The following is a 57,155-nucleotide window of genomic DNA, read 5'->3' as shown; positions in this document are numbered from 1 at the left end:
GCGTCGCCGGAGACCACCACGTCGGCGGGCCCGTTGACCGCGGCGATGTCGGCCAGGCCGTCCAGCTCCGCCCTGACCTCCTCCTCGGGGGCCTGCACCGCGAGCATCGCCCCGCCGGCCGGGAGCGCCTGCATCAGCCGGGCGCGGGCCGCCACCAGCCGGCAGGCGTCCGGCAGGGAGAACACGCCCGCGCAGTGCGCCGCCGCGATCTCGCCGATCGAGTGGCCGAGCAGCAGGTTCGGCACCACGCCCCAGGATTCGAGCAGCCGGAAGGTCGCGACCTCGACCGCGAACAGGCTCGTCTGGGCGTAGCCGGTCCGGTTCAGGTCGACGCCGTCGGCCGCCACCTCGCGGATCGGCCGGTCCAGGGCAGGGTCCAGCTCGGCGCAGACCGCGTCGAAGGCGTCCGCGAAGACCGGGAAGCGCTCGTACAGCTCCTCGGCCATGCCGGCCCGCTGCGCGCCCTGGCCGGTGAACAGGAAGGCGGTGCCGCCGGGGACCGCGGTGGCGGCCGCGTCGGCGTCGAAGTCGGCCAGCCGACCGAGGAGTTCGGCCCGGTCCTCGCCGAGCAGCACCGTGCGGTGCTCCAGCGCGGCCCGGGTGGTGGCGAGCGCGTGGCCGATGTCGCGCGGGTCGGCGTCCGCGTCGGCGAGGAAGGTGCGCAGCCGCTCCGCCTGGGCCCGCAGGCCGTCCCTGGTGTGCGCGGAGAGCGGCCACAGCGCGAGCGCGGGCGTCGGGGCCGGCTCCGGCTCGGCGGCCGGCGGCTGCTCGATGATGACGTGGGCGTTGGTGCCGCTGATGCCGAAGGAGGAGACGGCCGCGCGGCGCGGCCGGCCGGCCTCGGGCCACGGACGGGCCTCGGTGAGCAGTTCCACCGCGCCGCGCGACCAGTCCACCTGGGGGCTGGGCTCGTCCACGTGCAGGGTGGCGGGCATGATCCCGTGGCGCAGCGCCTGCACCATCTTGATCACGCCGGCCGCGCCCGCCGCGGCCTGGGTGTGGCCGATGTTGGACTTGATCGAGCCGAGCCACAGCGGGCCGCCGTCGGCGCGGTCCTGACCGTAGGTGGCCAGCAGCGCCTGCGCCTCGATCGGGTCGCCGAGCACGGTGCCGGTGCCGTGGCCCTCGACCAGGTCGACGTCCGGGGTGGCCAGTCCGGCGTTGGCCAGCGCCTGGCGGATCACCCGCTGCTGGGCGGGGCCGTTGGGGGCGGTGAGCCCGTTGGAGGCGCCGTCCTGGTTGACGGCGCTGCCGCGGATCACCGCGTGCACCCGGTGGCCGTCACGCCGGGCGGTGGAGAGCCGCTCGACCAGCAGCAGGCCGACGCCCTCGCCCCAGCCGGTGCCGTCCGCGGCGCCCGCGTAGGAGCGGCAGCGCCCGTTCGAGGACAGCCCGCCCTGGCGGTCGAACTCGCCGAAGGCGGCCGGGGAGACCATCACGGTGACGCCGCCGGCCAGCGCCTGCTCGCACTCGCCGCGCTGCACCGCCTGCACCGCCAGGTGCAGGGCGACCAGCGAGGAGGAGCACGCGGTGTCGACCGTGACGGCCGGGCCTTCGAGGCCGAAGGTGTACGCGATCCGGCCGGAGATCACGCTGTTGGCGGTGCCGGAGAGCAGGTGCCCCTCCGCCCCCGCGAGCCCGAGGCCGCCGCTGCCGTAGCCGGAGTTGGAGGCTCCGGCGAACACGCCGATCTGCGCGCCCTGGACCGAGCGCGGGTTCACCCCGGCCGATTCGAAGGCCTCCCAGGCGGCCTCCAGCAGCAGCCGCTGCTGGGGGTCCATGGCCAGCGCCTCGCGCGGCGAGATGCCGAACAGGGCCGCGTCGAAGCCGGTCGCCCCGGCGACGAAGCCGCCCTGGCGGGAGTACGAGCCCTCGTCGTCGGCGAGGTCCCAGCCGCGGTCGGCCGGGAAGCCGGTGACGCCGTCCGTACCGTCGAGCACCAGCCGCCACAGGTCGTCCGGGGACTCCACCCCGCCGGGGTAGCGGCAGCTCATGCCGACGATCACGACCGGGTCGTCGTCGGCCGCGGCGGTGGCGGTGGCGCGGGTGTGCGCCGGCGACTCCTCCGGCCGGTCGAACAGTTCGCCGAGCAGGTGGGTGGCCAGGGCCGTCGGCGTCGGGTGGTCGAAGACCAGGGTGGCCGACAGCTGGAGGCCGGTCTCCGCGTTCAGCAGGTTGCGCAGCTCGACGGCGGTCAGCGAGTCGAAGCCGAGGTCGCGGAAGACCTGGTCGGGGTCGACCGCCTCGGCCGTACGGTGGCCCAGCACGGCGGCCGCGCGCTCCCTGACCAGGTCCACCAGCACCTGGTGGCGGTGGTTCGCGGGCCCGGCGGCGAGCCGCTGCCGCAGGACGGCGCCCAGCTCGAAGTCGGCGGCGTCGCCGGTGACGGACTCCGCCGCCTCGGGCAGGTCGGCCAGCAGCGGGCTGGGGCGGCCCAGGGTGAAGGCCGGGGCGAAGAGCGTCCAGTCGACGTCGGCGACGGTCACGCAGCCCTCGCCGTGGTCCACGGAGCGCTCCAGGGCGAGGACGGCGAGCGCCGGGTCGAGCGCGTTCAGCCCGCGCCGCCGCAGGTAGTCCGCGGCCTCGCCCCGGACGGCCATGCCGGCCTCGGCCCAGGGGCCCCAGGCGATCGAGGTGCCGGCCAGGCCGCGGCTGCGGCGGTTGTCGACCAGCGCGTCCAGGTGGGCGTTGCCGGCCGCGTAGGCGGCCTGGCCGCCGCTGCCCCAGGTCGCCGCGATCGACGAGAAGGCGACGAACAGGTCCAGGCCGTCGGTCAGTTCGTCGAGGTGGGCGGCGCCGGCCGCCTTGCCGCCGAGGACGGCGGCCAGCCCGGCGCGTCCGAGGTCCTCGATCGGGTCGTGGGCCGCGACCCCGGCGGCGTGCACCACGCCGGTCAGCGGGAGGTCGGCCGGGATCCCGGTGAGCACGGCGGCCAGCGCGTCCCGGTCCGCGACGTCGCAGGCCTCGACGGTCACCCGGGTGCCGGTGGCGGTCAGTTCGGCGACCAGTTCCTCGGTGCCGGGTGCGGCGGCGCCGCGCCGGCCGAGCAGCAGCAGGTGCGGCACGCCGCGGCCGGCCAGCCAGCGGGCGGTGGCCGCGCCCAGCGCGCCGGTGCCGCCGGTGATCAGCACCGTGCCCGAGGGGGTCCACGGGCGCTCGGCGGTCCGGCCGGGCTCGGGCCGGGCCAGCCGGCGGCCGTACCCGGCGGAGCCGCGGACCGCGACCTGGTCCTCGCCCGTGCCGCCGGCCAGCACCGCGGCCAGCCGGGCGCCGGCCCGAGTGTCCAGGGTGGCCGGCAGGTCGATCAACCCGCCCCAGCGGTCCGGGAGTTCCAGTGCGGCGACGCGTCCCAGCCCCCACACCCCGGCGGCCGTCGGGTCGCACGGCGGGTCGAAGCGGCCGACCGAGACGGCGCCGGAGGTGAGCAGCCACAGCGGCGCGTCGATGCCCGCCGCGCCGAGGCCCTGGACGGTCGCCAGGGCCTCGGCGACCGGGTCGGCGCCGGCCGGCAGCGCGACCACGCCGGCCGGGTCGGCCTGGCCGGACGTCGGCCACTGCCCGGGCTCGCAGCGCAGCACGGCGGCCCCGGCGGCCCGCAGGGCCCGCTCGACGGCCTCCGCCCGCTCGTCGTCCGGGGCGGCGGCCAGCACCCAGGTGCCGGTGAGCGGGGCGGTGTCACCGAGGCCGCTCAGCGGCTTCCAGGTCACCCGGTAGCGCCAGGAGTCGACGACCGACTCCTGCCGCCGGCCGCGCCGCCAGGCGGACAGCGCGGGGACCACCGTGTCGAGCAGGCCGGGGGCCTCCTCCAGCTTCAGGGTCGCGGCCAGCTCGGCGAGGTCCGCGCGCTCCACCGCGTCCCAGAACCGCCGGTCCTCGTCCGGGGCGGCGGCGGGCGGCGGGCCCACCGGGGCCGCCATGACGTCCGGCCAGTAGCGCTCCCGCTGGAACGCGTACGTGGGCAGCTCCACCCGCGGGCGCTCGGGCAGCACGGCGCGCCAGTCGACCTCGACGCCGGCCGTCCAGATCCGGGCCAGTGCGGTCAGCGCCGACTCGGCGTCGTCCCGGCCGCGACGCAGCACCGGGGCGAACACGCCGTCGGCTCCGGCCTGTTGGGCCATCCCGCAGAGCACGCCGTCCGGGCCGAGTTCGACGAAGCGGGTCACGCCCCGGGCCGCCAGGCAGGCGGCGCCGTCGGCGAACCGGACGGCCTCGCGCACGTGCCGCACCCAGTAGTCCGGGGTGGTGAGCAGGTCGGGATCGGCGACGGCGCCGGTCAGGTTGGAGACGATCGCGATCCGCGGACGGGCGAAGGCGACCGTCTCCAGGACGGCGCGGAACTCGGCCAGCATCGGCTCCATCAGGGCCGAGTGGAAGGCGTGCGAGACCGTCAGCCGGCTGGTCTTGCGGCCCTCGGCGGACCAGCGGGCCGCCAGCTCGCCGATCACCTCCTCGGTGCCGGAGACCACCACCGAGGACGGGCCGTTGACCGCCGCGATGTCGGCGCGCCCGGCGATCGCCTCGGCCGCCTCGGCCTCGGTCGCCTGCACCGCGAGCATCGCGCCGCCGGCCGGCAGCGCCTGCATCAGCCGGCCGCGCGCGGCCACCACGGCGCACGCGTCCGCGAGCGGGAGGACGCCCGCGCAGTGCGCGGCCGCGAGCTCGCCGACGGAGTGCCCGAGCAGGAAGTTCGGTGCGACGCCCCAGGATTCGAGCAGCCGGAAGGTGGCGACCTCGACCGCGAACAGGCCGGCCTGGGTCCACATCGTCCGGTCGAGGTCGCGGCCCTCGAAGACCGCGTCCGCGACCGGCGAGCCGAGGTGGCGGTCCAGTTCGGCGCAGGCGGCGTCGAAGGCCCCGGCGAAGACCGGGAACGCCTCGTACAGCCCACGGCCCATCGCCGCGCGCTGCGAGCCCTGGCCGGTGAACAGGAAGGCCGTCCGGCCCTCGGCCGCCACGCCGGTCACCGTCGCGCTGACCGTCGCGCTCGCGCCCGTCGCGGCGGCCTCGCCGGCGGCGAGCGCGTCCAGGCCGGGGAGCAGCTCGCCGAGCACCACGGCGCGGTGGTCCAGGCCCGCGCGGGCGGTGGCGAGCGACCAGGCGAGGCCGGCGGGATCCGGAGCGTCCGCTTCGGCGAGGTGGGCACGCAGCCGGCCGGCCTGGGCGCGCAGCCCGGCCGCGCTCTTGCCGGAGAGCGGCCACAGCAGCGGCCGGTCGGGGTCGACGGGCGCCACAAGGGCGTGGACGGCGGGCTCGGCGCCGGTGCCGGCGTCGGCGTCCGGGTCCGCATCGGTGCCGGCGCCCGGCTCGGCGGGCGCGTGGGCGGGCGCCGCCTCCAGGATCACGTGCGCGTTGGTACCGCTGATGCCGAACGAGGAGACGCCGGCCCGGCGGGGACGGTCGGTCTCCGGCCACGGCCTGGCCTCGGTGAGCAGCTCGACGCCGCCCTCGCTCCAGTCCACGTGCGGGGTGGGCTCGTCCACGTGCAGGGTGGCCGGCAGCACGCCGTGCCGCATCGCCTGCACCATCTTGATCACCCCGGCCACGCCGGCCGCGGCCTGGGTGTGGCCGATGTTGGACTTGACCGAGCCGAGCCACAGCGGGCCGCCCTCGGCGCGCTCCCGCCCGTACGTGGCGAGCAGGGCCTGGGCCTCGATCGGGTCGCCGAGCCGGGTGCCGGTGCCGTGCGCCTCGACCGCGTCCACGTCGGCCGGGGACAGCCCGGCGCCGGCCAGCGCCTGGCGGATCACCCGCTGCTGGGCGGGGCCGTTCGGCGCGGTGAGGCCGTTGGAGGCGCCGTCCTGGTTGACCGCGCTGCCGCGCACCACGGCGAGCACCGGGTGCCCGAGCCGCTGGGCGTCGGAGAGCCGTTCCACCATCAGCAGGCCGACGCCCTCGCCCCAGCCGGTGCCGTCGGCCGCCGCGGCGAACGCCTTGCAGCGCCCGTCGCCGGCCAGGCCGTCGAGGCGGCTGAACTCCGCGAAGACGCTCGGCGAGGACATCACGGTGACACCGCCGGCCAGCGCCAGTTCGCAGTCGCCCGCGCGCAGCGCGTGGACGGCCAGGTGCAGGGCGACCAGGGAGGAGGAGCAAGCGGTGTCGATGGTGACGGCGGGGCCCTCCAGGCCCAGCGCGTACGCGATCCGGCCGGACACCACGCTGGCGGCGTTGCCGATGGCCAGGTGGGTGTCGGCGCCCTCGGGCAGGGCGTGGGCGCCTTCGGCGTAACCGGAGGCGGAGGCGCCGACGAACACGCCGACCCGGTTGCCGGTGAGCGAGCGCGGGTCGAGCCCGGCCCGCTCGACGACCTCCCAGGCGGACTCCAGCAGCAGCCGCTGCTGCGGGTCCATGGCCACGGCCTCGCGCGGGGAGATGCCGAACAGCGCGGCGTCGAAGTCGGCGGCCCCGTCGACGAATCCGCCCTCGTTCGCGTAGCCGGAGCCGGTCGGCCAGCCGCGGTCCTCGGGGAACCCGGTGATGCCGTCACCGCCGCTGGTCACCAGCTGCCACAGCTCGGCCGGCGAGCTCACGCCGCCCGGGTAGCGGCAGGCCATCGCGACGATCGCGACGGGCTCCCGCTCGCGCATCTCCGCCACCTGGAGCTGACGGCGGGTGCGCCGGAGGTCGGCCGTCACCCGCTTCAGGTATTCGAGATACTTCTGCTCTTCCCCCACGCTGATCAACCCCTACTCCCGGCCGGCGGTGGATCGCAGCCGGAACCGATTAACCGTGAGATACCCGCAAGACCGCAGCGTTCCGAATCCTAGGGAGACGAAACCGCGTGCGGCACCCCTAATCGACCCCAGGGGAAAGGGGTGGAAATCGGCCCGGGACGCCCCCGGCCGACGCCGTCGGACCGGGAATCGCGGGCGCCCTCGACCCGGCTCCGGAATTCCGTCCGGGAAATTCCATGCGGAATTCCGCGCCGTCGTCCGACGGCGCGGTCCCGTCCCCGCGGATCAGCCCAGCCCCAGCGTGGTCTGGCCCGGTGCCTCGGCGTTCACCAGCGCGGCCAGGTTGCCCACGCCCTGCTGGTTCGCGTACAGCATCTGGTGGCCCTCGCCGATCCGGTCGAAGGTGCCGCACCAGGTGATGCACGGGTCGAGCCGGCCGTCGGACATCAGCCCGATGACCGCGCGGTTCTCCTGGGTGTCCGAGCCGTGCGAGCCCTGGAGCCGCTTGCTGCGCATCCACAGGTAGCGCAGGTCCAGGTCGCCGTTGTAGCCGCTGGTCCCGCCGCACAGGACGACCATGCCGCCGTTGTCGCAGACGAACAGCGAGGTCGGCAGGGTGTCCTCGCCGGGGTGCTCGACGACGACGCGCGGGTTGCGGCGCTCCCCGAGGATCTCCCAGACCTTGGCCCCGAAGCGGCGTGCCTCGGCCGTCCAGGCCCTGGTCGCCGCCTCGTCGTCGAGGTCGGGCAGCCGGCCCCAGTGGGTGAACTCGCGGCGGTCGATCACGCCCGCGGCGCCGAGGTCCAGGCAGAACCGGACCCGGTCCGGGTTGGAGACCACCGCGATCGGGATGCCGCCGAGCAGCTTGACGACCTGGATCGCCGCCGAGCCGACGCCGCCGGAGCCGCCCCAGATCAGCACCGGGTCGCCGGGGCGCACGTGGTGCGGCGTCCAGTGGGTCAGCTGCCGGTAGGCGGTGGCGCCGGTGATCAGGTAGCCGCCGCCCGCCTCCCAGGACAGGTTGGCGGGCTTGGGGTGGCACTGGTGCTCGCGGACGACGGTGTACTGGGCGAAGGAGCCGTAGTTGGTCTCGTAGCCCCACGCCCGCAGGGACTTCGAGGCGAGCGGCTCGACGCCCATCCGGATGTCCTCGCCCGTCTCGTCCCAGGTCCCCCCGGAGAGGATGACCTCGTCGCCGACCTTGAACTGCCGCACGTCCTCGCCGACGGCCCAGACGACTCCCGAGCCGTCGCTGCCGCCGATGTGGAAGTCCTCCTTCGCGCCGAGCATCCGCTGCCGCATCGCGATGACGTCGATGGGTTCGCCCAGCGACGCCCAGACGTTGTTGTAGTTGATTCCCGCGGCCATGACGTACACCAGCACCTCGCCGCGACCGGGCTTCGGCACGTCGACGACCTCGGTCTGCATCGCCTTGACGGGTTCGCCGAAGCGGTCCTGGCGGATGACGGTCGCGTACATCTGTTCCGGCACGACGCCGAGCGGCGGAACCTCTCCGAGTTCGTAGAGCGACTTGGACACGAACGACTCCTCCGGGCAGTTTCGGGAATTTCCGAGGACCGGCGCGCAGAGCAGCGATGAGGACCGGTGGGAAACCGGCTGCCCTTCGACACGGTCGGTTCGCGTGGACGGTGGCGGGACGGTCAGCCGAGCCGGGTGCGGATCCGGTCGACCACGGTGTTCGCGTGCGCGTTGAGGTAGAAGTGGCCCCCGCGGAACACCTCGATCTCGAAGGGGCCCGAGGTGTGCTCGCGCCACCTGCGGGCCTCGTCCACCGTGACCTTCGGGTCGTCGTCGCCGACCAGGGCGAGGACCGGCACGGTGAGCTTCGGGGCGTCGGGGGCGGGGCGGTAGGTCTCGGCGGCCTTGTAGTCGCTGCGGATCACCGGGAGGACCATCCGGACCATCTCCTCGTCGTCGAGGAGGTTGGAGTCGGTGCCGTCGAGACGCTTGATCTCCGCGAGCAGGCTCTGGTCGTCGCGCCGGTGGATCCACTCGTCGCGCGGGGCGCAGGGCGCGCGCCGCCCGGAGGCGAACAGGGCGTGCGGGACGATGCCGAGGTCCTCCAGGCGCAGCGCCAGCTCGAACGCGACGGAGGCGCCCATGCTGTGGCCGAACAGCGAGAGCGGGCGGTCGGTCCAGGGCTTGACCACGTCGACCAGCAGGTCGGCGAGCTCCTGCACGGATTCGACGCAGGGCTCGTGCCGCCGGTCCTGGCGGCCGGGGTACTGCACCGCGAGGACGTCGACCTGGGGCGACAGTGCGCGCGACACGGGGAAGAAGTAGCTCGCGGACCCGCCGGCGTACGGCAGGCACAGCAGCCGGTGCCCGGCGTCTGGCGCGGGGTGGTAGCGGCGCACCCACAGATCGTCGTTTGCTGCCATGGCGACTGGAATCCCTCCGGCGGTCGGCGTGGTCGGACCGCGACACCGGTGAGCCGCCGCCGCGAACGCGCGGGACCGCGTGGAGACCCGTCTCACCTTGGTCTGCGGACGAAGGACCCACGAGCGTTCGTGGCCGCCCTCCGGTCGCCCGCTGCCCTGTCGGGACCTGAACGGCTCCTACCGTGACGGGCCCGGCCCCGGCCGGACAACCCCTAGCCGCGCCGCGCGGACGCGTGCGCGCGGTACCTCCCCCGCACCCCCGGTAGGGGATGCCCACCGGTGCCCCACCGACGCCCCGTCGACGCCCCGTCGATTCCCCACCCGGATTACGGGTCGCCGCTCCCCCGCGAGCCCGCGGGCGATTCGGTCCACGCCAGGGCCCGTCCTCGACAGGCCCTACATTGACCATGCCGGCCGGGCAAGGGGGCCGTTCCCGGGCGCGGCGAGGTTAGGGGGCGGCCCGCGGCGAACTTTAGGGGTTTCGCCGGGTGCGGCCGCGGGCCGGATCACGGACCGGATCCGCGGACCGGAGCGACTGGTTCCACCGGCCCGCGGCGCGAACCCGCTGGCTCCGCAGGCAGAACGTGTGCGGAACGCCCACCTCCGATTCCGCTGCGCATCACCCGGATGACACGGGCTGCTTCCGCCCCGTTGGACCTTCGCGGATATCCGGAACGCGCCGTCGCGATTCGGCCGCCATGGCCAACCGGAACAGCCGGTTCGGCGCCACCTCACCGTTGACTTAACGCACCGACCCGAAGGCCATCAGACGGCGGATCGCATGGTGCACCAACAGGTGGCCCCAGACCTCCTGTTCGACCCCCTCCGGGCAGCGGGACCGCAGCACCCGGATCGGCCCCAGCTGGTCGGCCGTCAGCTGCTGGAGGGCGGTCGCCGTCATCCCCCACTCGCGGTGCAGGGCGGTCAGCTCGGCGGCGGGGGCCTGTCCGGGGTCGAGCAGCGTGGTGAGCAGCCGGCCCGACTCCCCCGGCACGCGCTCCTCGACCACCCGAACCGGCTCCGACCGGCCGTCCGAGGCCATCGAGAACTCCGCCAAGTACGAACCATCGCACAGTTGTTGACGAAACGTCAGCAACGCGCTCGGGCGGACCCGCCAGAGCAGGTCGGCTCCGCCCGCCGAGGCCGCCCGCCACAGCGGCGGGCCGTCGAACCCCCGGTGGTCGGCCAGCAGCAGGTCCCCGCGGCCGAGGCGGTCGAACAGGCCGCGGGCCAGGCCGGGTTCGGAGCGGCTGGGCGGACCCAGGGCTGCCGCGGTGACGACGTTGCCGCCGCACCCGGCCAGCACCACCACCCGGACCTGCGGATACCCGCGCCCGCCGAGCACCGGAGACCCGAAGTGCGCGACGTTCTCCGCCGTGTCCGGCGCGTCGAGGACGGTGCCCTCGACCGCCACCAGGCGCCGCCCCCGGTACCGGGTGCACCCGTCCGCCCCGACCGCGGAGGACCGGGCCGCCTCGGCGAACAGCTCCTCCAGCGGCTCGGACCCCAGCCGCAGCCGCGCCCTGGAGATCGCCGCCGCACTGGGCACCTGCCCGGGCGCGGAACAGCGCCTGCCCCAGGCCAGGCCCCGGGCGAGCTTCCTGGCCACCTCCTCGTAGCCGTCGCCGGGGAACAGACACATCGCCAGCACGAAGTAGACCGTCACCTCCGGCGTCAGCAGCCGCTTCCGCCGGCCCTCCCGGCCGCACCGGGCCACCACCCGGTCCACCAGCTCCGGCGGGTAGGCCCCGGTCAGCAGCCCGACCGCGATGCGGTCCGGCAGCCACCCGCCCGCCTCCGGCTTGAACTGTCCTGGTCGCGGCATCAGACACCTCCGGCGGATCAGGCTATCGGCCACCGCTTAAGTCAACGACCTGAAGCTGTACGGAAGTTCTAGCGGGACCCGATGAAGTTCGCCTAGGGTGAAAGTAGGTGCAAACCCGGGTAGTCAGACCCGTCGGCGTTCCCCCTTCGCACTGAACACGCCATGTATCCAGTTGCTCACCCAACGTCATGGAGGTTCAGGCGGCACGGGGGATCTCAGCCTTTCCGGTGCGGTGGATGCAGGGCTTTACACAACAACTCGGAGGCATTCTTGCTGATTCGCGCCGAGCAGCATGAAGCGTTGGAGTATTTACTGAATCAATTCGAGGGGCTGGCCGGCGGAAACGGCCGGGTGGTCCTCGTCAGCGGAACACTGGGAAGTGGTAAAACCCAACTACTGCACGAATTCGAGGCACTGGCGGCGAAAGAGGGCGCACTGGTCCTCCAGGCCACCGGTTCGCGGGCCGAGCGCGACCTCCCGATGGGAGTCGTCGAGCAACTGCTCCGCTGTGCCGAACTACCGAAGCAGCTCGCCGAGGAGATCCCCGGCCTGCTCTCGGAGGCGTGCGGCAGCCGTCAGGGCACCGGTCACCGGTCCGAACGACCGCAGGCCGTCGACAACGAGACGATCCGTCGGCTCTGCAACGCCCTGCTGCTGGCCTGCGAGGGGCGCTCCGTCGTCGTCGGCATCGACGACGTGCACTTCGCCGACACCGCCTCGCTCCAGGCGCTGCTCTACCTCCAGCGCCGGATGCGCCCGCAGCGCGTGCTCATGGTGCTCAACGAGTGGGACCGGCCGCAGCCCACGCTGCCGCTGTTCCGCGCCGAGGTCACCCGGGCGCCGCACAGCCGGATCCAGCTGAAGCTGATGTCCGAAGCCACCATCCGCACCATCCTGGAACGCACCGCGGACCACGCCATCGCGCCCCGACTCGCCCCGGCTGTCCACCGGTTGAGCGGGGGGAACCCGATCCTGGTCCACGCCCTGATCGAGGACAACCACCTCGAAGCCGGCCACGGCGGGGCCCGCCCCGACGACACACCCGCGGTCGGCAAGTCCTTCGAGATGGCCGTCCTGGCCTGCCTGTACCGCTGGGAACCGCAGATCCTCTCGGTCGCCAGCGGCATGGCCGTCCTGCGCGAGCACACCACCCCCGCGCTGCTCGGGCGGCTGCTCGACCTCGACCAGCGCAGGGTCGGGCAGGCACTGGAGATCCTCACCAACGCCGGTCTCGCCACCGGCCACGAGTTCCGCCACCCGAACGTCGCGGCCGCCGTCCTGGCCTCGCTCTCGCGTGAGGAACAGACCGCCCTCTACACCCGGGCGACGAGGCTCCGGCGCGACCTGGGCATGGCCACCACGGACATCGCCGCCCAGATCGTCGCCGCCGGCGAGGCCGACGGCGACTGGACCGTACCGATCCTCACCGACGCGGCCGAACAGGAGCTGGCCGAGGGCAAGACCTCGACCGCGCACCTGTACCTCAACCTGGCGCTGGCCGCCGCCAACGACGACCAGCACCTGTCCACCCTGCGCCGCTACGTCCGTTCCACCTGGCCCGCCAACCCCAGCGCGGTCGCTCCGCACACCACCGCGCTGCGCGAGGCCCTGGTCGAGGGCAAGCTCACCGGCCAGGACGTCGTCGCCCTGATCCGGGCCCTGCTCTGGCGGGGCGACCTCACCACCGTCTCCACCGTCCTCACGGAGGCGCGGCGCTCGGGCGTCACCCTCGGACACGAGGACGGCGTCGACGTCCTGCACGCCTTCCACTGGTTCTTCGGCCCGTCCTTCACCCGGTCCTGGAACCTCGACGAGCTCTGCCGCGGCTCCGCGTCCGGCGGTGCCCGGCGGCCGGCGGCGACGGAGGCGATCGAGGCCTTCTCCCGGGTCTGGGCCCGGGGCGGCGACGCGGAGAGCGCCTCGATGGCCGAGCGCGTCCTGTCCTCCTGCCGGGTGGACGCGATGCCGCTGGAGACGGTCACCACGGCGATCCTCGCCCTCGCCGACGGCGGCCAGCCCGGCCGCGCGCTGCTCTGGTGCGACGAGCTGATCGGCCACGCCACCCGCCGGGGCGCCACCACCTGGCTGGCCCAGCTCAAGGCGGCCAGGGCCGACGTGTGCCTGCGCGACGGCGATGCCGAGGCCGCCGCCGAACTGGCCTCGGACGCCCTCTCGTTGGCGGGCGAGGAGAACTGGGGGGTGTCGATCGGCTACCCGCTGTCGGTGCTCATCCAGGCCCACCTCGCGCGGGGACGGACGGACGACGCCGCCAAGGAGGCCGGCCGGGAAGTCCCGAGCGCCATGTTCGAGACCGTGCTCGGCATCCGCTACCTGCACGCCCGGGCCCGGCTCGCCCTGGCCACCGGCCGGACCGCGGAGGCGCTCGACCACCTCAGGACCTGCGCACGAAGACTCAGGGTCTGGCGACTGGACGTCCCCGCCCTGATCCCGCTCACCGCCAGCCTGGTCGAGGCCACCTTCCGGGCCGGCGACCCGGAGGGCGCCCGGCACCTGGCGGCGAGCCGGCTGGAGGAACCGTCGCTGGACGACCGCACCCGGGGCGTCCTGCTCCGGATCCTGGCCGACCACGAGGAGGGCGGTGCGGAAACCGTCCTGCCGCATACGTCTGCCCACCGTCTACGCGCGTCCGGCGATCGGCTGGAATCCGCCCGTCCGATGGCCGGACCGCACCGGGCCCGGGCCCGGCCCGTGGCGGCGACGGCAACGGCGACCGCGACCGCGACCGCGACCGGCGTGGCCGACGGCGGCGCCGGGTTCGTGCTCGACGAGGAACCGTGCGAGAGCGGGGCAGCACGCCCCGGCGCGCAGACCCGCACCGGTGACGGCCTCCTCGGCAGGGGAGCCGAGTCCGCGCTCCCGCTGGGACCGTCCCCGGCGCCCGGCCCCGGCAAGGTCGCGCCCCCGGTGGTCACCGGCCTGAGCCGGGCCGAGCTCCGGGTCGCCAAACTGGCCGCGCAGGGCGACAGCAACCGGGAGATCAGCGACAAACTCTGGATCACCGTCAGCACGGTGGAACAGCACCTGACGCGCATCTACCGGAAGCTGAACCTGAGCGGCCGGGCGGGTCTGGCGATGGTGTTCCGCCCGGAACTGCTCCCGGCGGACACCGCCGTCTTCCGCGGCCCGGCCGGCTCCGCCCCGGCCGGTCCCGGAGTCGGCTTCCACCCGGTGGAGTTGGCGTGCCGCGCCGCCGCCCAGGTCGAGGTGCCGGCCGCCGTCGGCGAGGCGGCCGGACGGACGGCCGACGGCGTCGCCGTGGGCTGACCGGCACCGGCCGGCCGCCGGCCCGCGAGCGACGGGCACCCCCGCGGAGGTTCCGCGGGGGTGCCCGTCGCCGTGTCCGGTGCCGTGTCCGGTGCCGTGTCCGGCGGCGGGCCGGTCCCGGCCGGGCCGGCCTCAGGCGGTCGCGGTCCCGCCGACCCTGGTCGGGCTGATCCGGACGACCACCCGCAGCACCTCCGGCGGGAGGTCGAGGTACTCCTGCCCGGCGCCGGGCCCCTCGTACTGCTCCGCCAGGGCCACCGCGAGCGCCCGCCCGGTGTCCTCGGCCACCGTGGCCAGGCCCCGGACCTCGACGTAGCGCAGCGGGTCGGCCGGGTCGTACACGGTGAGGCTGGCGCGCGGGTCGCGGCGCAGGTTGAGCTCCTTGCGCCGCCCGGCGGCGGTGGAGAGCAGCAGGTCGTCACCGTCCCGGCCGACCCAGACCACCGAGGTCTGGGGACTCCCGTCCGGGTTGAGGGTGGCGAGCACCGCGGGAACGGGCGCGTCGAGCAGTGCGCGCACGGAGTCGTTCAGGGTGGCTGTCATTCGGGCGAGGCTAGCGCTCTCCCTCCCTTCCCGCGCCCGTTCCCGCCATTCTCCCCCGCACCGCCGCCTCGCACCGCCGCCTCGCACCGCCGCCTCGGACCCGGCCGCCGTTCAGGCCAGGTCGCGCAGGCGGCGGACCGAACCGGACGCCAGGATCGCCGGGCCGGCCAGGCTGCACACCGCCACCAGGAGCAGGGCCGTCCGCGCCCCCCAGGCCGAGGAGGCGGCACCGGCCAGCAGTGCGCCGACCGGTATCGCCCCCCAGGAGACGAACCGCACGGTGGCCATCACCCTGGGGAGCAGCTCGGGCGGGGTGTGGGTCTGCCGGTGGGTGCGGGTGACGATGGTGGCGACCACCACGCCCGCCGAGAAGCCCGCGTTGCCGACGGCGAAGACCAGTACCGCCCAGCCGGAGCCGGCCGCCGGGAGCAGGAAGGTGAAGAGCGCGGCGAACAGCGCCGACCAGCGCAGGGCGCCGCCGCTGCCGACCCTGGAGATCACCCGGGGCGTGAGGGCCGCGCCGACGAGGCTGCCCAGGCCACCCGTGGCCATCAGTGCGCCGACGGCGGCGGCCGGTGTGCCGAGGTCGCGGACCAGGAACACCGGGGTGAGCGTCATCAGCGCGCCGGCCACGAAGTTGACCGCGGTGGCGTCGGCGGCGCACGGCCCGATCACCGGGTGCCGGACGACGAAGTGCCAGCCCTCGCGGATCTGCTCCCGCACCCCGGCACCGCCCTCGCGGGCGGCCTGTCGCGCCGGCCGCGGCAGGCTGCGCAGCAGCGCGGCCGAGACCAGGTAGCTGATCGCGTCCAGCACCATCGCGACCGCGCCGCCCACGAGTTGGACCAGCACCCCGCCGAGCGAGGGGCCGGCCAGCTCGGTCGCGGCACTGGTGCCGGAGAGCAGGCTGTTGCGGGCGGTCAGCTGGTCCCTGGCGACGATCGAGGGCAGGAGTGTCGCGTTGCCGACGTCGAAGACCACGCCCGCCAGCCCCGTCAGCAGCGCGACCGCCACCAGCTGCGGCAGGCCGAGCACCCCCAGGACGGCCGCCACCGGCACCGAGGCGACGGCCAGCGCGCGCACCAGGTCCATCACCACCTGGGTGCCGCGCAGCGGCAGCCGGTGGACCAGGACTCCGGCCGGCAGCCCGACCAGCAGCCAGGCCAGGTAGCCGGCGGCGGTGATCAGGCCGACCTGCCAGGCGGCCGCGTGCAGGGTGACCACGGCGATCAGGGGCAGGGCGACGTTGGTCACCTGGTCCCCCAGCCGGCTGACCATCGATCCGGTCCAGAAGCGCCAGAACACCCCTGTGCCCGGCCGGTGTTGCGCCTCCCGCTCGACCGTGCGGCCCACCACGACGGCCGTCGTCCGCGTCGTCACGTCCATATCCGATTCGACCCCTTCTGTCGTCATCGCCCCACCCGTCCGCCGGCACGGCGCGGCCGCCCCGCCGCGACGAGTGGGCTTCCATGCGGAACTCACCGGAATCGGCGCCCGGACCGCACTTCCAAGCGATGAACCCCGGCTACGTGCGACCTCCCGGGTGCCGGCCGTGGCCGGCGGCACCCACCGCCCCGACGCTCCGGGCGCCGGACCGAACACCGGCCGCCGCGCCCCGGGCCTGACCGGACGCCGACTGCTGGAGCCTCGACTCCCAGCCGCCGACACCGACTTGACCGGCCCTGACGCGGCCCCGGCGGCGAGCTACCGCCACCCCGGTGCCCACGCCCCCGTGGTCTGGACCACTCGCTCGGGTGGGGAGGGGTCACCGGCCCGGGCGAACGCACCCCGGAGCCCGGCACCCACCACGAACAAATGGCCGAATCCACCGCCCGCGACCCTCGCGTCCACGGCGTCGGCACCCGACACCCGGACCGGTCGGCCGCGTTCGCCGAGTACGCCCGCATCCCCTTCCCGCCGCTCTCCGGCACCGGCCTCCCGCCGGTCACCGTGCTGCTCCTCCGCCCGCCTGCCGAGCATCGGACGTCAGCCGGCACAAGCGGCTCACCCTCGTCCTGGACCTCACACGAACCGTTCGTGGAGTCCTCTACCCGGTGATCGGCCCGGCGGGATCGGTGACGGGCGCGATTGGCTTGATCCATCACCCGGCGAGGGCTGCCGGGCGGGCGCGGCCGCGCGGGCCGGGGCGGCCCCGGAGGCCGCGGCGGGCGGAGGGCCTCCAGGGGTCACCAGGGTCTCGCCGGGGAACGCCTTCGCGGCCTCCGAGCCCCACCGCTCCGCGACGAAGGCCCGGCGCGCCCTCTCGGAGGGGTCCACCGTCACCTTCCGGCAGACCCCGGCCGAGGACCTCCCCGTCCCGTGGCCCGACGCCCACGAGCGCCTTGCCGCCGCCCGCGCCGCGGCCGTCTCCCGTCCGGCCCGACCGTCCGCGCGGAGCCCGACCGGCACCCCGACCGGCACCCCGACCGGCGAGGTGCCCGGAACATCCCCTTCCAGATTGTGACGTGCCCCTGTCTAGTTCGTTCCCGTCCCGGTGTGGTGGGATGGGCTCAACGGGGTGGTGAACCGCTGACGGGGGTGTTTCGTGGTGCGGAGTGGACGGCTGCGGGAGCTGGACGGGGACGCGGCGCGCCTGGTCGCCGTAGGGCTGGTGCGACTGGGGGCGCAGGAGTGGCTGGGGCCCGAAGGCGGGGCGCCGGCCTGGGTGGGAGGACTGCGGGCGGCCAGGTTCGCCGACGGCTGGCTGGCGTTCGGCGACACGTCGGCCGCCGGGCTGCGGGTGCCCGCGCCCGCGGTACTGCGGGCCGTCGTGGACCGGGCCGCGGAGCTGGTGCTGCGGTCCTGCGGGGAGGACGGTCCCGCGGCGCTGGAGTGGCTGGGGCAGCGCTCGGCCGAGGCCCGCGAGCAGGCCCGGCGGGAGGACGTCGCGCACCCGGCCGAGCCCTGCGCGCTGACCATGGTGTGGCACGGAGTCCAGGCGCTGGCCGCCGACGACGGTCCCGGCCACGCCCGGCGCTGCGAGGAACGCGGCGAGGCGTACGTGCGGGAACGGCACCGCCGCCAGGACACCATGGCGCTGGTGCTGTGTTGCACCCGGATCGCCGCGGCCGCGCTGGTGGAACTGTGCGAGGGCGATCCGGAGCGGATCGCCGGATGGCTGGAGCGGGACGCCTCGCCCGCCATGCCCCGGGACGGCCGGGTGCCGCTGTGGGTACCGGGGCGCCCCTGGCAGCCGGCCGGCTGAACGGGCCCCGCGGCCGGGCGGTCAGGCCGCGTCGAGCAGCCGGACGACCTCGGCCAGGGCCGGCCCCAGCGGCAGGTCGAGCCGGAGCCCGGCGAGTTCGTCGCCGCGGGTCGGCCCCTGGTTGACGATCGCGACCGGCAGCCGGGCCTTGGCCGCCCGGCGGGCGAAGCGCAGTCCGGACAGCACCGCGAGGGAGGAGCCGAGGACCACCAACGAGCTCGCCGCGTCGACCAGTTCGAAGCAGTGCCGGACCCTGGGCGCCGGGACGTTCTCGCCGAAGAAGACGACGTCGGGCTTGAGCACGCCGCCGCAGTCCGGACAGCCGGCGACCCGGAAGCCGTCCACCAGCGGCCGCGGCAGCTGGGCGTCGCCGTCGGGCCGCAGCTCGGCCCCGGGACGGCGGAAGCCCCGGTTGAGTTCCTCCAGCCGCCGGTCGAGTTCCGCCCTGGGGCTGGTGCGCCGGCAGCCGAGGCAGACCACCCGGTGCAGTCCGCCGTGCAGTTCGACGGCCTCCCGGGTGCCGGCCGCGTGGTGGAGGCCGTCCACGTTCTGGGTGATGACCGCGGCCACGTGCCCGGTCCGGCGCAGCCGCTCGACCGCGTGGTGCCCGGCGTTGGGCCTGGCCCCGGCGATCGCGGGCCAGCCGGTGTGGCTGCGGGCCCAGTAGCGGCGCCGGGCGTCCGCGCTGCCGGTGAACTCCTGGTAGGTCATCGGGGTGCCGCTGCGGCGGCGGCCGGTGGCGCCGCGGTAGTCGGGGATGCCGGACTCGGTGGACAGGCCCGCCCCGCTGAGCACCACCGCGCCGCGCCGGTCCAGCAGCCGCACCAGGGCTTCCAGCTCCTGCCCCGCCGGGACGGCCGGTCCACCGGGGTGTTCGAACGGGTCCATACCGTCGAGGTTAGACCGCGGGCCCGGGGTTCCCGCCCCGGCGGGACGGCTCCTCCCCGGCACCGTGAACGTCGGCACCGGGGACGTCGGCACCGCCGGCGAACGCCGCGATCCGCTCCAGGGGCGGGTTCCAGCCCCGCGTGGTCTCCACGACCAGGCAGGGGACGTCCAGCGCGATCGGCACCCAGGACTCGATCGGCCGCTCCCCCCGGGCGATCCGCCGCAGCAGCTCGCCGTCCGCGTGGACGGCTCGGGCGGGCGTCCGCGCGGCCCTGCGGGCGATCCGGTCGCGGGCGGTGCCGGGGTCGACGGCGCAGCGCACGATGCGCAGCTCCGCCAGGTCCGCGAGCGGCTCCAGGCCCGGCCGCCACAGCCGGTCCTGGTAGGCGGCCTCCGCCACCAGGTCGGTCCCCGCGCGCAGATGCGCGCCGATGGTGTCGAAGAACTCCGCCGGCGTCCGCCGGTCCGGGTCGCCGGTCCGGAGGCCGACGGCGTCGGCGAGTGCTCCGGCGACCATCCGCTCCTTGATCTCGTCCCGGCAGACCGCCGGCCGGCCGAGCGCCTCGGCCAGGGCGTGCGCCAGCGTGGTCTTGCCGGCGCCGGGCGGGCCACTCACGGCGAGGAGGCGGGGGCGGCCGGTCGTGGCCGGGCCTCGCGCGACGATCGGGTGTCGTGTCATGCCTGCCGAGTCTGCGCCGGACGGCCGCCGACCGCCACCTCCCCTGCGGGTGGCGGGCGGCGGGACCGCACCGGCGAAGCCGCCGTTCCAGTGGACCTTGCCCCCGGGAAACCCACCCGACGCGAAGGTGAACGGAGACGAACTGCCGCTACAGGAGCAGGTGTTGCCTCGCGGTGACAGACGGGCGGCGTCCGCGCGCGGGGGCGGCACGGGGATTGGTAGCGTGATCGTCATGACGGAGCTGGAAGAGCTGGAAGAACTGGTCCTGACGCCCGGCGAGCGGGCCCAGGGGGTCCCGGTCGACCGGGTGGTGTTCACGATGGACTGGACCGGTGAGGACCGCCCGGGCCTGCTGGCGGCGTTCGTGGCCGGTCGGGTACGGGCCTTCGGAGTGGAGCCGGCGGGCGTCGACACCGATGCCGTCCGCCACGCTGCCGAGACCGACCCGGCGCTGGTCCGCGGCGATCTCCCGGTCCGTCTGCTCGATCACCTCGCCGGTGTGCTGGCGGATCTCGGCTGCACGCTCGCGGTGTGGGACAGCGGCACCGACTCCTACGAGGTGCTGGTCGCGCCGACCGGTGAACGCGAGCTGAGCGGGCTGACGTACCAGGGCCTCCCGGTACGGGCCTGGGGCCCGGAACCCGAGGAGACCCTGGTCAGCCTGAACTGCCCGGGCTGCGCGCAGATGCTGGTCTGGCAACTGCCGCCGGCCGAGACCCTGGCCGACGAGCACTGCGACTGCGGAGCCGCGTTGTTCGACGCCACCGGGCAGCCACTGCCCGGCGTCACTCTCCACGACTGAGCCGCCCGGCTCCCGGCCCCGGCCTCTTGCTGACGAAAAGTCAGCAATCTCCGTCCACTGTCTTGACGGCACACCGTCACGCCCTGGAACGTATGGAGCCCAGAAACGCCGTGTGCTCCCCGGCCCCCACCGCCCCGGAGCCGCGAGAGGACGCCCTCTCGCCCCCTCACCGAGGAAGAGGCCTTTCCCCCATGCGCTTCAGCCGTCAGTTCGCCGTCATCCCCGCCGCCGCCTGCGCCACCGCCGCGCTCGCGCTGGCCGCCGTCCCCGCCTCCGCGTCGCCGGAGTCCCTCGCCGCAGGCCCGGTGCTCACCACCGGGAGCGCGGGCGGCGCCGCCGTCGCGGCGGGCGACGCACTCGCCGCGCCGCTCACCGCGGGCACCTCCGCCACCTTCTACTCGACCGCGACCAGCACCACCGGCGTCACCTGCGCCACGTCGAAGCTCTCGGCCACGGTGCTGGACAACCCGGCCGCGCCGGGCACCGCGACCGAGTCGCTGACCGGGCTGACCTTCGGCTCGTGCACCGCCAACGTCACCGGCGTCACCTCGGTGCGCAGCCTGACGGTCGGCCACCTGCCGTACGGCGTCACCGTCTCCGACGCGCCCGGCCTGCCGGTCACCCTCAGCGGCGGCTCCGCCGGGGCGATCCAGGCCACCGCCGTGCTGGACTCCTGGTTCGGCACCCTCACCTGCACCTACGAGCTGAGCGGCGCGTTCACCGGCAGCGCCGACAACGCCGCGCACAGCCTGGCCTTCCGCAACGAGCACTTCGCCAAGAGCGGCGGCTCGACGCTCTGCCCGGCCGACGGCTACTTCTCCGCGACGTACGGCCCGGTCGCGGACACCAGCCGGCCGGGCAGCCCGGCGGTCTTCGTCAACTGACCGTCCCCGGTGCCGCCGGCGAGCGCCCGTCAGCGGGCGTCCGCCGGCGCGCCGGTTCCGCCGCCCGGGCCCCGCGCCGCACCGAACTCCCGGGCGGCGGCCCGGAGCACGGTGATCAGCGCCAGCAGCATCAGCACCCCGTGCGCCGGCATCGACAGGTACGGCGCCACGCCGGGCGCGATGAACTTGAGGTAGCTGCCGAAGGACGAGAGCTGGACCAGGACCGGCAGGTACCAGAGCTGCCGCGGGAGCCGGAACGCGACGAGCACGCTGAGGACGTCCGCGGCGTAGAAGTAGCGCTCGTGCATGGACGGCAGCAGGAACGGCACCGCGATCGCGAAGACGGTGGCCGCCAGCAGGATCCCGGTCCCGGTGAGCCCGGCCCGCCCGCCGCCGCCCCCTTCCGCTTCCGCTTCCGCCGCGCCCTCGGTGCGCCGTACGGCCCGGACCACCAGGCCGGTCAGCACCAGCACCAGCGCGCCCCCGGCCAGGACGCCCGCCCTGCGCACCGGCCCCTCCTCCCCGGCCGGCACCGAGACGAACTGGTAGACCGACGGCGCGTTGAGCGTGAGGTCCTGGTAGGTCCCGGTCTGCCGGGCGTACACCGTCAGCAGCGGCCAGGGGTCGGCGCCGAGCAGCAGGGCGGGGACGTCGAGCGCCAGGTACGCGGCCGGGACGGCCAGCAGGCTCCGCCACGGCACCCGCCCGCACAGGACGACGACGAGCAGCAGCGGGAACAGGAAGACCGCCTGGAGCTTGAAGGCCAGGGCTGTCCCGAAGAACGCGCAGGACCACCAGGGCCGGTCGCGCAGGAGGTGGTGGACGCCTCCGAGCAGGAAGACGGTGAAGATCGCGTCGGCCTGGGCCCACCACCCGCTGTTGGTCACGACCGTGGGCAGGAACAGCACGGTCACCGCCGCCGCGAGCGGCCGCCAGGGCCGGTGCGGCCACCGCGGCGAGACGATGCGGTGGGTGTAGTACGCCAGCGCCAGGTCGAAGAGGACGGACAGGCACTTGACGGCCGCCAGCGCCGGGACCGGCAGGTAGCCGAGCGCGGCCATCAGGTACAGGTAAGGGACGTTGTAGTCCGCGAACCCGATGTCGCCGAGGGCGTGGAATCCGCCCTGCGCCTTGATGTACCGGTACCAGGGGTCGAGGAAGTAGTGCCAGTCCGACGACTCGTACTTCAGCAGCAGGACCCGGACCAGCAGCGCGACCGCCACCGCGGACACCGCGACCAGGGCCAGGACCACCGGATCGACCGGGTGCGGAGGTGCGGCGCCCCGGCCCGGCCCGGTCCCCCGGCGGTCGCCTCGGGCATCGCCGTGGCCTCCGGCATCGCTGTCGGGTCGGGCGTCGCCGTGGTCTCGGGCACCGGTGTCGGGCCGGGCTGGGCAGTGGGTCATACCCCCAGGACGTCGCACCCGCCCGAAACGGATGACAACGGTCCGGCCCCGATGTCCGCGGGCCGCCACCGCCCCCGCGGGCGGACCGGGTCCGCACCGCCGCCGCCCGCCCCCACCGCGCTCAGCGCGCCCACTCCGCCCCTTCGTTCACCCAGACCCGCAGCATCCGCCGGGCGTACCGCCCCGGTTCGTCGACGAACGGCGAGCGCCCGTGCAGCACCCTGCTGTTGCGGATGACCAGCAGGTCCCCCGGGCCCATCGGCAGCCCGAAGGCGATCTCCGGCCGGTAGAGCACCTCGTCCAGCACCCCCAGCGCCTCCCACTGCCGGTCCGTCAGCTCGGGGCCGCCGCGGTCGGGGGACGAGCGGACCGTACGCGTCTGGTAGTAGCAGCCGATCGTGCCGTCCTCGCGGTCGTACAGGATCGGGGTGACCACCAGCTGCGGGCCCGGCCGGCCGGTGCGGTCGAAGGTCCAGTCCTCGCGCAGCGTGGCCAGCGCGTCCGGCCGTTCCCGCTCGATCAGGTCGTGGACGTGCCGGGCGCTCGCCAGTCTGGTCAGCCCGCCGCCGTCGAAGGCGGGGCGCAGGCAGAGCAGGACCACCAGGTCGCAGGTGTCGCTGTGGAAGCCGAGTTCGGTGGTGCCGTCGCCGTCCTGGTCGCGCAGCACGGCGGTGAGGTCGCCGCGCCCGTTCTGCGGGACGATCCGGCCGAAGTCCCGCAGCAGGAAGGACAGTGCCCCGGTGATCTCCTCCTCCGGGCGGGCCGGGTCCACCAGGCCACCCACGTGGGTGACTCCGACCGATTCGGCGGCGTCCCGGACGAACGCGCGCAGCCGGGCCCGCACCTCCCCGGCGGCACCCCAGGCCCCGGCCCGCAGGTCGGCCCGGAGCAGCCGCCGTTCGCGCTCCTCCAGCGAGAGCGACCACAGCTCCCTGCGGGCCTCCAACTCCAGGCTGCTCCAGCCGATTTCGGCCACCGCTTCGATGTCCTCTCCACTCGCTGCCGGCCGCCGCCGGCGGCCCCGGGCCCTCGTCGATCCGTCCGGCCGCGTTCTCCACCGGCCGCTCCGTGCCGGAGGTCACCCCGGCCCGTCCCCCCTCCGGCCCGCTCCGGCCGGCCGGGACGCCACCACCCCGGGGTCGCCCACCAGGTAGCCGTCCAGCAGCGCCCGTACGGGCAGCCGACCGGCCAGCTCCCAGGCCAGCATGCGGTGCAGGCCGTCGAGGTGGATCAGGCCGCCCCGGCCGGCCAGGCCCGCGTAGTGGGGGTGGTCGACCGGGCTGGTGCTGAGGAGCAGCGGCGTGAACGGCTCCCCGCGCAGCAGCCGGACCTTCGCCGCGCAGACCGGGTTGGCGGCGGCCCAGCCGGTCCCGGCCGCACGGATCCGCTCGGCCGCCTCGCCCACCGTCAGCCCTGAGCGCGGGACCAGTTCGAGCTCCCCGCCCTCGCTGAGGTGCCAGGGCAGCACGACGCCCAGGACGTCCGCCCGGGAGAGCCGGATCCGCCACCAGCTTCCGAGGTCGCGGTCGACGCGGTCGAGGTTCTCCTCGGCGTAGCCGTTGCTGTTCGCCTCGTGGGCGCGCTCCACCGGGTGGTCCCGCAGGTAGGCGTCGTGGACCTCGGAGTAGGCGACGGCGGTGACGATCTCCACGGCAGTGCTCCTCAGACGGTTCCGGCGTGCTCAAGGCCAACGCGCTCAAGGCCGACGTTCCCAAGGCCGACGCGCTCGGTGCCGGCCTGCCCCGTATCGGCGCGCCCGGTGTCGGCGCGCCAGGGGCCGGCGCGCCCGGCGAGGTTCCGCGCCGCGGACGGCCCGCCGCCGAGGTCCTCGCCCCCTCCGGAGTACAGCGTCACCGAACCGGTCCTCTCGTTCCGTTCGCGGCCACGACCGCGGCGCGATCGCCACGAAGAGGCATACGCCGATCACCCAAGGTAGTCCGCCAGGAGTATGAACCGGCCCTCGCGTCCACGACAAGACCGCTGCCGCCCCATGGACACCTTCCCGCCACCGGACCGTTCAGCTCCGGCCACGCGTCGATTCCCGCCCCGGAGGCAACTCCGGGCCGGTTCCGCCCCGGTGATTCGCCGCTGGAACAGCGGATGCGGCACAGTGAGGTCATGAGCGACAGGAGCCACCCCGCCCCGGGACCGGTCAGGCGGCGCCCGGTCCAGCAGCGCAGCCAGGAGCGGTACGGCCGCGTCCTGGACGCCTGCGCCGGCCTGCTGGACGAGGTCGGGGCGACGGCGCTCACCACCAAGGAGGTCGCCCAGCGCGCCCAGGTGCCGATCGGCACCCTGTACCAGTTCTTCGCCGGCAAGGAGGACCTGCTGGCCGCGCTCGCCACCCGCAACCTCGACCACTACCTCCGGCGCCTGGACGCCCGGCTGGCCGCCGCCGCGCCGGTCGGCCCCGACGTCTTCACCGACCTCGCGGTGGAGGAGTTCGTGGCGATGAAGCGCACGGTGCCGGGCTTCGGCCTGCTGGACTTCGGCCTGGCCGGACCGGCCGTCCCCACCGACGTCCGGGACGACCGCCACCTGCTGGATCCTGGCGTGGACAACAACACCGCCGTCGCGCTGCGGCTCCAGGCGCTCGGCGGCGAACTGTTCCTGGCGGGCGACCCGGCGGCCACCACGGTGACCCTGCGGGTGGCCCTGGAGGCGGCCGACGCGGTGCTCAAACTGGCCTTCCGGGAGGCCCCGGACGGCGATCCGGCGCTGATCGCCGAGTGCAAGCGGTTGGTCCGCGGCTACCTCGCGCAACAGCCGTCCGCCCGCTGACCCCCGGCCGCGCGGGCCCCCGGAGGACCCGCCCGCCCGAGGCGTTGCGAGCCCGCCGCGCCCGCAGCACAGTGGATAGCGGAACGGCCGCGGAGGCGGCCGGGCACGCTCGACCGGAGGAGCAGACCATGCACGCAGCGGTAGGTGACCAGCTCCACATCCACAGCAGGGCGGTGGGCATGGTGGACCAGAAGGGCGAGATCGTCGAGGTGCGCGGCGCCGACGGCCAGCCGCCGTACGTGGTCCGCTTCGAGGACGGCCACGAGGGTCTGGTCTACCCCGGCCCGGACTGCAACATCGAAGAGCGCCAGGCGGGACGCTGACCGACTCCTCGGCCGCCTCGCCCCGTGCGAGGCGGTGAGGAGCGGTGTCCGCCCCCACGACCCCGCTGCCCGGGGCACTCGCCGGGCTCGCGCCACTGCTGGACCACTACGGGTACCTCGCGGTGGCGCTGCTCGTCCTGCTGGACAACTGCGGCGTCCCGGTGCCCGGGCAGACCGTCCTGGTGCTGGCCTCGGTGTACGCCGGCACCGGGCACCTGGACTTCGCCGCGGTGCTGCTGATCGCGGCCGGCGCCGCGGCGCTCGGCAACGGCCTCGGCTACCTGGTCGGCCGCACCGGCGGACGCGCCTTCGTCCACCGCTGGGGCCGCTACGTGCTGCTCACCCCGGCCCGGATGGAGCGCGCGGACGACTTCTTCGCCCGGCACGGCGGCAAGGTGGTCACGGTCGCCCGCTTCGTGGACGGGCTGCGCCAGTACAACGGCGTCATCGCCGGGACCAGCGAGATGCCCTGGCGCCGGTTCCTCCCGTACAACCTGCTCGGCGCGGTGCTGTGGACGGCCGTCTGGGGCACCTTCGGCTACCTCGCGGGGGCCCACATCGGCACGGTCTACCACACGGCGCTGCGCTACCAGGTCTGGTTCGCGGTCGGGCTCGGCGTGCTGGTCGCGGCCTTCCTGCTGCGCCGGGTGCCGTGCTACCGGCGCCGGCGCACCGGCGGGGACGAGGGTGCCACCGGGGAGGGCCCCGGCGGGCGCGGCGGCCGGCCCGGCTAGTGCAGCGGGAACACCTCGAACGGCACCGCGAAGCGCGTCCCCAGCCGGCTGCCCGCGCCCCGGCCGAAGCCCTCCAGGAATTCCCGCGGCTCGGCCATCGCCCCGCCGAGCCCGGCCAGGTACGCCCTGTGCTCCTCCAGCGAGGCGACGCCCCGGTCGAAGTGCCCGGTGGTGTCCACCGCGTGCCTGGCCTCCGGCGAGGCCGCCGCCCAGATCTGCCGCACGCCCTCCCAGGGCTCGTGGCCCTCGGCCAGCAGCTCGCGGAACACCCAGCGGTTCCCGGCGTCCCTGACCCCGTCCAGGGTGGCCCGGCCGACCGCGATGTGGTCGGCCTGGTTGAGGAACACCCCGCCGTAGGTGTCCCGGAAGTTGCCGGTGAACACGATGTCCGGCCGGTGCCTGCGCACCGCCCGCGCGATGTCCCGGCGCAGCGGCAGCCCGTACTCCACCACGCCGTCCGGGTAGCCGAGGAACTCGACGGTGTCGACGCCGACCACGCGTGCCGAGGCGAGCTGCTCGGCCTCGCGCAGCGGCCCGCACTCCGCGGGGTCCAGCGAGTCGATGCCCGCCTCGCCGCTGGTGACCATGACGTAGACGACCTTCTTGCCCTGCGAGGTCCATCGCGCGACGGCCGCGGCCCCGCCGTACTCCATGTCGTCGGGGTGGGCGGCGATCGCCAGCGCGGTCTGCCAGTCCTCGTCGACGGGCTCGAAGGGCTCGGGGGCCTGCTCGGTCATGCGGCTCGTTCCTCTCGCTACGGCTCACGGCCGTACGGGCATTCGGATATACGGAACTTATCCATCCGTATCACCCGCGACTTTAGGAGACCCGTTTCCCCCACGCCCCGTCAGACACCGCAGCACCCGGGCGGCTTGCCTCTGACGCAGGCGTCAGGGGTTAGCGTCCGTGCACCGCGCGGCGGCACCGGCCGCCGTCCACCCGTCCTCTCCGAGGAGCGCCGCCATGGCCCTGCCCACCACCGCCCGCGTCGTCCGGCTGACCACCGCACCGTCCGGGCTGCCCACCCCCGGGGACTTCACCGTGGCCGAGGAGCCGCTGCCGGCGCCCGGCCCCGGGGAGGTGCTCGTCCGCAACCGGGCCTTCCTGGCCTTTCCGGCGCTGCGCACCCTGGTCGGCGGCGGGGGTACCGGTCTCCAGGTGCCGCACATCCGGCCTGGGGACGCGCTGTTCGGGCCGGCCCTCGGCGAGGTGCTGGCCGCCCCCGAGGACGGGCCGCTGCGCCCCGGTGACCTGGTCACCCACCTCGCCGGCTGGCGGGACCACGCGGTCGCCGAGGCCGCGCGGTTCACCACCGTCCCGGCGGACTTCCCGGATCCGCTGGCGCTGGTCTCCACCTCCTCGTCCGCCTACGGCGCCCTGACCCGCACCGTCGAGGTGCGCCCGGGCGACGTGGCGCTGGTGACGGGCGCGGCGGGCTCGGTCGGCACGATGGCCGGGCAGATCGCCCGGCTGCTCGGCGCCTCCCGGGTGATCGGCACCACCCGCTCGCCCGCCAAGGCGAAGCGGCTGACCGACGAACTCGGCTACGACGCGGTGCTGGTGCCCGGTGAGCGGCCGTTCGCCGAGCAGCTGGCCGAGGCCGCCCCCGACGGGCTCGACGTCGTGCTGGACCTGGTCGGCGGCGAGCAGCTGACCGCCGCCGTGGACGCGGCCCGGCACGGCGCCCGGTTCGCCCTGGTCGGCGCGCTGGACGGCCAGCTCGCTCCGGAGCGCCTGGGCGGCGACGCCCCGACCGTGGTCGACAGCTTCCGGATCGTCACCCACGGCCTGACCCTGCGCGGTTTCATCGGGCCCGACCACCCGGACCTGGAGGCCGAGTGGCGCGAGCGCTTCGCCGGCTGGCTGCGCGCCGGGGAGATCACCTTCCCCTGGACGTCGGTTCCGGGCATCGACCGGGCCCCCGGAGCGTTGACGAAGCTGTTCACCGGGGACACCTTCGGAACGACCATCGTGGAACTCTGAAGGCTCTGACGACTCTGACGACCAGGGAGCGGGCATGCGGATCGGGGACGCGGCAGCGGCGGCGGGCACCACTCCCAGGGCGCTGCGCTTCTACGAGCAACGCGGCCTGCTGCACCCGCCGGCCCGCTCCGCCTCGGGCCAGCGCGAGTACGGCCCGGCCGAGGTCGCCCGGGTCCGGGTGATCCGCCGGCTGCTGGCCGTGGGGCTGACGGTGGACGACCTGGCCAGCCGCGCCCACCGCCTCGACCTGCTCGGCCAGGAGCCGCCGTTCCGCTGCTCGGAGTCCCCCGGCCCCGACACCTTCGCCCCCGTGGTCCATGCCCGGCTGGCCGCGCTGGACGCCGAGATCGCCCGCCTCACCGCGCTGCGTGCCAGGCTCGTCCGCCACCTCACGACGGGCGGCACGGAGGTCCCGGCCGGGGGCTGAGGCCGCGGGGAACGCATTCGCCCGGGACCTCCGCTACGGGGGTGCGCGAGGTACCGGGCGAGGGCGTGGGGTGCGGTCAGGTCGGGTCGGCGGCGAGCAGGGGGTCCGCGGCGGGGGCGGCGGGGGCCTCCTGCCCGGGCCAGCTGATCCGGGTGGCGCACAGGGAGACGATCGCGGCCGAGGCGGCGACGGCGGCCATGCCCCAGAGCAGGCTGGTGGCGCCGGCGATGAAGCCGATCACGGCGGGGCCGGCCAGCAGTCCCGTGGTGCCCATGGCGGCGACCAGCGAGAGGGCGTCGGCGCCCTGCCGGGCGGCGGCGACGTAGACGCACGGGGTCACCGCGGCGACGCCGAGGCCGACGCAGGCGAAGCCGATCAGGGTCGGCGCCACGCCGCCGACCGCCAGTGCCAGGGCGAGTCCGAGGCCGGCCAGCAGGCTGCCGGTGCGCACGATCCGGGCGTCGCCGAAGCGGGTGCGCCAGCCGTCGGCGAAGATCCGGGCGCAGACCATCATCACCGAGACCACCGCGATGCCCAGCGGGGCGAGCCCGGCGCCGGCGTGCACGTAGTCCTTGAGGTAGAGCGCCGACCAGTCGTTCATGGCGCCCTCGGTGACGGTGCCGAACACCATCGCCAGGCCCATCCAGAGGGTCGCGACGGTCGGCAGTACGAATCCGCGGCGCTGCTTCTTCTCCTCCGGTGCGGCGGCCGCGTCCGGGCCGTCCGCCAGCAGTCCGGACCTGGCGGCCACCACCAGGACGGCGAGCAGCGCCGCGGCCAGCCCGAAGTGCACGGCGAGGGTGCCGGTGAAGGCGTTGACGCCCGAGGCCAGCAGGGCGGCGAGCAGCGAGCCGGCGCTGAAGGTGGCGTGCAGCCGGGACATCGTGGTCCGCTCGAAGCGGGCCTCCAGCGCGGCGCCCTGGGCGTTCATCGCGACGTTCAGGCAGCCGACCGCGACGCCGTCGAAGAACAGCACCAGCAGCGTCACCGGGTAGTTCGGCACCACCGACAGCGCGAGCAGGATCACGCCGAGGGCGAGGGCGGACAGCACCGAGAGCAGCCGGGAGCCGATCCGCCGCATCAGCACCGCGACCAGGGGGAAGGACACCGCCGCGCCGATTCCGCAGGTCATCAGCAGCAGACCGATCTGGGCCTCGCCCAGGTCGAGCCTGGCCTTGAGCGCAGGCACCCGGGAGACCCAGGTCGCGTACTGGAATCCGAGGACGAAGAACAGTGCGCCGATGGCCACTTGGGACCGGCGGAAGTCGTCGCGAACGGGGGACATCGGTATCAGCCCACTTCGGCTCTGGAGTGCGGCCCGGGGAGCGGGCCGGTGGAGTGCGGCGGCGCGGCCGGGACGGGGTCCAGCGGCATCGCCATGTAGACCGCCCGGGGGCCGTAGCTCTCGGGGAGGTCGATCTCGGGCCGGGCGCGGTAGCCCAGCGGGGTCCACAGCACGTGCGAGCCGCGGACGGCGACCAGCGAGACGGTCCGGTAGCCGGCCGCCCTGGCGGTGTCCTCCAGGTGCCGGAGCATCCGCAGGGACAGGCCCCGGCCGCGCAGGTCCTCGGAGATCACCAGGTCGTGCGCGTGCATGTTGGCCGGCCGCTCGCCCGCTCCCCCGTCCCCGTCCTCGCTGCGGCTGAGGTCGGGGCAGCGGAACAGCGGGTACGGCAGGGCGAGCAGGTAGCCGCCCAGGCCGCCCGCGTGTTCCAGCACGAAGCAGGTGTCGGGCGAGGCGCGGTGCCGGGACCGCAGCGCCTCGTACCCCTCGGAGAGGCCGCTGGCGGCGTAGGCGCGCTCCTCCAGCGCGACCACGCCGTCCCAGTCCTCCTCCCGGAGCAGCCGGATGCGCGGTCCGGTCGGAGCGTCGACGAGCGTGCCGGTCATGCGGTGCCTCCCTGTCGGCCCGCGCCGTCGCCGCCGATGCAGCTGTACGGAAGCGGCGCGAAGCCGTTGAACCCGCGGGTGGCGTAGGCCGTGGCGTACGCGCCGCAGGAGTGGATCCAGACCGGGTCGCCGGAACCGATCGCGTGCGGGACCCGCACCAGGCCGCCCTCCTGCGCGTACGCGTCGTCGCTGTCGCAGGTCGGTCCCGCCACCACGGCGTTGACGAACCGGCCGCCGGGGTGGGTGGGGAACTCCAGCCGGTACTGGAGCTGGTCCATCTCGTACAGGCCGTTGAACTTGCCGCAGCTGAGGTAGAGCCAGTCCTGCCTGGCGTCGTCGAGCCCGTGGCGGGAGGTGAGCCGGGCGACGTGGGCGCGGATCGCGCCGTGGTCTGCCACCAGGTGGCGCCCCGGCTCCACCAGGAACTCCAGCGGCGCGGCGCTGACGGCGCGCAGCCGCTCCATGCCCTCGCGGATCGCCGTGAACATCTTCTCCAGCGGCGGTTCGAGCGGGCTCCCGTGCCGGTCGAGGACGCCGAGGGCGGGCAGGCCGCCGCCGAGGTTGATCGTGGTCGGGGTGATGCCGCGCCAGTTGAGCGCCTCCAGCACGGCGGCCAGCGAGTCCATCGCGGCGCCCCAGGCCTCGGCGGTCATCTGCTGGGATCCGACGTGCACGGACAGCCCGGACGGGACGAGCCCGGCCGCACGGGCCTCGCCCAGCACCCGCAGCGCGTCCTCGGGCGAGCAGCCGAACTTGTGGCTCAGGCCCCACAGCGCGCCTTCGCCGGTGGTCGCGATCCGGCAGAACACCCGTGATCCCGGGGCGTGTTCTGCGATCGCCGCGACGTCCTCCGGGCTGTCGGTGGCGAAGTCCCGCACGCCCAGCCGGTGGGCCTCGGCGATGTTGCGGTCGGACTTGATGGTGTTGCCGTAGTGGATCAGTTCGGGCGCGACCCCGGTGCGCAGGGCCTGGACGATCTCCTGCGGGCCGGCCGCGTCGAAGCCGGAGCCGAGCCCGGCGAGGTGGTCGAGCACCTCGTCCACCGGGCAGGCCTTCATCGCGAACCGGACGGCCACGCCTGGCAGTTCGGCGCGGAGCGCAGCGTACTGCCGGCCGATGCCGTCGAGGTCGTAGATGATCCGGTCGTCGGTGGCCGCGGCGAGCGCGGCGCGCAGCGCGGTCCGGTCGTGCTCGTCACGGCGGGGCGCTTCGATGCGCACCACGGAGACGGACGGGGCACGGTGCGTGGTCTTGATGGCGGTCTGGTGTGTCACGGTGAGCTCCCGGTCCGGCTAGCGCGGCAGCCGGTCGGCGGGGGTGGCCCTGCTCGCCCGCACCAGCGGGCCCCACGCGTCGATCAGCACTGCGAAGTCCTCGATGTCCGCCTGCGCTTCGTCGAGCAGGCCCGCCCTTCGGGGCGCCAGGTGGTCGGCGAACTCGGCGTACTTCCCGCCGAGCCGCCGGTAGCAGCGGTCGAGTTCGGCGAGCCTGCGGTGGTTCTCCGCGCGGTCCGTCGCGGCGCTGCGACGGGCGGAGTCGGCGATCAGCCCGGGGCGGACGCGGTGCTGTTCGTCCAGCAGGGCCTCGCCTGCGGCCTCCATCTCGGAGTAGACCGGGTAGAGGTAGAGCATGGAGAGGAGGAACTTGGCGTAGCGCAGCTGGTAGGCGGTGAAGCCGGGGCCGGTACGCCGTTCCGGGGTGTGGTAGTTGACGATGTGGCGGTTGTGGGTGACGCCCGGCAGGGTCGCGTCGCGCACCAGGTGGTGCAGGAAGTAGTCGCTGCCGATGGTGTCGGTGGCGGGCGGCAGCGGCACCCTCTCGTACACCTCGCGGTCCAGGCCGATGTTGCACATGTCGATGCGCCAGATGTCGGGCAGGTCGAGCACGGCGCGGTCGGCGGTGAACGGCTCGGTGCCGCCGCCGGTGAAGGAGTCGGCGACGAGGTCGCGCTTCTCCCGCTCGCTCGCGCCGGTGGGCGCCCAGAGCGCGACCACGTCGTGGTAGGCCTCGGGGTCGAGCTCGCGGATCTCACCGACGTCGACGGAGAGTTCGCCGACGAAGGAGGCGCCGACCAGGGCGACCTCCTTGTCCGCGTGCACCGGGTCGAGGTTGTTCTCGGTGACGGCGGCGGCCGCGTCGGCGGCCTTCAGCCCGAGCGTGGCCAGCTCGTGCTCGATCGGGAACACCGGTTCGCCGTCGAGCAGTTGGTAGCGGCTGTCGGAGTCGCGTCGGTGCACCGACGCGCAGCCGAGTGCGGCGGCCAGCAGGAACGCCCGGTTGGTGCAGGCACCGTAGGAGACGGCTTCGGGCAGCATCAGCTCCAGCAGCCGGTCCTGGCCGGCCGCGCCGGAGCGCTCGATCACCTCGCGCAGGAAGGTGCGCTGGGCGTCCTCGTCCAGGTGGTGGGTCAGCACGCCCTCGGCGGCGGGCAGGGCGGCGAGGGCCGCGGCGTGTCCGGCTCTGGCCGCGGGGCCGGCGGAGTCCAGCACCAGCAGGTGCACCCGGACGCCGAACCGCCGTACGGCGAAGGCGGCTTCGGCGCCGATCGCGGTGATGGCGTCCGCGCACTCGCGGTTGGTGGGCAGGGTCAGACAGACGTCGCGCATTCCCGCTCCCCCGTGACACTCCGCCGGTCCGTCGCGTGTTCCTCGAAGGGCTTGCCGCTCCAGGACCGCAGGCCGAGCAGCTTCTCCCCCAGCTCGGTGAGTTCGGCGGTCGGGTAGCGCTGCGCCTCCGGCCGGTCGGCGTCGCCGACCAGGGTGCGGTTCCAGTCCGGCGTGGCGAGCGTGCGCCAGGACTCCACCCGGGAGCGGCGCAGCTTCTCGGACTCCTCCAGTGCGGGCATCATCGACAGGTACTGCACCGCGCGCACGCCGTTCTCGGAGGTGTTGCGCTCGACGCCGTGGGCGAGCAGGCCGTTCCAGATCAGCAGGTCGCCGGCCTTCAACTCGGGCCGCACGACGGGGAACTCGTCCCGGTCGACGTCCGGGCGGATCGGGTCGCGGCCGGCCGGCTGGGCGGCCTGCCACTCGTTGAAGCGGCGGAACAGCTCCGGGTCGCACTGGAAGCCGCCGTGGTCGGGGGCGGTGTCGTCGAGCGCGACGATGCCCTGGACGCGCTGCGGCAGGATGCCCCGGGTGGTGTCGACGTCCCAGTGCAGCTCGATGTCGAAGCCGCGGTCGGTGGGCTCGATCAGCGCGCGGTCGCGGTTGCGCACGTTCGGCGGGTTGAGGTTGAGCCGGTCGAGGGTGACCCAGAGCTCCTCGCAGTCCCACACGTCCACGAAGGCGTCGTAGACGCGCCGCGCCTGGCGGCTGTCCCAGATCAGCTGGTGGTGGTAGGCCTCGACGAAGCCGTAGATGTGCAGGTGCCGGTCGAGTTCGTCGCGGTACTCGCGCTCCCGGTACCAGTCCTCGGGGCGGTCCGGCGACAGGCCCTGGAACTCCCAGGCGAAGTCGAGGAGTCGGCGCGCGGCACCGGCCGGGATCGCCTCCTTCACCACCACGTAGCCGTAGGTCTGCCAGAACGCGAGGTCCTCCTCGGAGAGCACGCGCAGCGGGTGCTTCTTGCGGATCTCGCGCAGGGCGGTGGGGGCGAGGTAACTCTCGGTGTCGGCACTGAAGTAGGGGCGCTCCGAGGCGGCCCGGTACAGGTATTCCCCGGCTGGTCCGTCGGCGTGTTCGGCTGGGCTCGGCATGGGCGGTCACTCCGTGGTTCGTGGTCGGTGCAGCGCTTCCTCATGCGCCAGGCGCGGGCACGGCGGGTGGGCGGCCGGGCTCCGGCCGCGACGGGAATACGGCGCGCGGACCGGGGGGCCGTCCGTATGCGCTCCTTCTCGCCCTGCCAACGGGCGCGGAGCAGCACCACGTCAGGGGGCCAACTCACCCGCTCGGCAAGGCCTCTCACCCCTCATCAGCCTCTGCCGAACCGCGCTCCCCTACGTTGGACTAGACCAACTAATGGTGTCAACCCTTTCCAGCGGGTTACCGATTGGGAAATCAGCGCAGTTCAAGGCGCCTCTCGGGGTTCGCTTTATGTTTCGGAGACTGACATAAGCGGGGGTATGTTTCCGCAATTGACATAATCGCCGGATACTGAACGGTCACTGTGCGAGAGCCCGTTATGGCGGCGAATGCCGCCACCGGCCGGCCCGGCGTCCGCACGCCGGCCGACGGGCGGCCCCGGGTCGGCGGGGAACGCCGCCGGGCTCAGTCCTGGATCCGCCGCCAGGGCCGCTCGGCCTCCAGCGCGAACGCCAGCTCCAGCAGCAGCCGCTCCTGCCCGTGCGCCGCCGACAGGTGCACCCCGACCGGCAGTCCGCCGGGCGCCGAGCCCGCCGGCAGCGCGAGGCCGGGGCCGCCGGTCACGTTGTTGACCGGGGTGAAGGCGACGTAGCGCATCAGCCGGTCCATCAGCTCGTCGAAGTCCACGTTGGGGCTCAGGTGCCCGATCGGCGGGGCGGTGTGGGCGAGCACCGGGGAGAGGATCACGTCGTGGCCGCGGAAGATCCGCGCGTACACGCCCTCCGCCCGGCGCAGCCGCCGCAGCACGCCGGGGGTCTGTGGGAACTCCGTCCGGAACCGGCGGCGCAGCCCGGTGGTCAGGCCGTCCAGCTTCCCGGCCCGGAAGCTCGGGTCGAGCAGCAGCCGGCCGGTGGCCGCGATGGCCCAGGCGATGTAGCCCCAGTAGGTGACGAAGTCGCGGGAGAACTCCTCGCCGAAGGGCAGCGCGGTGGGCTCGACCCGGTGGCCCATCGCCTCCAGCCGGGCGGCGGTCTCCTCGACGGCCCGCCGGGTCGGCCCGTCGGTCCTGGCGATCGGCGAGTCCACCACCAGGCCGATCCGCAGCCGCTGTGCACCCGGGCCCTCGACCAGGCCGAGCGGGGGCAGTGCGGGGTTGCGGTGGTGCCGCTCGGCGGCGGCGAAGAAGGCGGCGGTGTCGCGCACCGATCGGGTCAGCACGCCGTCGGTGACCAGGTCGACCGGCAGTTTGCCGCTCTGGGCGTTGGTGACCAGCCGGCCCCGGGTGGGCTTGAGCCCGACCAGGCCGCAGCAGGCCGCCGGGATGCGGATCGAGCCGCCGCCGTCGTTGGCGTGCGCGATCGGCACCACGCCGGAGGCCACCAGCGCCGCCGCGCCACCCGAGGAGGCGCCGGCCGAGTGCGAGGGCTTCCACGGGTTGCGCACCGGCTGGGCGGCGGCGAACTCGGTGGAGGCGTTGAGGCCGAACTCGGGCAGTCTGGTCTTGCCGAGCACGGCGAGGCCGGTGGCGAGGAACTGGTCGGTGAAGGGCGCGTTGCGGCGGGCCGGGCGGGCGCGGTAGGCCTCGCTGCCCATCGCGGTCGGCAGGCCGCGCAGGTCCACGTTGTCCTTGAGGTACGTCGGCACGCCCCACAGCGGACCGCCGATGCCCTCCCGGCTGATCTGCGGCTTGTCGTACGAGGCGTGGGCGACGGGCAGCAGCGTGCCGTCCACCCGCGCGGCCCGGTCGACGGCGGCGCCGACCAGTTCCCGGGGGTTGACCGCGCCGGCCCGCACCAGCGCGGCCAGCGCCACCGCGTCGTAGGCGCCCAGGGCGTCGTCGCCGAACGCGTGGACCCGCTCGTCGGTCATCCGGACTCCCCGTTCCCCTGCCGGCCACTCCCCTGCCGGACGTTCCGCGGCCCGGCGATCGCACCGGCCGGATCGTTCCTGCCCGGTTCTACTGACCGGTAATCTCGCAAGGATTCCGAATCCAGGCGCGTCCGGCGGTCCGGGAGGGATCGACCGGTGAACGAACCGTCAAATATCCGAGGGCGCCCGACCGTTCGGCCCGCGCCCCCGCGTTCACCCCACCCGCCGGTCGGTGATCGTTTCGCGGTACGCCGCCGGGAAAGATCACGTTCGCGAACCGTCCCGGTCCTCCCACCCGAACCAAGGTGACGCCCGTGCCCGCCCCGTTCTTCCCGACCACCCGGTTCACCGCGGCCACCGCCCCCGGCGGCCTGCCGCTGCTCGGCCACGCCCTCGCCCTCCTGCGCCGCCCGCACGACTTCGTCGCCGGCCTGCCCGCCCACGGCGACCTCGTCCGGCTGCGGCTCGGCCCGCTCCACGCGTACGTGGTCTGCCACCCCGAGCTGGTCCGCCGGCTGCTCACCGAGGACCGCGTCTTCGACAAGGGCGGGCCCCTCCTCGACAAGGCCCGCGAGGTCTTCGGCAACGGCCTCGCCACCTGCCCCGCCGCCGACCACCGGCGCCAGCGCCGCCTGCTGCAGCCCGCGTTCCACCGCGACCGGCTGCCCGGCTACGCCGCCGGGATGGCCGAGGAGATCGCCGGCACCACCGCCCCCTGGCGGGACGGCGACGTGATCGACGTGCCCGCCACGATGCACCGGCTCTCCACCGCCGTCGCCGCCCGCTGCCTGTTCGCCGCGCACGAGCGGGCCGGCCGGCTGCCCGTGCACGCGAGCACGGACGCCGTCACCCGCGCCGTCGGCCGCCGGGTGCTGCTGCCGCTGCCCGGCGCCGACCGCCTCCCCACCCCCGGCAACCGCCGCTTCCGGCGCGCCCGGCGGGACCTCCGGGAGATCACCCGGCGGCTGGTCGCCGACCACCGCGCCACCGGCACCGACCACCACGACCTGCTCTCCGTGCTGCTCGCCGCGACGGACGAGGACGGGCGGGGCCTGTCCGCGGCCGAGATCCACGAACAGGTGGTCACCTTCCTGCTGGCCGGCACCGAGGCCACCGCCGCCACCCTCTCCTGGGCCTGGACCCTGCTCGCCGCCAACCCGGCCGTCCGCGAGCGCCTGCACGCCGAACTCGACACCGTCCTGGACGGACGCCCCGCCCGCCACGAGGACCTGCCCGCCCTGCCGCTCACCGCCCGGATCGTCAGCGAGACCCTGCGGCTCTACCCGCCGCCGTGGATCCTCAGCCGCACCGCCACCGCCGACACCGAACTCGGCGGCCACCACCTGCCGGCCGGCTCGACCCTGCTGTTCAGCCCGTACCTGCTGCACCGCAGGGCCGACCTGTTCCCCCGCCCCGACCGCTTCGACCCCGACCGCTGGCTCACCACCGCCAGCCCCGCCCCCGGCACCTACACGCCGTTCGGCCTCGGCGCCCGCCGCTGCATCGGCGACGCCTTCGGCACCACCGAGGCCGTCCTCGCCATCGCCACCATCGCCGCCCGCTGGACCGTCACCCCCGCCCCCGGCCGGCCCGTCCGCCCCGCCCGCAGCGCCTCCCTCGCGCCCCGGCCGTTCACCGCGACGCTGACCCGCCGGGCCCGCTGACCGGACTCCGGCCGGCTTCGGTACTGTCCCGGCGTGGCCGGCCGTACGGACGCCGGCCGGGACCAGGCCGCTCGACCGGGACACCACCAGACATGAACGCTCGAACCCCACGGGGGCTCCTGACCGGGCTGCTCCGCGCCGTCCGGACGTATCCGCGCCGCTCGCCACTGACCCTGGGCTACGTCGTCCTGCTCCTGACCGGGCACGTCTGGGTCGGGAACCTGCTCGCCGCAGACCGGGCGGACGCCCTCAGGGAGCACCTCAGCACCAACCTCGACAACCTCGCCGACCATCCGGTCACCGCCCTGGTCGGCAGCGCGCTGCTCTACGACGGCACCCTCACCGAGATCCTCACCCCCGGCTTCGGCGGCACCCTGATCACCCTGGGCCTCGGCGTCTGCTGCTGCCTCGCCTGGACCGAGCGCCGCTTCGGCAGCCTGCGCGCCGCCGCCGTCTTCCTCGGCGGGCACGTCCTCGCCACCCTGCTCACCGCCCTGGTGATCCTGCTCGCCCTGCGGTACGGCTGGTACCCGGAGAGCGTGCGCGCGGCCTCGGACTACGGCATCAGCTACGGCGCCCAGACCGTCCTCGCCCTCGCCACCCTCGCCGTACCCCGCCGGGCCCGGCTGCCCTGGGCCGCGCTCGTGGTCGGCTGGCCGCTCTCCGGCGACGGCGAATGGCCGGGCCCCCTCCCGGACTTCACCACCGTCGGGCACCTGGCGGCCGCCGCCCTCGGCTTCGCCCTGGCCGCCGCCGTGGCGGTCTCCACCGCCCGTCGCCGCCGGGCCGAGGCGTCCGCCCCGGTCCCGGCGGACCGGTGACCCTGCCCCTGCCCCTGCCCCTGCCGGCGTGAGCCCCGGTGCCCGTCTGCCGGACGACCGAGCGCGCCTCAGCGGGGCGGGCGGCGGTCGGCGGCGATGACGGTGAGCAGCCGCTCGATCTCCGCCAGCCGGTGCCGCAGGTCCTCGACGTCCCCGCGGGTGGCGCTCTGCTCGTGCGCCTTGAGCTTCACCAGCAGCTGCCCGTCCGGCTCCAGCCGGGCCCGGGCCACCCCGCGGACGCTGTCGCCGTTCTGGATCCGGATCGCGTGCTCCAGCTCGGACGGGCGCAGCGCCAGGCCGCGCAGCGCGCCCGGCACCAGCCTGCCGTCCTCCACCACGGTGGTGGCGGTGCCCTCCAGGAGGCGGGCGGCCCTCGGGTCGCGGGCGAGCCAGCGGGTCACGGCGGCGTTCACCGCGATCAGGGTGACCGCTCCGATCACGCCGCCGAGCAGGCTGTCGTCGTTGCCGATGACGGCGTTCTGCACCACGTTGGAGAGCAGGAAGACGACCACCATGTCGAAGGTGTTCAGCCCCGCCAGTCCGCGCTTCCCGGCGATCCGGAACAGGACCACGATCAGCGCGTAGACGGCGACCGTCCGGAGGACCTTCTCCACGATCGGAATCTGGACGGCCATCAGGTCGTGCCACACTGCCCCGCTCCTCCCGCCTCGACTGCTGGGAACGGGGCAGACGCTACGCCACGGTCACCGCTTCGGCCTGCCGCGCCGGGCCGACGCGCCCCGCCCGCCGGCCTTGGCTCCCCCTGCCTTCGCCCCGCCCGGCTTCTGCCCGCCGGCCTTCTGCGCACCGCTCCGCTGCCCGCCGGCCTTCTGCTGCGGCTTGCCCCGCCCGGCCGCCGCCTTCTTCGGCTGCGCCTCGGGCGTCGCCTGCCCGGCCCCGCGCCCGCGCGAGCTGTTGACCGTACGGCCCCGCACGATGCCGATGAACTCCTCCACCAGGTCCGTCGTCCGCTCCTGCGGCCAGGACAGCGCCACCTGGGACTGCGGCGCCTCCGCCACCGGCCGGTAGGTGAGGTCCTTGCGGTGGTGCAGCCGGGCCAGGGACTGCGGTACCAGGAGCACGCCGACGTTCGCCGCGACCAGCTCGATCGCGTCCGCCGTGCTGTCCGGGCGCGCGAGGGCGGGGCGCCCCGGCAGGGTGTCGGCGGTGAGGCCGAGGGTGTCGTCGAGCGGGTGGAAGACCACCTCCTCGGCGAGGTCGGCCGGCGCGACCTCCTCGGCGGCGGCGAGCCAGTGGTCCTTGGGGAAGACCACGACGGTGGTCTCGGTGTAGAGCGGGATCGCGCTCAGCACGTCCTTGTCGACCGGCAGCCGGACCAGTCCGGCGTCCGCGCCGCCCTCGCGCAGGGTCCGTTCGCCGTCGCCGGACTCGACCGCGAGGAGCTCCAGCGGAACGTCCGGGAGTCGCTCGCTCCAGACCCGGACCCATTTGCCGGGGATCACGCCCGGGACGTACACGAGCCGGAAGGACGGGTTCACCTGCATGTCTGTCACAGGTCAAGGCTACCGACCGTGACCGGGAGCGCCCGCGCACTCCCTTACCCTTGTCTCCATGACATCGCTCAAGCAGAAGACCAGCCAGACCATGAAGCCGGCCACGGCGGCCAAGAAGCTGGAGATCTACCTCGCAGCCGCGCCGGCCGACTTCCAGGAGGGCGTGGTCTCCCGCGAGGAGCTGTACGCGCTACAGGCCGAGCCGCCGCAGTGGCTCCAGGACCTGCGCAAGAACGGCCCGCACCCGCGCCCGGTGATCGCCGCCAGGCTCGGCATCTCGATCTCCGGCCTGGCCCGCGGCGGCGTGACCGAGGCGCTCACCACCGAGCAGATCGAGGCGGTCAAGGCCGAGAACCCGCTCTGGCTCCAGCACGAGCGCGCCAACCAGGTGGACCTCCGCAAGGAGACCGCCCGGATCAAGGAGAAGCACGAGAAGGAGGCCGCCGCCAAGGCCGCCGAGGAGGCGAAGGCCGCCAAGGCCCGCTGACCCGGCCCGCTGACCGGCCCCACCGCCCGGCACGGCGGCGCTCCGGCACCGGTTGTCGGACCCCTGCGCAACGATGGTGCCGACGTCCGTCCCCACGGGCGTCGGCACAGTCGTGTGCGGATGCGCGCAGCGGCTCGTGCGCGGGTCCGACAGCGAGGAGGCCGAAGGATGGCAGGAGCACTGGACGGCAGGATCGCCCTGGTCGCGGGCGCGACGCGGGGCGCCGGGCGGGGCATCGCCGTGGAGCTCGGCGCGGCCGGCGCGACGGTGTACGTGACCGGGCGCAGCACCCGGCAGCGGCGCTCGGAGTACGACCGCCCGGAGACGATCGAGGACACCGCCGACCTGGTCACCGCCGCCGGCGGCCTGGGCATCGCGGTGCCCACCGACCACCTGGTGCCGTCCGAGGTGGCCGCCCTGGTGGAGCGGATCGACGCCGAGCAGGGCCGGCTGGACGTCCTGGTCAACGACATCTGGGGCGGCGAGAAGCTGTTCGGCTGGGACGTCCCCGTCTGGGAGCACGACCTGGACGACGGCCTGCGGCTGCTGCGCCTGGCGGTGGAGACGCACGCCGTCACCAGCCACCACGCCCTGCCGCTGCTGCTGAAGCACCCCGGCGGCCTGGTGGTGGAGATGACGGACGGCACCGCGGAGTACAACCGCGACACCTACCGCAACTCCTTCTTCTACGACCTCGCCAAGGCCTCGGTGCTGCGGATGGCCTTCTCGCTCGGCCACGAGCTGGGCTCGCGCGGCGCCACCGCCCTCGCCCTCACCCCCGGCTGGATGCGCTCCGAGATCATGCTGGAGCACTTCGGCGTCACCGAGCAGAACTGGCGCGAAGCCCTGGTCCAGGAGCCGCACTTCGGCATCTCCGAGTCCCCGTACTACGTCGGCCGGGCGGTGGTCGCGCTGGCCGCCGACGCCGGGGTCGCCCGGTGGAACGGCCGCTCGGCCTCCAGCGGGCAGCTGGCCCTGGAGTACGGCTTCACCGACCGGGACGGCAGCCGTCCGGACTGCTGGCGCTACCTGGTCGAGGTGCAGGAGCCGGGCAAGCCGGCCGCGCCGGAGGCCTACCGCTGACCTCGGGGCCGGCCGGTGACGGCGGGGGTGGCGGTGGAGGTGGCGGCAGGGAGCGGAACTCCCCCGCCGCCACCTCGTGTTGACCGGGCCGCCGGTCGCTCCGAATAATCGGCGGGACCGGGGCGCCCCGGGGCCGTGCCGTCGTGACCGCACCGCGCCGGAGCACCGCGTCACAGCACCGCGTCACAGCACCGCGCCGCGGTACCGCACCGAAGTTCGCCGAAGTACACCGCAGTTCACCGCATCGGGGGAAGCGACCAGTGATCGAGCAGCCACAGCACGCCGGACTCGCCGCGCTCGCGGACGAGTTCTTCGCCGCCGAGAACACCCACAACCCGTTCGAGGCGACCCTCAGCGGAGTCGAGGGCTACGCCCACCTGGTGCCCGACCCGTCCCGCGCGGCCGGGCACCGGCACCGCGACGCGCTGCGCGGCTTCGCCGCCCGGCTGGCCGCGATCCCGGTCGACGGGCTGGCCGGCGAGGACCGGACCACCCACCGGGTGCTCGCCCGGCTGCTCGACAACGGCATCGGCCGGCTCACCCACGGGCTGGCCGAGTTCAGCGTCTCGGCGACCATCGTCGCCGCGCAGAACGAGGCCTTCTCCGGGCTCGCCATGACCCCGGTCGACCAGGAGGGCGCGGACTCCTACCTGGCACGTCTGGCCTCCTTGCCCGGGTACTTCGACGCCGCCCTGGGCACGGCCCTGGAAGCCGCCGCCGAAGGCCGCCACCCGCTGCGCAGCGGGGTGGACGCCGCCGTCGCCCAGCTGGACTCCCACCTGGCCACCGCCCCGGCCGAGGACAAGCTGCTCCGCCCGCTGGCCGGCCGCCCGGAGTTCGAGCGCGCCCTGACCATCGTGCGCGACGCCGTCCGCCCCGCGGTGGCCCGCTACCGGGACGGGCTGGCCCACCGGCTGGCGCCGGGCGCCCGGCCGGACGACAAGGCCGGGGTCTGCCACGTGCCGGGCGGCACCGAGGGCTACGCGGACGCCGTCGCCCGCTTCACCCGGCCGGGGCTCGCCCCGGAGGAGGTCCACCGGGTCGGGCTGGAGGCCGTCGCGGCGCTGCGCGAGGAGTTCGCCGAGCTGGGCGGCAAGGTCCTGGGCATCACCGACCCCGCGGCCGTGCTGACCGCGCTGCGCGAGGACCCCGCACTGCGCTTCGGCAGCGCGGCCGAGATCGTCGCGACGGTGGACGGCGCGCTGGACCGGGCCCGCCGCGCCTCGGCGGACTGGTTCCGCCCGTACCCGATCGCCGACTGCGTGACCAGGGAGATCGACCCGATCGAGGCGGAGACCGCGCCGCTGGCCTACTACCAGCCGCCGGGCCCTGGCGGGCTGCCCGGCACCCACTGGGTCAACACGCTGCGCCCGGAGACCCGGTTCAGCTACGAGTACGAGGCGCTCGCCTTCCACGAGAGCGTGCCAGGCCACCACCTCCAGCTCGCCGTCGCGCAGACCCTGCACCACCTGCCCCGGTTCCGGCGGAACCCGAGCGGCCAGCTGACCGCCCACGTCGAGGGCTGGGGCCTGTACACCGAGCGGCTCGCGGACGAGATGGGGCTGTACGGCTCGGAGCTGTCCCGGTTCGGCATGCTCTCGTTGGACGCGATGCGGGCGGTCCGGCTGGTGGTGGACACCGGGATGCACCACTACGGCTGGTCCCGGGGGCGGGCGACGGCCTTCATGCGGTCCAACACCGCCACCCCCGACGCCAACGTCCGCAACGAGATCGACCGCTACATCGCCTGGCCCGGCCAGGCCACCGCCTACCTGATCGGCCGCCGGGAGATCGTCCGGCACCGCGAGCGGGCCGAGGCGGCGCTCGGCGCCCGGTTCGACGTGCGGGAGTTCCACCACCAGCTGATCGGGCACGGCAGCCTGCCGCTGGGCGTGCTGGACGAGCTGGTGACGGACTGGATCGCGGAGCGGTAGCGCCCGTCCCCGGATCCTGCCCGGCGCCGGCTCCGGACACCACCGCGAGCCGGTCCACCGTCACTTCGCTCCCCCTCGGACGATCCACCGACCGCGCGCCGTTCGCCCACGGCCCGACCCCGCAGCGCCGGTGGCGCTTCGCGATGGTCACCTCGCTCGTCGGCCGGCTGCTGGTGCCGGCGGTCCTGGTCGTCCACCTCCTGGTCATGCTGTCGGGCGTCCACACCCTCCGGTAGCCCGTCCCGACTCCGGCCTGCCGCCCGGCGCTGGCGAAGGCCACGGCGGAGGTCGAGGCCCGCATCAGAGCTCCGTTGCCGGCCGCGTGCAGGGTGGTCTCGAAGTGGGCGGCGGCGGCGCGGTCCCAGGGCAGGCCGCTGCCGAGGACGGCTTCGGTCTGGATGCCGATGTCGCTGGGCCTGGCGTCGGCCCAGCGGCGGAACCGGTCGAACAGGTCCGGGAGGTCCAGGCCGCCTCGCTCGATCAGGGACTCGGCGACCAGGACGGCCATCTGGGTGTCGTCGGTGGCTTCACCCCGGGCCCAGCCGCCCCCGGCGACCAGGTCACCGGGGGCGTCCGGGAAGCGGGCGGAGAAGGCGCCGACCGGGCCGAACTCGTACGGGGCGCCGAGGGCGTCGCCCACGGCGGCGCCGAGGACGGCGCCGGCGGCGCGCTCGACCGGGCCGGTCATGCCTGGTGCGGGACGACCGGCAGGTTGCGCTTGTGCTCGGTGCGGCGGTAGTGGCCGAGGACGGTCCGGTGGACCTCCTCGCTGACCGGCAGGCCCTCCAGGAAGTCGTCCAGGGCGTCGTAGCTGACGCCGAGGGCGTCCTCGTCGGGACGGCCGGGGTCGAGGTCCTCCAGGTCGGCGGTCGGGACCTTCTTGACCAGCTCGGCCGGAGCGCCGAGCGCCTCGGCGATCGCCCGCACCTGGCGCTTGGTCAGACCGGACAGCGGCATCACGTCGGCCGCGCCGTCGCCGAACTTGGTGAAGAAGCCGACCGCGGCCTCGGCGGCGTGGTCGGTGCCGACGACCAGTCCGCCCTTGGCGCCGGCCGCCGCGTACTGGACCACCATCCGCTGGCGGGCCTTGACGTTGCCGCCGACGAAGTCCTCGTGGGCGCGGTCGGTGTAGGTCAGGCCGGCGGCCTTCAGGGCGGCGACCGCGCCGTCGGTGGCGGGCTTGACGTCGACGGTCAGCACCTCGTCCGCGCGGATGAAGCCGAGCGCGAGCTGGGCGTCCGCCTCGTCCGCCTGGACGCCGTAGGGCAGCCGCATCGCGGTGAAGGTCACCTGGCGCCCCTCGGCCCGCAGCCGCTCGACGGCGAGCTGGCAGAGCCGCCCCGCGGTGGTGGAGTCGACGCCGCCGCTGATGCCCAGCACCAGGCTGCGCGCGCCGGTGGCCCGCACCTGGCCGGCCAGGAACTCCACCCTGCGCTCGGCCTCCTTCGCGGGGTCCGGCACGGGTGCCACTCCGAGGGCACGGGCGATCTCCCGCTGGACGTCGGCAGGCAGGGGCTCGGTCATTCCGACTCCTCGGGACGGTGGGTACGTGGCGCGGTCACGAGGATACGACCACCGCCGACGCCGCCGTCACGGGCGGGGGGCCTCCCCCTGGTCCGCCAGGCCCTCCGGCCTGCGCGGTTCCGCCGTGCTCGGCGGTCCGGCCGCCCTGTCCGTCCGCTCCGCCCCGGCCTGGCCCTCCGCCCCGTCCGTCCCCGCCGGCTTCTCCAGCGAGACCGGGCGTTCCGGTCCCGGCCGCGGGTGCGCCAGGATGGCGAGCACCACCGCGCCGTCCACCGTCTCCTGGGCGACCAGCAGCGCCGCCAGCTCGTCCAGGTGGTGCCGGTGCTCGGCGAGCAGGTCCAGGGCCCGGCGCTCGGCCCCGCGCAGCAGGCGGGCCACCGCCTCGTCCACGGCGCGCTGGGTCTGCTCGGAGTACGGGCGGCGCAGCAGGTCCTCGGGGCTGTCGCCGAGGTAGTGCGGGCTGCCGCTGGAGTAGCCGACCGGGCCGAGCTCCGGGGAGAGCCCGAACTCGCGGACCATCCGGGTGGCGACCGAGGTGGCGTTGGCCAGGTCGTTGGCGGCACCCGTGGAGCCCTCGCCGAAGACCAGCAGCTCCGCCGCCCGGCCACCGAGCTGGACGGTGATCAGGTCGGTCAGGTACCCCTCGCTGTACAGGTGCCGTTCGGCCTCGGGCAGCTGCTCGGTGGCGCCGAGGGAGACGCCGGCCGGGAGGATCGTCACCTTGGCGACCGGGTCGGCGTGCTCGCACAGCGCGGCCACCAGCGCGTGGCCCGACTCGTGCACGGCGACGGCGTGCCGTTCGTCGGGCAGCAGGGCGTTGGAGGACTCACGGCGGCCGAGCAGCACCCGGTCACGGGCGTCGTCGAGGTCTGCGGCGGTGATGGTGGCCCGATCGGCGCGCACGGCGTTGATGGCGGCCTCGTTGACCAGGTTGGCGAGGTCGGCGCCGGAGAAGCCCGGGGTGCCGCGGGCGAGCCGCCCGAGGTCGGTGTCCGGGGCGAGGGTCTTGCCCCTGGCGTGCACGGCGAGGATGGCGGCCCGCTCGGCCTGGTTGGGCAGCGGGACGGTGACCTGCCGGTCGAAGCGGCCGGGGCGCAGCAGGGCCGGGTCGAGGGCGTCCGGCCGGTTGGTGGCGGCGATGACGACGATGCCGGTGCTCTGGTCGAAGCCGTCCATCTCGGCGAGCAGCTGGTTCAGGGTCTGCTCGCGCTCGTCGTTGCCGCCGATCCGGGTGCCGCCCGCGCGGCGTCCGCCGACCGCGTCGATCTCGTCGATGAAGACGATCGACGGCGCGCGCTTGCGGGCCTCCTCGAAGAGGTCGCGGACCCGGGAGGCGCCGACGCCGACGAACATCTCCACGAAGCCGGAGCCGGTCACCGAGAGGAAGGGCACCGAGGCCTCCCCGGCGACGGCCCGGGCGAGCAGGGTCTTCCCGGTGCCCGGCGGCCCGACCATGATCACCCCGCGCGGCCCCTTGGCCCCGGCGGCGGCGTACCGCTCCGGGCTGCGCAGGAAGTCGACCACCTCGCTGACCTCCTGCTTCACCCCCTCGTACCCGGCCACGTCGGCGAACCCGGTGTCCGGCCGCTCGGCCTCGATGATCTTGGCCCGGGACCGTCCGATGGTGCTCAGCCCGCCGCCCAGCGACCGGGCGGCCATCCGGCCCGACCAGAGGAAGAGCGCGCCGAAGATCAGCAGCGGCAGGAACAGCAGCAGGGTGGACCAGAGCGAGCCGCTGCCGCTGGAGCGGCTGCCGGTGACGGTGACGTCGTGCGCGGAGAGCGCGCTGCTGAGCTGGGAGGTGTCCAGGGCGGTGGGGATCTGGCTGGTGAAGTGGGTGCCGTCCTTGAGCGTGCCGCTCACCGCGCCGGTGTCGCTGACGTCCACGGTCTGCACCTGGCCGGCGTCGACCCGGTGCACGAAGTCCGTGTAGCCGTAGCGGGTGCCGGGCGTGCCGGATCTGGAGAAGAGCAGCAGCAGGAGCAGCGTCACCAGCACGGCGACGGGCAGCAGCCAGCGGCGCCACGAGGGCGGCGGAGGCTGCGGGGGCTTGGGCGGGCCGCCCGGGCCGGGGCGGCCCCCGGGGGCCCAGCCGGGACCGCGCCCCTGGCCGGGGCCCGGTCCGGCACCGGGGCCCGGGCCGGGCGGGGTCGCTGGTTGACGGGCAGCGCGCAACCGGATTCGTACGATCATCCACGCTCACCGCCTCCCGGGGGCCTGGCAGCCTCCGTCCCTCCATGGTCGGACGCTCCGGGCCAGGATGGGAGGCCGAGCGGCGGGATGTCGGTCCACCCGGGCGAAACGGCCCGCCCCACCGGGGTGGGGGTGCGGCCGGCCGGGCCCTCCCGGCCGCCTTCAAGGAGCACCGGAGCGGCGGGAGTTGGCCTTCGATCTGCCGGACCGGAGCATGCGTGACCTAGAGTAGCCACATGGTCAACGAGGAACTGCCAGCCGTACGAAAGACGCCCGAGGCCGCGGTGGAATCGCGGGCCGGGGACAGCGACCGGGAGGCGGTGGCCGAGCAGTTGCGGATCGCCGCCGGGGACGGCCGCATCGACCTCGGGGAGTTGGAGGAGCGGCTCGACCGGGCCTACGCGGCGCGGACCCACCGCGAACTCGACGCCCTGGTGGCGGACCTGGGCGGCCGGGAGCGGGGCGGGGACAAGTCCGCGGCGCAGGACGTCCTCGTGCTCCGGACCCGGCTCGGCAACATCGTGCAGCGCGGCCGGTGGACGGTGCCCCGCCGGATCGTCGCCGAGTCCAAGATCTCGCTGCTCACGGTCGACTTCACCGATGCCGTGTGCACCCACATGGAGATCACGGTCGAGGCGTCGACGGGCGTGGGCCAGATCAAGCTGGTCGTCCCGCGCGGCTGGGGCGTGCGGATCGACCCGTCGAGCACCAACACGGGGAACATCAGCAACAAGGCCGACGAGGTGGCGGAGCCCGGCTCCCCGACCCTGACCGTGATCGCCCACCCCCGCTCGGGGCCGATCAGGATCAAGCAGCGCCGCCGGGGCTGACCGGCCCGGCGCCCGGGCCGGCCGTGCGGGGGGCGGAGGCCGCGCGACGGCTGCCGGCCGATCCGGGCGCCAGGGGTGTGGCGTCAGAGGCCAGGGGTGTGGCGTCAGGGGTCGGGCGTCAGGGGTCAGGCGTCAGGAGAAGTCGAGCCCGCCCGTCCGGGTCCGCTTGAGCTCGAAGAAGTTCGGGTACCCGGCCAGCAGCCGCACCCCGTCGAAGACCCGTACGGCGTCCTCCCCGCGCGGGATCGCGCTCAGCACCGGGCCGAAGAAGGCGACGCCGTCCACGTGGATGGTCGGCGTGCCGACCTCCTCGCCGACCGGGTCCATGCCCTCGTGGTGGCTCTTGCGCAGGGCCTCGTCGTACGCGGCGTCGTTCGCCGCCCCGGCCGGCTCCTCCGGCAGGCCCGCCGCCGCCAGGGCCTCCCGGATGACCGCGTCGTCGGCGGGCCGGTCCTGGTCGTGCAGGCGGGTGCCGAGTTCGGTGTAGAGGGCGCGCAGCACCTGCGGGCCGTGCTGCTCGGCGGCGGCGATGCAGACCCGCACCGGCCCCCAGCCGGTGGTCATCAGGCGCTGGTAGCGCTCGGGCAGGTCGGTGCGGCCCTCGTTGAGGACGGAGAGGCTCATCACCCGGAAGGTCAGGTCGAGGTCGCGCTGCCGCTCGACCTCCAGGATCCACCGGGAGGTGATCCAGGCGAACGGGCAGACGGGGTCGAAGTAGAAGTCGACCTTCACGGTGTCGCCGTCGGGCCGGCGGTCGTGGTTCCGGGATTCATCGTTCCTGAGCCCGTCGTTCCGGATGTCGGGGGCGCTGTTCGTCACGGTGTTCGTCGCGGAGTTCGTCACACCGGAGAGGCTAGCGGCCGAGTGGCCCACTCTCCAGGGCCAATCGGTGGCCGCCCTGGTGGGCCACTTCCCTCCGGCCGGCGCCGCTCAGCTGCACGTCGTCCCGTCCGCCGGCGCCGTGCCGTCCAGCAGGTAGGCGTCCACGGTCCGCTTCAGGCAGGCGTTGCCGGTGTTGTAGCCGCCGTGTCCCTCGCCCTCCAGGGTGACGGTGACGCCGACGCCCGCACCGAGCTGCTGCGCCATCGCGCGGGCGCCCTCCACCGGCGTGGCCGGGTCGCCGGTGGTGCCGACCACCAGGATCGGGGCCGCGCCCGCCGCCGCGACCTCCGGGTGCGCCGCCTTGCCGGGCACGGGCCAGCCGGTGCAACCGGTCAGGCCCCAGGCGGTGAACGTCCCGAACACCGGGGAGGCCGCGCGGAACCGCGGCAGCTGCTGCTCCACGTCCTGGTCGGAGTAGCGCTGACTGGCGTCCACGCAGCTGATCGCCCGGTTCGCGGCGTTCAGGTTGGAGTAGTGCCCCTGCGCGTCACGCCCGTTCAGCCCGTCGGCGAGCAGGAGCAGCGTGTCGCCGGTGCCCTGGTCCATCGCCTCGGTGAGCCCGGTGGCCAGCAGGGGCCAGGTCTCCTGGCTGTACAGGGCGCCCGCGATGCCGGTGACCGCCAGACTCCCGGTGAGCTGCCGCCCGCCCTTGGCGGGCAGCGGCGACTGCTCCAGCCGCTGCACCAGCGCGGCGATCTTCGCGGTGCCCTCGTCGCCGCCCGCGCCGGTCGCGCAGGCGGCCCCGGCCTGGGTGGCGCAGGCCTTCATGAAGTCGCCGAGGGCGAGTTGGAAGCCCTGGGCCTGGCCGAGCGCGGACTGCTGCGGGTCCTTGGTCGGGTCGACCACCGAGTCCAGCACCAGCCGGCCGACCTGCTGGGGGAACAGGTGCGCGTAGACGCCGCCGAGCTGGGTGCCGTAGCTGATGCCGAAGTAGGACAGCTTCCCGTCGCCCAGCACCTGCCGCATCAGGTCCATGTCCCGCGCGGCGCTCTCGGTGTCCACGTACGGCAGCACCGCGGCGGAGTTGTGCTCGCAGGCGGCGACGAACCGGGCGTTGCTGTCGTCCAGGGCCTTCACCGCGGCGGGGGTCTCGGGGGTGCTGTCGACGGCTGCGGCGGTGTCCGTCGCCTGGTCGTCCAGGCAGGTCACCCCGGAGCTGGCACCGACCCCGCGCGGATCGAAACTCACCAGGTCGTAGCGGGAGTTGAGGGAGGCGTAGGTCGGGGCGAGGGCGGGCAGGGTGGCCACGCCGGAGGCTCCGGGCCCGCCGAAGTTGAACAGCAGCGAGCCGATCCGGTGCTGCTCGTCCTTGGCCCGGCTGCGGATCAGTGCGAGGCCGATCGTCGTGCCGTCCGGCCTGCCGTGGTCCAGCGGGGCGTTGAGGGTGGCGCACTGCCAGTCGGCGGCGGGCGCGGTGCCGCCTCCCTGCGCGGTGCTGGGGGCGGTGCAGGAGTGCCAGTCCAGCTGCTGGGCGGCGAGGCCGGTGGGGCTCGCGGTTCCGGTGTCGGTGCCGGTGCCGGATCCGGTGGTCGGGGAGGCCGGCGCGGGCTCGGCGACGGAGGAGCCGTCGCCCTGGCAGCCGGTGGCTGTGGTGAGCAGCAGGACGGTCAGGCCGAACGCTCCGGCGCCGCGGACCACGGTGTGCATCGGGTGGGTCACCTCTCGGGTCGGCCGGGCACCCCGGCGCCCGGTTCGGTCGACGTACCCCAGACCCTAGGGGCCGGGGTCGGCCGACGCCCTCCCGGAACCTCCGGACGGGGGGCGTGCGCCGAACCGGCTGCCATCGGCCTGTCGAGTGACGGGAGTTCTCGGCGCTCCCCGTGCTCCCGGTACTCCCGGTGCTCCCAGGTGGCACCGATCGCTCCGGTCGGCGGTTCTCCCTGCCGATCGGCAGGGGGAACCGCCGAGGCACTCCTCGGGAACCTCCCGATCGGCACATGTGCTGCGGCTCGACGACGCGCCAGGATGACGGACATCGGGGCCCCGGTGGGCGGGGCCCGGAGAGGAGCCCTGCCGTGACCGTCCTGTTCCTGTCGCTCGTCCTGTGCGCTGCCTGCGGCGCCTGCCTCTGTGTCTGCGCCTGTCGCTGTGTCCGCGTCGGTGCCTGCGTCCGCGTCAACACCCCGGGCGCCAACACCCCGGGCATCGCGGGCCCGTCCCCCACGGGGCGGCGCCGTGCCTCAGCGCAGTGCCATGTCCGGGGTTCCCCGCACCGCGTACGCCGGCAGGCGCAGCCCGCCGAGGGCGGCCCGCGGCAGGCTCAGCCCGAAGCGCCGCTCGACGGCGCCCAGGGTGCGGCGGCGAGCGGCCCCGTCGAGTCCCCGCCCGGGTTCGCGGGCCGTCACGCCGTCGGCCTCCAGGACCTCGGCGGCGACCAGGTCCGGCACCAGCAGGTCCGGTTCCTGGCCCCAGCGCCAGCGCTCCTCGCCGAGGCCGAAGCCGCACAGCACGGCGCCGTCCCTGGCGTAGTCGAGCAGGTCCGGCTGCTGCTCGGGCATCGGGCGGAAGTGCACCACCTCCACGCCGTCGCGCGCTATCTCGGTGAGCAGTTCACCACCGGTGGAGTCGCCGTACTCGATCGCGAACGACCAGCCGGCGCACATGCCGACCCGGATCACACCGTCGCCGTCGCCGCTGGGGCGGTAGACCTCGATGTCCAGATCCCGGATCTCGGTGTCGCTGATCGGCTCGGTCGCGGTGGCCGGGTCGGCGCCCATCCGGCGGGCGAGTTCCTCGGGCGTGATCCCCCGGGCGAACAGCACCCCTCCGACCGCACCGTCCGTGCCGGGGTCGCCCGTCGGCGGTCGGCCGGCGCCCGGCTCGCCGATCTCCGCGAGCCACTGGATGCCGTCGCCGTCCTGCCCCGCTCCCTCGCCTGTCCGTTCGGTCATGCCGCCCTCCCCTCGCGCCGGGCCTGCGGTGACCGGGCGCGCCGGTGGGCACCCTAACCGACCCGGCCGACAGCCGGAGGCCGGTCACCGGATCGATGCCGGAACCAGCCCCGCGCGGGGCCCGCCACCTCCCCCTCGCCGATCGACAGGAGGCCGATCAGGAGTCGAAATCGCCAGGCCCACACGGCCGTTCACCCGGCACCGGTACCGCACGGCTCACCCGGCCACGCCCGGCACCGCCTGGCCCACCGCTTCGAACAGCAGCTTTGCGGCCACCGTCGCCCCGTCGGTGCGCACTTCGCCCGCCACGGCCTCCGCCCGCACGCGGGTCCCGGGCGCCAGGGCCGCGCCGAGCGCGGCGGAGAGCGATTCGACGGTCGGCGTCGGGTCGAGGTGGGCCACACCGATGCCCAACTCGGCCACCCGGCCGGCCCAGTACGGCTGGTCCGCGATCCGGGGGACGACCACCTGGGGCGCGCCCGCCACGGTCGCGGTCGTGGTGGTGCCCGCGCCGCCGTGGTGGACGACGGCGGCCACCCGGCGGAACAGGGCCTGCTGGTTCACCTCGCCGACGACGTGGCAGTCCTCGCGGTCGTCGACCGGGGCGAGTCCGGCCCAGCCACGGGCGAGGAGCACACGGCGGCCATTCGCGCGGCCGGCCTCGACGGCCACCCCGGCGATGCCATCCGGCGCGTACGCGGCCATGCTGCCGAAGCCGACGTACACCGGCGGCTCCCCGGCGTCCAGGAACGCCTCCAGGTCGGGCGGGAGCGGGCGGTCGTCGGGCAGGATCCAGGCCCCGGTCGGCACCACGTCGAGTTCCGTCATGCCCTCCGACGGGCACAGCAGCGGGTCCGCCGCCAGCCACGGCCGGTCGGTGAACACGTGGTCGCGGACGTTCTCCACGGGCGGCAGGCCGATCGCCGCCCGCCCGCTGTTGAGCGCGTCCCCGTACAGCGCGTTCACCCGCTGGGCGTCCTGCTCCCACAGCTTCCGGTGGTCGGTCTCGTCCTCCGGGGACGGTGTGCCCGGCCGCCGCCCCGGCCGGAAGTGCCGCGAGGGCAGCCCGAAGATGTGGAAGCAGGCCAGCACGTAGTGGAGGCCCAGCTTCTCGGCGACGTCCCGCGCCCCGGCCGGCATCAGCCCGGTCGCCAGCAGCACGTCGCAGCCCTCGGCCGCGGCGGTCAGCGCCTCGAACCGCGCGTCGACCAGCTCACGGGCGAGCCGGAACGCGTCCTCCGCCGTCGGCGGCTTCGGGCCGGACACCACCGAGCGCACCGACGGCCCGAGCGGCACCAGCTGCACGCCGGCCCGCTCCAGCAGCGCCACGAACTCCTCGTCCGGTGGCGCGCACACCCGCACCTCGGCGCCGAGCCCCCGCAGCGCCGCCGCCAGCCCGGCCAGCGGTTCGACGTCCCCCCGCGATCCCCACGCCGTCATCAACACACGCATGTCACGACTCCCGTTTCCGCAGGTCATGGCCTTACGGCGGTGATTGTGCGGCACGACGGGGGCCTTGCCGCAAGCCCCGGGGCACGCTATAGCTTGAGAGTGGCAGGGAGATTCACTCTCCTTGCCGTCTCTCTTGGCCACCCGGTCCGCATGGGTCCCCCCGACCCGTCCACCACGGCCGACTCTCCCCGCTCGGCCCCGCCCCGGACCGACACACCCCGGGCCACACCGCTTCCTCCCCCGGCTCCCCCTTCGACGAACCCGGCTTCGGCAGCCAGCCGAACGGCGGCAAGGGCGGCCAGGCGTACGGCGCCGCCGGCGCACCGTCCCAGTACGACGTCGCCTGCTACCGGCAGTTCGTCCACTCGTCCTGAACCGCACGGCTCCGACATCCGAACGGCGGTCCCGCCGCCCGGCCGCCCGGGGCTTGCCCCCCATCGGCCGGTTCGGCGGCCTTCTGGAAGCTGGGCCTATCCTCCGGCTCCCTCCCACCGACGCTGACCGGCACGACCTGACCGACGCGGGCTGACCGGCTCGCGCCGGACCGCCCGTCGACCGGTGAACCGCCCGTCAGCCGGTGAGGCGCCCGTCCCGCGCCACCACCCGGCCCGCCCGGACCACCAGTTCGGGCCTCGGCAGGTCGATCACCACCTGCGGCAGGCACTCGCCCGTCACCAGCATGAAGTCTGCGGGCGAGCCCGGCCGCAGGGTGGCGGCCGGCAGGTCCAGCAGTTCGGCGCCGCCGTCCGCCGCCAGGGCGAAGCAGTCGGCCAGCTGCTCGTCGGTGCGGGCGTCGGTGGTCCAGCCGAGCAGGTGGGCACGGTGCAGCATGTCCGCGTTGCCGTACGGGCTCCACGAGTCGCGCACGCCGTCCGAGCCGAGCCCGACCCGCACCCCGTGCGCCCACAGTTCGCGGAACGGCAGCACCTGGTGGGCCGAGGGCGCCACGGTGGTCAGCCCGACGCCGGACTCGGCCAGTTCGGCGGCGAGTTCGGCGAGCGGGGCGCCGGTCAGCTCCGGGACGCAGAAGGCGTGGCTGACGACCACCCGCCCGGCCAGTCCGGCCGCCCTGGTCCGCGCGGCGATGTCGCGCAGCGGGCCGAGGCCGCGCTCGCCCCGGTCGTGCAGGTGGATGTCGAGGCGCAGTCCGTGCTGCTCGGCCAGACCGAACAGCAGCTCCAGCTGGGCCGGCCCCTCGCCGTCCGGGCCCTCGGCCGGGACGCCGTCGAAGCCCGCCGGGTCGATCCCGCCGACGGCGTCGATCAGCCCGCCGGCCGCCGCCTCCGCGAGCAGCGCCCCCGCACCGGGCATCCGCCGGACCCCGTGCTGGGGGAAGGCCACCAGCTGGATGTCCAGCACCCCGGCCAGCCGCTCGCGCACCTCGGCGAGCCCGGCCACACCGGCCAGCCCGTACGCGGGTGCCACGTCCACATGGGCCCGCACCGCGCGGGTGCCACGCGTCACGGCGTGGCTCAGCAGCCGGTGGGCGCGGTCGGCGAGCGGGGTGCGCTGCTGCCGGTGGAGGTCGACGTCGCCCCGCACGTACTCCGGCAGCGAGCCGGCCGGGCGGCGGCTGTACCAGGGCTCGCCCCAGGCGGTCTTGTCGGGGTGGATGTGCGCGTCCACCAGGGTGGGCAGCGCGATCCGCCCGCCGCCCTCGACCACCTCGGGCACCGCCCCGTCCGGCACCCGCTCGGCCAGCAGGCCGTCCACGGCGACCAGGTCCACGGCCCGGTCGGCGCCGTACGGGCGGACGCCCCGGAAGACCGTGACGGGCGCGGCGTAGGGCGCGGCGCCGGAAGGCGTGGTCATGGGCTGCTCGCTCTCGCTCTGGTTCCCCGGGTGATCCGCCGCCGTGGACGGAATGTGTCCGACAGACAACACGTCCCGCCGTCCATTCAACAATCTGTTTATCATCTCTAGGTTCCCGTCCCCCTCCCGGAGTCGCTCACGCATGCCCACACCACCGCCCGCCGCCACGCCCGGACCGCACCCGCTGCACGCCCTGCGGGCCACCGTCTTCGCCATCGGCGCCCTGCTCCTCCTGGTCGGCGTGGGCGTACTGCTCCACCAACCGCTGCTGATCCCGCCGTTGGCCGCCAGCGCCGCACTGGTGCACGGCGCTCCCGGACTGCCGATCTCGCAGCCGCGCAACCTGATCGGCGGGCAGCTGCTGTCGGCCCTGATCGGCTTCGCCACCCTGGCCGTCACCGGCAGCACCGCCTGGGGCGCGGCCGTCGCCGCCGGGCTCTCACTGGGCGCCATGATGCTCACCCACCTCTCGCACTCCCCGGCCGTGGCCACCGCCGTGATCGTGGTCCTGCAAGCGCCGCACCCGGTGCCCTTCCTCCCGCTGCTCGTCCTGGCCGCCGGACTGCTGGTCCTCATCGGCCTGCTGCCCTGCCGGATCGGCGGGCATCCGGTCCGCTACCCGGTGACCTGGTGACGACCTGGTGACCTGCCGCACGGTGGCGGACACCCGCACCCGGTGACCGGCTCGCCGCTCCCCCGCCGCGCACTCCCCCACCGACCACTCTCCTGCCGAACCCCGACGGCCGGGTCATCCGATCGGATGACCCGGCCGTCCTCCGTTCCACCGGGCAAGGACGACCGCCCCGCCGACGCCGTCGGCTTCACCGCCCGGGCCCACGCCGGGCGCCGTGGCTCCCACACCGTCGCCGAGGCACTGCCCGCGCGGCGGGCCACCCTCAGGACCCCAGGTACGTCAGCACCGCCAGCACCCTGCGGTGGTCGTCCGGCGCCTGGGGCAGGTCGAGCTTGGTGAAGATGCTCGCGATCCGCTTGGACACCGTGGCCTCGGTGACCACCAGCCGACGGGCGATGGCAGCGTTGGATCGGCCCTCCGCGATCAGCGCCAGCACTTCGTGCTCCTTGGGGCTCAGACGTCGCAGCGGGTCGGGCCGGCGGGCGAGCAGCTGGCGGACCACCTCCGGGTCGACCACCGTCCCGCCCTCCGCCACCCTGGTCAGGGCGGAGACGAACTCGCGCACCTCACCGATCCGGTCCTTGAGCAGGTAGCCGGTGCCCGCACCCGGGCCGTCCGTGCTCCGGCCACCCGCACCCCAGCCGCCCACACCTCCGGCACCCGCGGCGATCAGCTCCGCGGCGTACCCCTGCGAGACGTACTGGCTGAGCACCAGCACCGGCAGCCCCGGATCGTCCTCGCGCAGCCGCCGGGCGGCGCGCAGGCCGTCGTCGGTGTTGTCCGGGGGCATCCGGACATCGACGACCACAGCGTCCGGCCGGTGTTCCCTGACCGCCTCGATCAGTGCCGGCGCGTCGCCGACGGCAGCCGCCACGGTGTGCCCGAACCGCTCCAGCAGGGAGACCAGGCCCTCCCGCAGGAGCACCGAGTCCTCCGCGACGACTAGCCGGAGTACCGGCACGGGATCTCCACTCGCAGGACGGTCGGCCCACCGGCCGGGGAACGCAGGGACAGGGTGCCGTCGATGACGGCGAGCCGGTCGGAGATGCCGAGCAGGCCGGTCCCGGCGGCCGGGTCGGCGCCGCCGGCCCCGT

General features: G+C 74.9%; 46 protein-coding genes and 1 pseudogene (2 of these 47 only partly in view). 16 read left to right on the top strand and 31 right to left on the bottom strand.

All coding sequences use genetic code 11. The features are described from left to right. The 4 genes from ACZ7C5_RS27855 to ACZ7C5_RS27840 form a co-directional block, all read right to left on the bottom strand. Positions 1–6,671, bottom strand: the 5' portion of a protein-coding gene (locus ACZ7C5_RS27855) for a type I polyketide synthase (protein WP_470323668.1). Its footprint begins 19,981 nt before the window's first position; 6,671 of the gene's 26,652 nt are visible here — the first part of the coding sequence; it begins with the start codon at positions 6,669–6,671; its stop codon lies off the left edge, out of view. A gap of 285 nt (positions 6,672–6,956) precedes the next feature. Further along, positions 6,957–8,210 (bottom strand): crotonyl-CoA carboxylase/reductase, encoded by a 1,254-nt coding sequence (ccrA, locus tag ACZ7C5_RS27850; protein WP_470323667.1) that lies wholly within the window; start codon positions 8,208–8,210, stop codon positions 6,957–6,959. 122 nt (positions 8,211–8,332) lie between these two features. Further along, positions 8,333–9,073, bottom strand: a complete 741-nt coding sequence (locus ACZ7C5_RS27845; protein ID WP_401085412.1) for a thioesterase II family protein — start codon at positions 9,071–9,073, stop codon at positions 8,333–8,335. 742 nt (positions 9,074–9,815) lie between these two features. Further along, positions 9,816–10,898 (bottom strand): IS4 family transposase, encoded by a 1,083-nt coding sequence (locus ACZ7C5_RS27840; RefSeq protein ID WP_470323666.1) that lies wholly within the window; start codon positions 10,896–10,898, stop codon positions 9,816–9,818. 300 nt (positions 10,899–11,198) lie between these two features. Here ACZ7C5_RS27840 and ACZ7C5_RS27835 point away from each other — a divergent pair, with 300 nt between their 5' ends. Beyond that, the gene (locus tag ACZ7C5_RS27835) at positions 11,199–14,183 is read left to right on the top strand and encodes a helix-turn-helix transcriptional regulator (protein ID WP_470323665.1); all 2,985 of its coding nucleotides are present in this window, start codon (positions 11,199–11,201) and stop codon (positions 14,181–14,183) included. Between the two features lie 132 nt (positions 14,184–14,315). On the opposite strand, the gene ACZ7C5_RS27830 is transcribed toward ACZ7C5_RS27835, so the two are convergent. Both ACZ7C5_RS27830 and ACZ7C5_RS27825 read right to left on the bottom strand, forming a co-directional pair. Then, positions 14,316–14,726 carry a PPOX class F420-dependent oxidoreductase gene (locus ACZ7C5_RS27830; RefSeq protein WP_470323664.1) on the bottom strand — a complete coding sequence of 137 codons (411 nt, stop codon included), beginning with the start codon at positions 14,724–14,726 and terminating at the stop codon, positions 14,316–14,318. 111 nt (positions 14,727–14,837) lie between these two features. Next, on the bottom strand, positions 14,838–16,112 hold the full coding sequence (locus ACZ7C5_RS27825; protein ID WP_401085424.1) for an MFS transporter: 1,275 nt from the start codon (positions 16,110–16,112) through the stop codon (positions 14,838–14,840). A 1,159-nt stretch (positions 16,113–17,271) separates the two neighbouring features. Between ACZ7C5_RS27825 and ACZ7C5_RS27820 the strand changes: the two genes are divergently transcribed. Next, complete coding sequence (locus tag ACZ7C5_RS27820) at positions 17,272–17,931, top strand: hypothetical protein (RefSeq protein WP_470323663.1); 660 nt, start codon at positions 17,272–17,274, stop codon at positions 17,929–17,931. A gap of 21 nt (positions 17,932–17,952) precedes the next feature. Here the strand turns inward: ACZ7C5_RS27820 and ACZ7C5_RS27815 are convergent, their stop codons facing one another. After that, positions 17,953–18,819: an NAD-dependent protein deacetylase gene (locus ACZ7C5_RS27815; protein WP_470323662.1), complete on the bottom strand. Its 867-nt coding sequence runs from the start codon at positions 18,817–18,819 to the stop codon at positions 17,953–17,955. 10 nt (positions 18,820–18,829) lie between these two features. After that, positions 18,830–19,498, bottom strand: a complete 669-nt coding sequence (locus tag ACZ7C5_RS27810; protein ID WP_401085433.1) for a P-loop nucleotide/nucleoside kinase family protein — start codon at positions 19,496–19,498, stop codon at positions 18,830–18,832. 232 nt (positions 19,499–19,730) lie between these two features. Between ACZ7C5_RS27810 and ACZ7C5_RS27805 the strand changes: the two genes are divergently transcribed. Beyond that, on the top strand, positions 19,731–20,300 hold the full coding sequence (locus tag ACZ7C5_RS27805) for a hypothetical protein (RefSeq protein WP_470323661.1): 570 nt from the start codon (positions 19,731–19,733) through the stop codon (positions 20,298–20,300). A 191-nt stretch (positions 20,301–20,491) separates the two neighbouring features. After that, positions 20,492–21,184, top strand: a complete 693-nt coding sequence (locus ACZ7C5_RS27800) for a Tat pathway signal sequence domain protein (RefSeq protein ID WP_401085439.1) — start codon at positions 20,492–20,494, stop codon at positions 21,182–21,184. Between the two features lie 29 nt (positions 21,185–21,213). Here ACZ7C5_RS27800 and ACZ7C5_RS27795 read toward each other — a convergent pair whose 3' ends face one another. The 4 genes from ACZ7C5_RS27795 to ACZ7C5_RS27780 form a co-directional block, all read right to left on the bottom strand. Continuing rightward, positions 21,214–22,437, bottom strand: a complete 1,224-nt coding sequence (locus ACZ7C5_RS27795; RefSeq protein ID WP_470323660.1) for a glycosyltransferase 87 family protein — start codon at positions 22,435–22,437, stop codon at positions 21,214–21,216. 274 nt (positions 22,438–22,711) lie between these two features. After that, a complete protein-coding gene (locus ACZ7C5_RS27790) occupies positions 22,712–23,566 on the bottom strand; it encodes a TauD/TfdA family dioxygenase (protein ID WP_401085444.1) in 855 nt (284 codons plus the stop codon). Positions 23,567–23,668: 102 nt separating this feature from the next. Then, positions 23,669–24,241: a DUF6309 family protein gene (locus ACZ7C5_RS27785; protein WP_401085447.1), complete on the bottom strand. Its 573-nt coding sequence runs from the start codon at positions 24,239–24,241 to the stop codon at positions 23,669–23,671. An 11-nt stretch (positions 24,242–24,252) separates the two neighbouring features. After that, complete coding sequence (locus ACZ7C5_RS27780; protein WP_401085450.1) at positions 24,253–24,444, bottom strand: hypothetical protein; 192 nt, start codon at positions 24,442–24,444, stop codon at positions 24,253–24,255. Between the two features lie 264 nt (positions 24,445–24,708). Here ACZ7C5_RS27780 and ACZ7C5_RS27775 point away from each other — a divergent pair, with 264 nt between their 5' ends. The 3 genes from ACZ7C5_RS27775 (at position 24,709) to ACZ7C5_RS27765 (ending at position 26,428) form a co-directional block, all read left to right on the top strand. Further along, positions 24,709–25,371 (top strand): TetR/AcrR family transcriptional regulator, encoded by a 663-nt coding sequence (locus tag ACZ7C5_RS27775; RefSeq protein ID WP_401085453.1) that lies wholly within the window; start codon positions 24,709–24,711, stop codon positions 25,369–25,371. Positions 25,372–25,499: 128 nt separating this feature from the next. Continuing rightward, complete coding sequence (locus ACZ7C5_RS27770; RefSeq protein WP_188301385.1) at positions 25,500–25,694, top strand: DUF1918 domain-containing protein; 195 nt, start codon at positions 25,500–25,502, stop codon at positions 25,692–25,694. A 44-nt stretch (positions 25,695–25,738) separates the two neighbouring features. Continuing rightward, positions 25,739–26,428 carry a DedA family protein gene (locus ACZ7C5_RS27765; protein ID WP_401085456.1) on the top strand — a complete coding sequence of 230 codons (690 nt, stop codon included), beginning with the start codon at positions 25,739–25,741 and terminating at the stop codon, positions 26,426–26,428. Here ACZ7C5_RS27765 and ACZ7C5_RS27760 read toward each other — a convergent pair. Beyond that, positions 26,425–27,165: a PIG-L deacetylase family protein gene (locus tag ACZ7C5_RS27760; RefSeq protein ID WP_401085459.1), complete on the bottom strand. Its 741-nt coding sequence runs from the start codon at positions 27,163–27,165 to the stop codon at positions 26,425–26,427. The two genes, ACZ7C5_RS27765 and ACZ7C5_RS27760, sit on opposite strands and share 4 nt — an antisense overlap. 226 nt (positions 27,166–27,391) lie before the next feature. On the opposite strand from ACZ7C5_RS27760, the gene ACZ7C5_RS27755 reads away from it, so the two are divergent. After that, positions 27,392–28,411 (top strand): MDR family NADP-dependent oxidoreductase, encoded by a 1,020-nt coding sequence (locus ACZ7C5_RS27755; protein ID WP_401085462.1) that lies wholly within the window; start codon positions 27,392–27,394, stop codon positions 28,409–28,411. Between the two features lie 34 nt (positions 28,412–28,445). Then, positions 28,446–28,838 carry a MerR family transcriptional regulator gene (locus ACZ7C5_RS27750; RefSeq protein WP_401085463.1) on the top strand — a complete coding sequence of 131 codons (393 nt, stop codon included), beginning with the start codon at positions 28,446–28,448 and terminating at the stop codon, positions 28,836–28,838. 76 nt (positions 28,839–28,914) lie between these two features. Here ACZ7C5_RS27750 and ACZ7C5_RS27745 read toward each other — a convergent pair whose 3' ends face one another. From ACZ7C5_RS27745 to ACZ7C5_RS27720, 6 genes are all read right to left on the bottom strand, one after another. Continuing rightward, positions 28,915–30,123, bottom strand: coding sequence for an MFS transporter (locus ACZ7C5_RS27745; protein WP_401085466.1), 1,209 nt, complete (start codon positions 30,121–30,123; stop codon positions 28,915–28,917). A gap of 5 nt (positions 30,124–30,128) precedes the next feature. Further along, positions 30,129–30,728, bottom strand: a complete 600-nt coding sequence (locus tag ACZ7C5_RS27740; RefSeq protein ID WP_401085469.1) for a GNAT family N-acetyltransferase — start codon at positions 30,726–30,728, stop codon at positions 30,129–30,131. Then, positions 30,725–31,903 (bottom strand): type III PLP-dependent enzyme, encoded by a 1,179-nt coding sequence (locus tag ACZ7C5_RS27735; protein WP_401085882.1) that lies wholly within the window; start codon positions 31,901–31,903, stop codon positions 30,725–30,727. Before ACZ7C5_RS27735 ends, ACZ7C5_RS27740 begins: the two co-directional genes overlap by 4 nt. Positions 31,904–32,020: 117 nt before the next feature. After that, entirely contained in the window at positions 32,021–33,334 is a 1,314-nt protein-coding gene (locus ACZ7C5_RS27730; RefSeq protein WP_401085472.1) for a DUF6271 family protein, read from the bottom strand. Continuing rightward, positions 33,316–34,425, bottom strand: coding sequence for a phytanoyl-CoA dioxygenase family protein (locus ACZ7C5_RS27725; protein WP_401085475.1), 1,110 nt, complete (start codon positions 34,423–34,425; stop codon positions 33,316–33,318). Before ACZ7C5_RS27725 ends, ACZ7C5_RS27730 begins: the two co-directional genes overlap by 19 nt. Before the next feature lie 511 nt (positions 34,426–34,936). Beyond that, a complete protein-coding gene (locus tag ACZ7C5_RS27720) occupies positions 34,937–36,340 on the bottom strand; it encodes an amidase (RefSeq protein ID WP_401085478.1) in 1,404 nt (467 codons plus the stop codon). Between the two features lie 314 nt (positions 36,341–36,654). On the opposite strand from ACZ7C5_RS27720, the gene ACZ7C5_RS27715 reads away from it, so the two are divergent. Beyond that, the gene (locus tag ACZ7C5_RS27715) at positions 36,655–38,004 is read left to right on the top strand and encodes a cytochrome P450 (RefSeq protein WP_470323659.1); all 1,350 of its coding nucleotides are present in this window, start codon (positions 36,655–36,657) and stop codon (positions 38,002–38,004) included. A gap of 92 nt (positions 38,005–38,096) precedes the next feature. Continuing rightward, the gene (locus tag ACZ7C5_RS27710; RefSeq protein WP_401085485.1) at positions 38,097–38,825 is read left to right on the top strand and encodes a rhomboid-like protein; all 729 of its coding nucleotides are present in this window, start codon (positions 38,097–38,099) and stop codon (positions 38,823–38,825) included. Positions 38,826–38,893: 68 nt separating this feature from the next. Here ACZ7C5_RS27710 and ACZ7C5_RS27705 read toward each other — a convergent pair whose 3' ends face one another. After that, a complete protein-coding gene (locus tag ACZ7C5_RS27705) occupies positions 38,894–39,475 on the bottom strand; it encodes a DUF421 domain-containing protein (protein WP_401085488.1) in 582 nt (193 codons plus the stop codon). 54 nt (positions 39,476–39,529) lie between these two features. Next, on the bottom strand, positions 39,530–40,339 hold the full coding sequence (locus ACZ7C5_RS27700) for a LysR family substrate-binding domain-containing protein (protein ID WP_401085491.1): 810 nt from the start codon (positions 40,337–40,339) through the stop codon (positions 39,530–39,532). A gap of 58 nt (positions 40,340–40,397) precedes the next feature. On the opposite strand from ACZ7C5_RS27700, the gene ACZ7C5_RS27695 reads away from it, so the two are divergent. The 3 genes from ACZ7C5_RS27695 (at position 40,398) to ACZ7C5_RS27685 (ending at position 43,843) form a co-directional block, all read left to right on the top strand. Next, entirely contained in the window at positions 40,398–40,826 is a 429-nt protein-coding gene (locus tag ACZ7C5_RS27695; protein WP_401085493.1) for a DUF5997 family protein, read from the top strand. A 168-nt stretch (positions 40,827–40,994) separates the two neighbouring features. After that, a complete protein-coding gene (locus ACZ7C5_RS27690) occupies positions 40,995–41,909 on the top strand; it encodes an SDR family oxidoreductase (RefSeq protein WP_188301371.1) in 915 nt (304 codons plus the stop codon). 260 nt (positions 41,910–42,169) lie between these two features. Next, the gene (locus ACZ7C5_RS27685; protein WP_470323658.1) at positions 42,170–43,843 is read left to right on the top strand and encodes a DUF885 domain-containing protein; all 1,674 of its coding nucleotides are present in this window, start codon (positions 42,170–42,172) and stop codon (positions 43,841–43,843) included. A 229-nt stretch (positions 43,844–44,072) separates the two neighbouring features. Here the strand turns inward: ACZ7C5_RS27685 and ACZ7C5_RS27680 are convergent. The 3 genes and pseudogenes from ACZ7C5_RS27680 to ftsH form a co-directional block, all read right to left on the bottom strand. Beyond that, a pseudogene (locus tag ACZ7C5_RS27680) lies at positions 44,073–44,531 on the bottom strand (ADP-ribosylglycohydrolase family protein); the annotation flags it as partial. Next, entirely contained in the window at positions 44,528–45,367 is an 840-nt protein-coding gene (gene nadE, locus ACZ7C5_RS27675; protein ID WP_401085499.1) for an ammonia-dependent NAD(+) synthetase, read from the bottom strand. The gene nadE and the pseudogene ACZ7C5_RS27680, both read right to left, overlap by 4 nt. A gap of 66 nt (positions 45,368–45,433) precedes the next feature. Beyond that, entirely contained in the window at positions 45,434–47,560 is a 2,127-nt protein-coding gene (gene ftsH / locus ACZ7C5_RS27670) for an ATP-dependent zinc metalloprotease FtsH (protein WP_470323657.1), read from the bottom strand. Positions 47,561–47,796: 236 nt separating this feature from the next. Between ftsH and ACZ7C5_RS27665 the strand changes: the two genes are divergently transcribed. Continuing rightward, positions 47,797–48,390, top strand: a complete 594-nt coding sequence (locus tag ACZ7C5_RS27665; RefSeq protein ID WP_401085505.1) for a DUF1707 domain-containing protein — start codon at positions 47,797–47,799, stop codon at positions 48,388–48,390. A 132-nt stretch (positions 48,391–48,522) separates the two neighbouring features. Here the strand turns inward: ACZ7C5_RS27665 and ACZ7C5_RS27660 are convergent, their stop codons facing one another. The 5 genes from ACZ7C5_RS27660 to ACZ7C5_RS27640 all read right to left on the bottom strand — a co-directional run bounded on the left by ACZ7C5_RS27660 (position 48,523) and on the right by ACZ7C5_RS27640 (position 55,427). Beyond that, positions 48,523–49,122, bottom strand: a complete 600-nt coding sequence (locus ACZ7C5_RS27660) for a mycothiol-dependent nitroreductase Rv2466c family protein (protein WP_470323678.1) — start codon at positions 49,120–49,122, stop codon at positions 48,523–48,525. A gap of 198 nt (positions 49,123–49,320) precedes the next feature. Continuing rightward, the gene (locus ACZ7C5_RS27655; protein WP_470323656.1) at positions 49,321–50,919 is read right to left on the bottom strand and encodes an alpha/beta hydrolase; all 1,599 of its coding nucleotides are present in this window, start codon (positions 50,917–50,919) and stop codon (positions 49,321–49,323) included. A gap of 533 nt (positions 50,920–51,452) precedes the next feature. After that, positions 51,453–52,163: a DUF6461 domain-containing protein gene (locus ACZ7C5_RS27650; protein WP_470323655.1), complete on the bottom strand. Its 711-nt coding sequence runs from the start codon at positions 52,161–52,163 to the stop codon at positions 51,453–51,455. A gap of 216 nt (positions 52,164–52,379) precedes the next feature. Then, the gene (locus tag ACZ7C5_RS27645) at positions 52,380–53,615 is read right to left on the bottom strand and encodes a glycosyltransferase (protein WP_401085514.1); all 1,236 of its coding nucleotides are present in this window, start codon (positions 53,613–53,615) and stop codon (positions 52,380–52,382) included. 570 nt (positions 53,616–54,185) lie between these two features. Then, positions 54,186–55,427, bottom strand: a complete 1,242-nt coding sequence (locus ACZ7C5_RS27640; RefSeq protein WP_401085517.1) for an amidohydrolase — start codon at positions 55,425–55,427, stop codon at positions 54,186–54,188. Positions 55,428–55,569: 142 nt separating this feature from the next. Here ACZ7C5_RS27640 and ACZ7C5_RS27635 point away from each other — a divergent pair, with 142 nt between their 5' ends. Continuing rightward, the gene (locus ACZ7C5_RS27635) at positions 55,570–56,061 is read left to right on the top strand and encodes an HPP family protein (protein ID WP_401085520.1); all 492 of its coding nucleotides are present in this window, start codon (positions 55,570–55,572) and stop codon (positions 56,059–56,061) included. Between the two features lie 262 nt (positions 56,062–56,323). Here the strand turns inward: ACZ7C5_RS27635 and ACZ7C5_RS27630 are convergent, their stop codons facing one another. Next, entirely contained in the window at positions 56,324–57,022 is a 699-nt protein-coding gene (locus ACZ7C5_RS27630) for a response regulator transcription factor (RefSeq protein ID WP_401085523.1), read from the bottom strand. Continuing rightward, positions 57,004–57,155, bottom strand: the 3' end of a protein-coding gene (locus ACZ7C5_RS27625; RefSeq protein ID WP_401085526.1) for a sensor histidine kinase. It continues 1,099 nt past the right edge of the window; 152 of the gene's 1,251 nt are visible here — the last part of the coding sequence; the start codon falls outside the window, past its right edge; its stop codon occupies positions 57,004–57,006. Before ACZ7C5_RS27625 ends, ACZ7C5_RS27630 begins: the two co-directional genes overlap by 19 nt.

It is taken from the genome of Kitasatospora sp. NPDC036993 (genome assembly GCF_055607525.1).
The sequence above is the reverse complement of the archived record's forward strand: the minus strand, read 5'-3'. Positions and strand labels throughout refer to the sequence as shown.

Bases quoted from the DNA above. Each gene is read 5' to 3' on its own strand.
- ACZ7C5_RS27845 (WP_401085412.1), bottom strand. From the start codon at position 9,073: ATGGCAGCAAACGACGATCTGTGGGTGCGCCGCTACCACCCCGCGCCA.
- ACZ7C5_RS27840 (WP_470323666.1), bottom strand. From the start codon at position 10,898: ATGCCGCGACCAGGACAGTTCAAGCCGGAGGCGGGCGGGTGGCTGCCG.
- ACZ7C5_RS27830 (WP_470323664.1), bottom strand. From the start codon at position 14,726: ATGACAGCCACCCTGAACGACTCCGTGCGCGCACTGCTCGACGCGCCC.
- ACZ7C5_RS27825 (WP_401085424.1), bottom strand. From the start codon at position 16,112: ATGGACGTGACGACGCGGACGACGGCCGTCGTGGTGGGCCGCACGGTC.
- ACZ7C5_RS27815 (WP_470323662.1), bottom strand. From the start codon at position 18,819: ATGGACCCGTTCGAACACCCCGGTGGACCGGCCGTCCCGGCGGGGCAG.
- ACZ7C5_RS27810 (WP_401085433.1), bottom strand. From the start codon at position 19,498: ATGACACGACACCCGATCGTCGCGCGAGGCCCGGCCACGACCGGCCGC.
- ACZ7C5_RS27805 (WP_470323661.1), top strand. From the start codon at position 19,731: ATGACGGAGCTGGAAGAGCTGGAAGAACTGGTCCTGACGCCCGGCGAG.
- ACZ7C5_RS27800 (WP_401085439.1), top strand. From the start codon at position 20,492: ATGCGCTTCAGCCGTCAGTTCGCCGTCATCCCCGCCGCCGCCTGCGCC.
- ACZ7C5_RS27775 (WP_401085453.1), top strand. From the start codon at position 24,709: ATGAGCGACAGGAGCCACCCCGCCCCGGGACCGGTCAGGCGGCGCCCG.
- ACZ7C5_RS27770 (WP_188301385.1), top strand. From the start codon at position 25,500: ATGCACGCAGCGGTAGGTGACCAGCTCCACATCCACAGCAGGGCGGTG.
- ACZ7C5_RS27760 (WP_401085459.1), bottom strand. From the start codon at position 27,165: ATGACCGAGCAGGCCCCCGAGCCCTTCGAGCCCGTCGACGAGGACTGG.
- ACZ7C5_RS27755 (WP_401085462.1), top strand. From the start codon at position 27,392: ATGGCCCTGCCCACCACCGCCCGCGTCGTCCGGCTGACCACCGCACCG.
- ACZ7C5_RS27750 (WP_401085463.1), top strand. From the start codon at position 28,446: ATGCGGATCGGGGACGCGGCAGCGGCGGCGGGCACCACTCCCAGGGCG.
- ACZ7C5_RS27745 (WP_401085466.1), bottom strand. From the start codon at position 30,123: ATGTCCCCCGTTCGCGACGACTTCCGCCGGTCCCAAGTGGCCATCGGC.
- ACZ7C5_RS27740 (WP_401085469.1), bottom strand. From the start codon at position 30,728: ATGACCGGCACGCTCGTCGACGCTCCGACCGGACCGCGCATCCGGCTG.
- ACZ7C5_RS27730 (WP_401085472.1), bottom strand. From the start codon at position 33,334: ATGCGCGACGTCTGTCTGACCCTGCCCACCAACCGCGAGTGCGCGGAC.
- ACZ7C5_RS27725 (WP_401085475.1), bottom strand. From the start codon at position 34,425: ATGCCGAGCCCAGCCGAACACGCCGACGGACCAGCCGGGGAATACCTG.
- ACZ7C5_RS27720 (WP_401085478.1), bottom strand. From the start codon at position 36,340: ATGACCGACGAGCGGGTCCACGCGTTCGGCGACGACGCCCTGGGCGCC.
- ACZ7C5_RS27710 (WP_401085485.1), top strand. From the start codon at position 38,097: ATGAACGCTCGAACCCCACGGGGGCTCCTGACCGGGCTGCTCCGCGCC.
- ACZ7C5_RS27695 (WP_401085493.1), top strand. From the start codon at position 40,398: ATGACATCGCTCAAGCAGAAGACCAGCCAGACCATGAAGCCGGCCACG.
- ACZ7C5_RS27690 (WP_188301371.1), top strand. From the start codon at position 40,995: ATGGCAGGAGCACTGGACGGCAGGATCGCCCTGGTCGCGGGCGCGACG.
- nadE (WP_401085499.1), bottom strand. From the start codon at position 45,367: ATGACCGAGCCCCTGCCTGCCGACGTCCAGCGGGAGATCGCCCGTGCC.
- ftsH (WP_470323657.1), bottom strand. From the start codon at position 47,560: ATGATCGTACGAATCCGGTTGCGCGCTGCCCGTCAACCAGCGACCCCG.
- ACZ7C5_RS27665 (WP_401085505.1), top strand. From the start codon at position 47,797: ATGGTCAACGAGGAACTGCCAGCCGTACGAAAGACGCCCGAGGCCGCG.
- ACZ7C5_RS27655 (WP_470323656.1), bottom strand. From the start codon at position 50,919: ATGCACACCGTGGTCCGCGGCGCCGGAGCGTTCGGCCTGACCGTCCTG.
- ACZ7C5_RS27650 (WP_470323655.1), bottom strand. From the start codon at position 52,163: ATGACCGAACGGACAGGCGAGGGAGCGGGGCAGGACGGCGACGGCATC.
- ACZ7C5_RS27645 (WP_401085514.1), bottom strand. From the start codon at position 53,615: ATGCGTGTGTTGATGACGGCGTGGGGATCGCGGGGGGACGTCGAACCG.
- ACZ7C5_RS27640 (WP_401085517.1), bottom strand. From the start codon at position 55,427: ATGACCACGCCTTCCGGCGCCGCGCCCTACGCCGCGCCCGTCACGGTC.
- ACZ7C5_RS27635 (WP_401085520.1), top strand. From the start codon at position 55,570: ATGCCCACACCACCGCCCGCCGCCACGCCCGGACCGCACCCGCTGCAC.